Annotated in this window: 44 protein-coding genes and 1 pseudogene; 7 read left to right on the forward strand and 38 right to left on the reverse strand. The window is 72.7% G+C overall.

The window, feature by feature from the left end; genetic code table 11:
* A partial coding sequence (rpsB, locus tag AC1DP1_RS21175; RefSeq protein WP_477508516.1) for a 30S ribosomal protein S2 occupies positions 1-906 on the reverse strand: 906 nt, incomplete at its 3' end.
* Between the two features lie 430 nt (positions 907-1,336).
* Between rpsB and AC1DP1_RS21180 the strand changes: the two genes are divergently transcribed.
* A complete protein-coding gene (locus AC1DP1_RS21180) occupies positions 1,337-1,924 on the forward strand; it encodes a M23 family metallopeptidase (protein ID WP_477508517.1) in 588 nt (195 codons plus the stop codon).
* A 126-nt stretch (positions 1,925-2,050) separates the two neighbouring features.
* Here AC1DP1_RS21180 and AC1DP1_RS21185 read toward each other — a convergent pair whose 3' ends face one another.
* From AC1DP1_RS21185 to AC1DP1_RS21245, 13 genes are all read right to left on the reverse strand, one after another.
* A complete protein-coding gene (locus AC1DP1_RS21185) occupies positions 2,051-3,004 on the reverse strand; it encodes a tyrosine recombinase XerC (RefSeq protein WP_457191178.1) in 954 nt (317 codons plus the stop codon).
* 28 nt (positions 3,005-3,032) lie between these two features.
* A complete protein-coding gene (gene dprA / locus AC1DP1_RS21190; RefSeq protein WP_477508518.1) occupies positions 3,033-4,208 on the reverse strand; it encodes a DNA-processing protein DprA in 1,176 nt (391 codons plus the stop codon).
* Positions 4,205-5,806 carry a YifB family Mg chelatase-like AAA ATPase gene (locus AC1DP1_RS21195; protein ID WP_477508519.1) on the reverse strand — a complete coding sequence of 534 codons (1,602 nt, stop codon included), beginning with the start codon at positions 5,804-5,806 and terminating at the stop codon, positions 4,205-4,207. The genes dprA and AC1DP1_RS21195 overlap by 4 nt, the downstream gene beginning before the upstream one ends.
* Positions 5,806-6,207 carry a YraN family protein gene (locus AC1DP1_RS21200; protein WP_477508520.1) on the reverse strand — a complete coding sequence of 134 codons (402 nt, stop codon included), beginning with the start codon at positions 6,205-6,207 and terminating at the stop codon, positions 5,806-5,808. The genes AC1DP1_RS21195 and AC1DP1_RS21200 overlap by 1 nt, the downstream gene beginning before the upstream one ends.
* Positions 6,208-6,402: 195 nt before the next feature.
* Positions 6,403-6,711, reverse strand: coding sequence for a DUF2469 domain-containing protein (locus AC1DP1_RS21205; protein ID WP_172259171.1), 309 nt, complete (start codon positions 6,709-6,711; stop codon positions 6,403-6,405).
* Positions 6,708-7,409, reverse strand: a complete 702-nt coding sequence (locus tag AC1DP1_RS21210) for a ribonuclease HII (RefSeq protein WP_477508521.1) — start codon at positions 7,407-7,409, stop codon at positions 6,708-6,710. Before AC1DP1_RS21210 ends, AC1DP1_RS21205 begins: the two co-directional genes overlap by 4 nt.
* Before the next feature lie 41 nt (positions 7,410-7,450).
* Positions 7,451-8,218 (reverse strand): signal peptidase I, encoded by a 768-nt coding sequence (gene lepB, locus AC1DP1_RS21215; protein WP_477508522.1) that lies wholly within the window; start codon positions 8,216-8,218, stop codon positions 7,451-7,453.
* A gap of 147 nt (positions 8,219-8,365) precedes the next feature.
* Positions 8,366-8,716 carry a 50S ribosomal protein L19 gene (gene rplS / locus AC1DP1_RS21220; RefSeq protein WP_300045758.1) on the reverse strand — a complete coding sequence of 117 codons (351 nt, stop codon included), beginning with the start codon at positions 8,714-8,716 and terminating at the stop codon, positions 8,366-8,368.
* 197 nt (positions 8,717-8,913) lie between these two features.
* Positions 8,914-10,092, reverse strand: a complete 1,179-nt coding sequence (gene trmD, locus AC1DP1_RS21225) for a tRNA (guanosine(37)-N1)-methyltransferase TrmD (RefSeq protein ID WP_477508523.1) — start codon at positions 10,090-10,092, stop codon at positions 8,914-8,916.
* Complete coding sequence (gene rimM / locus AC1DP1_RS21230) at positions 10,089-10,691, reverse strand: ribosome maturation factor RimM (protein WP_477508524.1); 603 nt, start codon at positions 10,689-10,691, stop codon at positions 10,089-10,091. The genes trmD and rimM overlap by 4 nt, the downstream gene beginning before the upstream one ends.
* Positions 10,692-10,873: 182 nt before the next feature.
* Positions 10,874-11,116, reverse strand: coding sequence for an RNA-binding protein (locus AC1DP1_RS21235; protein ID WP_457191184.1), 243 nt, complete (start codon positions 11,114-11,116; stop codon positions 10,874-10,876).
* 5 nt (positions 11,117-11,121) lie between these two features.
* Entirely contained in the window at positions 11,122-11,661 is a 540-nt protein-coding gene (gene rpsP, locus AC1DP1_RS21240; protein WP_477508525.1) for a 30S ribosomal protein S16, read from the reverse strand.
* 190 nt (positions 11,662-11,851) lie between these two features.
* On the reverse strand, positions 11,852-12,508 hold the full coding sequence (locus AC1DP1_RS21245) for a GNAT family N-acetyltransferase (protein ID WP_477508526.1): 657 nt from the start codon (positions 12,506-12,508) through the stop codon (positions 11,852-11,854).
* Between the two features lie 181 nt (positions 12,509-12,689).
* Here AC1DP1_RS21245 and AC1DP1_RS21250 point away from each other — a divergent pair, with 181 nt between their 5' ends.
* Entirely contained in the window at positions 12,690-13,256 is a 567-nt protein-coding gene (locus AC1DP1_RS21250) for a hypothetical protein (protein ID WP_477508527.1), read from the forward strand.
* Between the two features lie 65 nt (positions 13,257-13,321).
* Here AC1DP1_RS21250 and AC1DP1_RS21255 read toward each other — a convergent pair whose 3' ends face one another.
* Entirely contained in the window at positions 13,322-14,395 is a 1,074-nt protein-coding gene (locus AC1DP1_RS21255; RefSeq protein ID WP_477508528.1) for an amidohydrolase family protein, read from the reverse strand.
* Positions 14,396-14,606: 211 nt separating this feature from the next.
* Between AC1DP1_RS21255 and AC1DP1_RS21260 the strand changes: the two genes are divergently transcribed.
* A complete protein-coding gene (locus AC1DP1_RS21260) occupies positions 14,607-15,680 on the forward strand; it encodes a ScyD/ScyE family protein (RefSeq protein ID WP_477508529.1) in 1,074 nt (357 codons plus the stop codon).
* A 45-nt stretch (positions 15,681-15,725) separates the two neighbouring features.
* Here the strand turns inward: AC1DP1_RS21260 and AC1DP1_RS21265 are convergent, their stop codons facing one another.
* The 5 genes and pseudogenes from AC1DP1_RS21265 to AC1DP1_RS21285 form a co-directional block, all read right to left on the reverse strand.
* Complete coding sequence (locus AC1DP1_RS21265; protein WP_477508530.1) at positions 15,726-16,085, reverse strand: PIN domain-containing protein; 360 nt, start codon at positions 16,083-16,085, stop codon at positions 15,726-15,728.
* Positions 16,085-17,656 carry a signal recognition particle protein gene (gene ffh, locus AC1DP1_RS21270; RefSeq protein ID WP_457191147.1) on the reverse strand — a complete coding sequence of 524 codons (1,572 nt, stop codon included), beginning with the start codon at positions 17,654-17,656 and terminating at the stop codon, positions 16,085-16,087. Before ffh ends, AC1DP1_RS21265 begins: the two co-directional genes overlap by 1 nt.
* A 103-nt stretch (positions 17,657-17,759) precedes the next feature.
* Positions 17,760-19,991: pseudogene (locus tag AC1DP1_RS21275) on the reverse strand ([protein-PII] uridylyltransferase); the annotation flags it as partial.
* 96 nt (positions 19,992-20,087) lie between these two features.
* Positions 20,088-20,426 (reverse strand): P-II family nitrogen regulator, encoded by a 339-nt coding sequence (locus AC1DP1_RS21280; protein ID WP_172259157.1) that lies wholly within the window; start codon positions 20,424-20,426, stop codon positions 20,088-20,090.
* Complete coding sequence (locus AC1DP1_RS21285) at positions 20,423-21,751, reverse strand: ammonium transporter (protein ID WP_457191142.1); 1,329 nt, start codon at positions 21,749-21,751, stop codon at positions 20,423-20,425. The genes AC1DP1_RS21280 and AC1DP1_RS21285 overlap by 4 nt, the downstream gene beginning before the upstream one ends.
* Positions 21,752-21,963: 212 nt before the next feature.
* On the opposite strand from AC1DP1_RS21285, the gene AC1DP1_RS21290 reads away from it, so the two are divergent.
* Together AC1DP1_RS21290 and AC1DP1_RS21295 are read left to right on the forward strand one after the other, a co-directional pair.
* Positions 21,964-22,908: a rhamnan synthesis F family protein gene (locus AC1DP1_RS21290; RefSeq protein WP_477508531.1), complete on the forward strand. Its 945-nt coding sequence runs from the start codon at positions 21,964-21,966 to the stop codon at positions 22,906-22,908.
* A gap of 19 nt (positions 22,909-22,927) precedes the next feature.
* Entirely contained in the window at positions 22,928-25,888 is a 2,961-nt protein-coding gene (locus AC1DP1_RS21295; protein WP_477508532.1) for a glycosyltransferase family protein, read from the forward strand.
* Between the two features lie 140 nt (positions 25,889-26,028).
* Here AC1DP1_RS21295 and ftsY read toward each other — a convergent pair whose 3' ends face one another.
* The 5 genes from ftsY to smc all read right to left on the reverse strand — a co-directional run bounded on the left by ftsY (position 26,029) and on the right by smc (position 32,539).
* The gene (ftsY, locus tag AC1DP1_RS21300) at positions 26,029-27,174 is read right to left on the reverse strand and encodes a signal recognition particle-docking protein FtsY (protein ID WP_477508533.1); all 1,146 of its coding nucleotides are present in this window, start codon (positions 27,172-27,174) and stop codon (positions 26,029-26,031) included.
* A gap of 12 nt (positions 27,175-27,186) precedes the next feature.
* On the reverse strand, positions 27,187-28,101 hold the full coding sequence (locus AC1DP1_RS21305; RefSeq protein ID WP_477508534.1) for a methyltransferase domain-containing protein: 915 nt from the start codon (positions 28,099-28,101) through the stop codon (positions 27,187-27,189).
* 68 nt (positions 28,102-28,169) lie between these two features.
* A complete protein-coding gene (locus AC1DP1_RS21310) occupies positions 28,170-28,346 on the reverse strand; it encodes a hypothetical protein (protein WP_172259152.1) in 177 nt (58 codons plus the stop codon).
* A 103-nt stretch (positions 28,347-28,449) separates the two neighbouring features.
* Entirely contained in the window at positions 28,450-28,908 is a 459-nt protein-coding gene (locus tag AC1DP1_RS21315; RefSeq protein ID WP_477508535.1) for an acyl-CoA thioesterase, read from the reverse strand.
* Between the two features lie 76 nt (positions 28,909-28,984).
* Positions 28,985-32,539, reverse strand: a complete 3,555-nt coding sequence (smc, locus tag AC1DP1_RS21320; protein ID WP_477508536.1) for a chromosome segregation protein SMC — start codon at positions 32,537-32,539, stop codon at positions 28,985-28,987.
* A 125-nt stretch (positions 32,540-32,664) separates the two neighbouring features.
* Between smc and AC1DP1_RS21325 the strand changes: the two genes are divergently transcribed.
* Complete coding sequence (locus AC1DP1_RS21325; protein WP_477508537.1) at positions 32,665-33,303, forward strand: hypothetical protein; 639 nt, start codon at positions 32,665-32,667, stop codon at positions 33,301-33,303.
* A 15-nt stretch (positions 33,304-33,318) separates the two neighbouring features.
* On the opposite strand, the gene AC1DP1_RS21330 is transcribed toward AC1DP1_RS21325, so the two are convergent.
* The 13 genes from AC1DP1_RS21330 to AC1DP1_RS21390 all read right to left on the reverse strand — a co-directional run bounded on the left by AC1DP1_RS21330 (position 33,319) and on the right by AC1DP1_RS21390 (position 45,647).
* A complete protein-coding gene (locus AC1DP1_RS21330; RefSeq protein WP_477508538.1) occupies positions 33,319-33,792 on the reverse strand; it encodes an N-acetyltransferase family protein in 474 nt (157 codons plus the stop codon).
* Positions 33,785-34,879, reverse strand: a complete 1,095-nt coding sequence (locus AC1DP1_RS21335) for a pyridoxal-phosphate-dependent aminotransferase family protein (protein WP_477508539.1) — start codon at positions 34,877-34,879, stop codon at positions 33,785-33,787. Before AC1DP1_RS21335 ends, AC1DP1_RS21330 begins: the two co-directional genes overlap by 8 nt.
* Positions 34,880-34,918: 39 nt before the next feature.
* Positions 34,919-36,280: an FAD-binding oxidoreductase gene (locus AC1DP1_RS21340; protein ID WP_477508540.1), complete on the reverse strand. Its 1,362-nt coding sequence runs from the start codon at positions 36,278-36,280 to the stop codon at positions 34,919-34,921.
* 130 nt (positions 36,281-36,410) lie between these two features.
* A complete protein-coding gene (locus AC1DP1_RS21345; RefSeq protein WP_477508541.1) occupies positions 36,411-37,655 on the reverse strand; it encodes an MFS transporter in 1,245 nt (414 codons plus the stop codon).
* Positions 37,656-37,723: 68 nt separating this feature from the next.
* A complete protein-coding gene (locus AC1DP1_RS21350) occupies positions 37,724-37,915 on the reverse strand; it encodes a hypothetical protein (RefSeq protein WP_191196677.1) in 192 nt (63 codons plus the stop codon).
* A gap of 74 nt (positions 37,916-37,989) precedes the next feature.
* Positions 37,990-38,904: a bifunctional DNA-formamidopyrimidine glycosylase/DNA-(apurinic or apyrimidinic site) lyase gene (gene mutM / locus AC1DP1_RS21355; protein WP_477508542.1), complete on the reverse strand. Its 915-nt coding sequence runs from the start codon at positions 38,902-38,904 to the stop codon at positions 37,990-37,992.
* 3 nt (positions 38,905-38,907) lie between these two features.
* Positions 38,908-39,714, reverse strand: a complete 807-nt coding sequence (rnc, locus tag AC1DP1_RS21360; RefSeq protein WP_477508543.1) for a ribonuclease III — start codon at positions 39,712-39,714, stop codon at positions 38,908-38,910.
* Positions 39,669-39,854, reverse strand: coding sequence for a 50S ribosomal protein L32 (gene rpmF, locus AC1DP1_RS21365; RefSeq protein WP_179617666.1), 186 nt, complete (start codon positions 39,852-39,854; stop codon positions 39,669-39,671). The genes rnc and rpmF overlap by 46 nt, the downstream gene beginning before the upstream one ends.
* 59 nt (positions 39,855-39,913) lie before the next feature.
* On the reverse strand, positions 39,914-40,513 hold the full coding sequence (locus AC1DP1_RS21370; RefSeq protein WP_477508544.1) for a YceD family protein: 600 nt from the start codon (positions 40,511-40,513) through the stop codon (positions 39,914-39,916).
* A 133-nt stretch (positions 40,514-40,646) separates the two neighbouring features.
* Positions 40,647-41,132 (reverse strand): pantetheine-phosphate adenylyltransferase, encoded by a 486-nt coding sequence (coaD, locus tag AC1DP1_RS21375; RefSeq protein WP_300045828.1) that lies wholly within the window; start codon positions 41,130-41,132, stop codon positions 40,647-40,649.
* Positions 41,133-41,190: 58 nt separating this feature from the next.
* The gene (gene rsmD / locus AC1DP1_RS21380; protein ID WP_477508545.1) at positions 41,191-41,760 is read right to left on the reverse strand and encodes a 16S rRNA (guanine(966)-N(2))-methyltransferase RsmD; all 570 of its coding nucleotides are present in this window, start codon (positions 41,758-41,760) and stop codon (positions 41,191-41,193) included.
* A 10-nt stretch (positions 41,761-41,770) separates the two neighbouring features.
* Positions 41,771-43,978: an ATP-dependent DNA helicase RecG gene (locus tag AC1DP1_RS21385; RefSeq protein ID WP_477508546.1), complete on the reverse strand. Its 2,208-nt coding sequence runs from the start codon at positions 43,976-43,978 to the stop codon at positions 41,771-41,773.
* A 16-nt stretch (positions 43,979-43,994) separates the two neighbouring features.
* Positions 43,995-45,647, reverse strand: a complete 1,653-nt coding sequence (locus AC1DP1_RS21390) for a DAK2 domain-containing protein (RefSeq protein ID WP_477508547.1) — start codon at positions 45,645-45,647, stop codon at positions 43,995-43,997.
* Positions 45,648-45,918: 271 nt separating this feature from the next.
* On the opposite strand from AC1DP1_RS21390, the gene rpmB reads away from it, so the two are divergent.
* Positions 45,919-46,104 carry a 50S ribosomal protein L28 gene (rpmB, locus tag AC1DP1_RS21395; RefSeq protein ID WP_056602600.1) on the forward strand — a complete coding sequence of 62 codons (186 nt, stop codon included), beginning with the start codon at positions 45,919-45,921 and terminating at the stop codon, positions 46,102-46,104.
* The last annotated feature ends 124 nt before the right edge of the window (positions 46,105-46,228 follow it).

Consider the following 46,228-nt stretch of genomic DNA (forward strand, 5'->3'; position numbering starts at 1 on the left):
CTCGGCGGGCGCCTCGGTCACGGCGTCGGCAGCGGCGTCGGCCTGCGGGGCCTCGGACGCGGCACCGGTGGCCTCGGCGGCCGGGGTCTCGGCAGCAGCGTCACCCGTGGCGGCCGCGGCGGCCTTCTCGGCGTCGCCACCGAGGAGCTCGCGCTCCCACTCGGCGAGGGGCTCCTCGGCACCGACGGACTCGTCGGCGTCGCCGGCCTTGACACCGGAGCGGGCGATGAGGCCCTCGGCGACGGCGTCGGCGACCACGCGGGTCAGCAGGCCGACCGCGCGGATGGCGTCGTCGTTGCCCGGGATCGGGAAGTCGACCAGGTCGGGGTCGCAGTTGGAGTCGAGGATGCCGATGATCGGGATCCGGAGCTTGCGCGCCTCCTCGACGGCAAGGTGCTCCTTGTTGGTGTCGACGATCCACACCGCGGAGGGGACCTTCGTCATGTCACGGATGCCGCCGAGCGTCTTGTCCAGCTTGGTGCGCTCGCGGCGCATCTGGAGGAGCTCCTTCTTCGTGCGGTTGGAGCCCGCGACGTCGTCGAAGTCGATCTCGTCGAGCTCCTTGAGGCGGTTGATCCGCTGGTGCACGGTCTGGAAGTTCGTGAGCATGCCGCCGAGCCAACGCTGGTTGACGTAGGGCATCCCGACGCGCGTCGCCTGCTCGGCGATGGCCTCCTGGGCCTGCTTCTTGGTGCCGACGAACATGATGACGCCGCCCTTGGCGACGGTCTCCTTGACGAAGGCGTAGGAGCGGTCGATGTAGGCGAGCGACTGCTGCAGGTCGATGATGTAGATGCCGTTGCGCTCGGTCATGATGAAGCGCTTCATCTTGGGGTTCCAACGACGGGTCTGGTGACCGAAGTGGACGCCGCTCTCGAGCAGCTGGCGCATGGTGACGACTGCCATGGGTTCTCCTGGTGTGACGGAGACGCTCACCGACATGCCCGACCTTCGACAGGTCGGACCGGGAGCGAGCTCCTGTTGTTTACAGTTGATGCGCCCGGCGGGAGCCGGGAGCCCTGACGCTCACACGCCGGTCCGATCCGCACCGGTGGAGCTGGTGGGAACTGAGGACCGACGCCCGCGGGTGGTCCGAGATCGAAGAGCATCCCGGGCACGGTCRGCGAGCGTGCGAAGTCAGTCCGGGTGGACTGCTCCGCACATCGTAGGCCAGAGGCTCCCCGCGAGGCGAATCACTGTCGCCCCCTCCTCCGAGCGTGGACCGAGCGTGGATCCGGTGGCCGCCAGGCGTCCACAACCGGGGGCTCCGGGAGCCCCTCCACAGGCGGCGTCGTCGCCCCTCGTCCGGCGGCGCGGACCGGGTGAGGATCGGCCGATGCGAGCCGTTCTCGGAGCTGTCCTCCTGGCGCTGGTCCACCTGATCCTCTCCGGCGTCGCCGGACCGGCACACGCGAGTCCCGAGGACCCCGTCGGCGTGTGGCCCCTCGATCCCCGACCCGACGTCGTCCGCCACTTCGAGCCGCCGCCGAACCCCTACGCCGCCGGGCACCGAGGCGTCGACCTCGCCGGGTCGCCCGGCCAGGCGGTCCGCGCGGCGCTGGCCGGCACGGTCGGCTTCGCGGGCTCGATCGGCGGCAAGCCGGTCGTCACCGTGCTGCACGACGGTCGTCGTACGACGTACGAGCCGGTCGTCGCGTCCGTCGAGCGCGGCCAGGTGGTGGCCGCCGGTGACGTGCTGGGGCGCCTGGTGGTCGCCGACAGCCACTGCTTCCCCGCCGCCTGCCTGCACTGGGGCCTGGTCGAGGGCGACGGCGACGCCCGGACGTACCTCGACCCGCTGTCGCTCGTCGGCGGCGGCCCGGTGCGGCTGCTGCCGCTGTGGCGCGACGACCCGGTCACGGTCCGGCTCCCGTGGAGCCCGCCGCTCTCGAGCTGGCGCCGCCCGGTCGAGTGGGTCGCCTGACCTGACCCGTCCGCACGCCCGCTGGCCCCTCGCTCCCGGCCGCCGCTCGCTGCGTCATGCAGACCCGAACCCGTACGTGCTGGTTCGTATGACGCAGCCGCCCTCATCCGGAGGCTGGTCGGTCGCTCAGGCGCGGGGGTGGGCCTGCTGGTACGCCCGACGCAGCCGGTCGGTCGTGACGTGGGTGTAGAGCTGGGTGGTGGCGAGCGAGGCGTGGCCGAGCAGCTCCTGGACCGAGCGGAGGTCGGCCCCTCCCTCGAGCAGGTGGGTGGCGGCAGTGTGGCGCAGGCCGTGCGGCCCGATGTCGGGCGCTCCCGGTACGTCGGCGATGCGGCGGTGCACGAGATCGCGGACCGCCCGCTGGTCGATCCGCCGACCGCGCACGCCCAGGAACAGTGCCGGGCCGGAGCCCTCGACGCGCAGGTGGGGCCGGCCGGTGGCCAGCCAGCGGTCGACGGCCCGGCCGGCCGGCGTGCCGTAGGGCACGGAGCGTTCCTTGCGGCCCTTGCCGAAGACGCGCACCACCCGGCGCTCGTCGTCGACGTCGTCGATGTCGAGCCCGACGAGCTCGCCGACCCGGATGCCGGTCGCGTAGAGCAGCTCGAGCATCGCGACGTCGCGTAGCCCGACGGGGCTGCCGTCGTCGGCGAGGTCGGCCGCCGACCGGATGAGCGACTCGGCCTCGTCGGCGCGCAGGACCGGCGGGAGGGTCTTGTGCTTCTTGGGCGAGCCGAGCGCAGCGCCCGGGTCGGTCGGCAGCCGGCCGGTCCGGTGCAGCCAGGCCGTGAACACCCGTGCGGCCGTGGCGCGCCGTGCGATCGTCGTCCGGCTGCGGCCCGTGGTCTGGAGTCGCGCCAGCCAGCTGCGCAGCGCGCGGAGGTCGAGGTCGGTCACGTCGGTGACTCCGAGCCGTTGGCAGTGGTCGAGCAGTCCGGCGACGTCGCCGAGGTAGGCGCGCACGGTGTGGGGGGCGAGGTCGCGCTCGGAGACGAGGTGGCGCTCGTAGTCACCCAGCAGGCGGACGAAGGACTCGGGCAGTCCCTCCCCCTGCTCCTGGTCGGACGCCTCCGGCTTGCTCACCCCCGCAGCGTAGGCGGGCGGAGACGGCTCACACGTCAGGCACGAGGCGCCACCCCTCATCGGTCAGCTGGACGAACCCCTTGGACCTCAGCCGGCGCAACGCGCCCTCGGTGGTGCGGAGCGCGAGCCCGCACAGGCGTGAGATCGACTCGACCCCCGCCGACTCGCTGACCGGAACCCACTCCACGACGGTCTGCTCGGTCGGGGTGAGCGCGTCGCGCGGCCGGTGCTCGCCCCGCGGGGGGTCGACCAGGTATTGCCCCGCTGCACCGACCAGCTCGAGCACCTCGGCGCCGTGGGTGACCACGGTGCCCCGGCCCTCCCGGAGGAAGTTGTTCACGCCCTGCGAGGTGTAGCTGGTGACCGGGCCCGGCACGCACATCACGTGGCGGTTCAGGCTCTCGGCCCACCCTGCGGTGTTGAGGGCGCCACTGCGCAGGGCCGCCTCGACCACCACGGTGCCGTTGGTCATGGCGGCGATCAACCGGTTGCGCGCCAGGAAGCGCGGTCGCGTCGGCGCCGACGCGGGCGGTTGCTCGGACACGACCGCGAACTCGGCGGCGAGGTGCTGGAGCAGGGGTCGGTTCTGCTGGGGATAGACCCGGTCCACCCCGCAGGCCAGGACCGCGGCAGTGACGCCGTCGGCGGACAGCGTTGCGTTGTGAGCCTCGAAGTCGATGCCGAGAGCCCCGCCCGAGACGACCGGCACACCCGAGAGCGCGAGGTGCTCGCACACCGCGCGGGCCAGCTCGACGCCGTAGACCGAGGCGGCTCGTGAGCCGACCACCGCGACCGAGGTGGCGAGCTCGGTGAGCGGCATCGGACCCTTCACCCACAGGCCCGGAGGCGTGCCTCCGAACCCCTCCACGGTGATGGCGTCGTCGAGCTCGTCGAGGCTGGTGGGCCACTCGGGGTCGCCCGGGACGAGGAAGCGGATGCCGCAGCGGGCGGCCTGGTCGAGCTGGCGGACCGGGTCGATCTCGGCCAGCCGCTGCGCCAGCATCTCCCCGGGCTCGCCCTCGGTCGCGGACTGCGCCTTCGCCAGCGCGCGCTTCGCGCCCATCTGGCGGATGAGGGACGACGTCGTGCCGTCACCGGGCTCCACCGCGCAGCTCAGGGCCACCCGGGCGAGGCGCTCGGCCTCGGGCACCTGACCCACCGGCTCGGTGCCTGGCGGCGCTGACCGCATGCGTGCGGCACTCATGACGCCACTCGAACCACGCTCGCCGGCAGCGAGCGCGCGGAGTCGTCGGACCGCAGCGCCAACGCGATCTCGGCCTCGCGCTCCCCCGGCCTCGGCACCCCCGAGCAGTCCGCCACGGTCCAGGCCAGGCGCTGCACGCGGGTCAGCCCACGCCGGGTGAGCTTGCCGTCGGACAGCTCCTTGTCGACGAGTCGCTGGCCGTCGGGCTCCAGCGGCCACCGCTCGACCAGGACCGGACCGGGACACGAGGCGTTGAGGAGCCACGAGCAGTCGCGGTAGCGGCGGGCCTGGCGCAGCCTGGCCTCGACCACCCGGGCTCGGACGTCGGCGGAGGACTCCGGTTCCGGCCCGAAGGACATCCCTCGCCGGCGGCCCTGGGGTCGCACCTCCATCCAGATGTCGACCCGGTCGAGGATCGGGCCAGTGAGCTTGCGGCGGTAGTGGGTGCGCTGGAGCTCGGTGCACTCGCAGCTGCCTCCCGAGAGGCCGTGGAAGTTGCCGCACGGGCACGGGTTGGCCGCCAGGACGACCAGCGAGCGGGCCGGGTAGGTGGCGGACTCCTCCCCGCGGGCGATCGTCACCTCCCCCGACTCGAGCGGCTGCCGCATCGCCTCGACGACGTCGGCGCGGAAGTGCGGGAACTCGTCGAGGAACAGCACGCCGTGGTGCGCGAGGCTGACCTGCCCGGGCCGCACCCGGCCGGTGCCGCCGCCGAGCACGCTCGCCGCGGTCGCCGAGTGGTGCGGGGCGAACCACGGTGGTCGCCGCACCAGCCCGCTTCCCTGCGGGAGGACGCCGGCGACGGAGTGCAGTGCGGTGACCTCGAGCGCCTGCTCGGTCGTCAGGTCGGGAAGGATCGTCGGGATCCGCTCGGCGATCGACGTCTTGCCGGTCCCGCGGGGGCCGATCAGCATCGTGGGGTGGCCGCCCGCCGCGGCCACCTCGACGGCGTAGCGGACGTCCTCGAGCCCGTCGAGGTCGCGCAGGTCGACGTCGGCCAGGCGGTCCTCGCCCCGCCAGGTCGACAACGGGCTGGACGAGGGACCGACGACCGGGTCGGCCTCGGGCACCTCGGCGCCGCGGAGCACGGCCGACACCTGGGCCAGCGAGCGGACACCGAAGACCGTCATCCCCGGGACGAGGCCGGCCTCGCCGGCCTGGGGCTCGGGCACGAAGACGCGGGTGATGCCGTGGGCGGCAGCGGCGATGACCATGGGCAGCACCCCCGGCACCGGTCGCAGGGCCCCGGCCACGGACAGCTCGCCGATGAACGCCCACCCCTCCAGCAGGTCGGGCGTCAGCTCCTCGTGCTTCTTGTCGGCCGCCATGACCGCCATCGCGATCGCGAGGTCGTAGTGGGTGCCGCTCTTGGGGAGGTCGGCGGGCGCGAGCAGGATCGTCACCCGCTTGGTCGCCGGCCACCGTCCGCAGTCGTTGTTGATCGCCATCCGCACGCGGTCGCGCGCCTCGGACAGGGTCTTGTCCACCCGGCCGACGATCGTGGTGTTGACCAGGCCCGGGGAGACGTCGACCTGGACGTCGATCACGTGGCCGTCGGCGCCCTTGAGCGCCAACGAGCGAGCGGTCGCGAAGGCCATCAGCAGACCCCCTCGACGTGCTCGACCTCGACCGGTCCACCGCGTGGGGCCAGCACGCCCACCAGGTCGATGCGGACGTCGTCGGGATGGCAGTCGTGCACGAGCAGCCACCGCGCGCCGAGCCGTCTCAGGCGGTCGGCCTTGCGTCGGTCGACCGCCTCGAGCGGTGCGCCGTAGTCGGTCGAGGTGCGGGTCTTGACCTCGCAGATCACCAGGACGTTGCCGTCACGCAGCACCAGGTCGATCTCGCCCGCGTCGCAGCGCCAGTTGCGGTCGAGCAGGACCAGCCCGAGCCGGCAGAGGTGTCGCGCCGCGATCGTCTCGCCGCGCTCCCCCAGCCGGCGGCGGTGCTCGGCGCCGGGGTCGAGGGCGAAGGGGGAAGCGGCAGGTCGTCGGGCCATCGTGGGCGCCTTCCGGTGGGCAGGTTCGGGAGGAACCAGCACACCGCGCCCCACCGACGCCCATCGACGGTCCGGGCGGCGGCCTGTGGAGATCGGCCGGAGGAGGTCGCCTGTGGACGATCCGTGGCCAGGTCCGCGGGCGGACCGACCTGGGCCGACTGGGCAGACCAGCGCCGACCAGCGCCCGCCCGGACCTCAGTCCTTGGGCGGGTCGATGTCCTGCGGCGCGAGCTCCTCGACGTTGACGTCCTTGAACGTCAGCACCTTCACGTTCTTCGCGAACCGCGCGGGGCGGTACATGTCCCAGACCCAGGCGTCGGTCATCGAGACCTCGAAGAACACGTCGCCGCTCTCGGAGCGGGCCTTCACGTCGACCTGGTTGCAGAGGTAGAAGCGGCGGTCGGTCTCCACGACGTACTTGAAGATGCCCACGACGTCGCGGTACTCGCGATAGAGGGTGAGCTCCATCTCGGTCTCGTACTTCTCGAGATCCTCGGCGCTCATCTGTCCTCCTCGGTGGTGCTGTCCGGCGTGGGGCCGACACTAGCCACCTCTGCCCCCGGGACCGGCTCGAGACCCGCCGCGCGCCGCACGTTGATGAACCGCATCCGGTGGAGCGGGCACGGACCGTGCTGCGCCAGCGCCGCCTCGTGGTCGGCGGTGATGTAGCCCTTGTGGGTGCGGAAGTCGTAGTCGGGCCACTCGTCGTGGAGCCCGACCATCAACCGGTCGCGGGTCACCTTGGCGATGACCGAGGCGGCGGCGATGCACGCGGCGACCCGGTCGCCCTTCCAGACCGCGAGGCCGGGGACGCCGAGGCCGTCGACGGGGAACCCGTCGGTGAGGACGTACGACGGACGCGTCCCGAGGCGGGCGACCGCGCGTCGGAGCGCCTCGAGGTTGGCGACGTGCATGCCGAGCCGGTCGCACTCGTCGTTGTCGATGACCACGACGGACCACGCCAGCGCCCGGCGCACGACCTGGGCGTAGACCCGCTCACGCGCGGCCTCGGTGAGGAGCTTGCTGTCGGCCAGCCCCGGCACGACGCCCGCCTTGCCCGGCGGGAGGATCACCGCGCCCGCGACGAGCGGACCGGCGCATGCTCCGCGTCCCGCCTCGTCGACCCCCGCGATCGGCTCCAGCCCGGCCCGGCGCAGGGCGCGCTCGTAGCCGTAGATCCCGGCGTCGCGACGGACGGTCACGCCTCCGGGGAGGGGTTGGGGCGGGAGCTGGGTGGACACGGTCACGGGGACGGGTCCGGCACGTCCTCGAACGTGTCCGGACGGGTGTTCCAGCGGAAGCGGTCGGCGGGCCACAGGAGCACGAAGACCTTGCCGACGACCAGGTCGACCGGGACGAACTCGTCGCCGGGCACGCACTCGGTCTCGTCGGACTGGCACATCTTCTGCGAGCTGTCGGCCGAGCGCGAGCGGTTGTCGCCCATCACGAAGATGTGGCCGCCGGGGATGGGCCCCACGGACCATTTCTCGTCGCACGCGCCGTTGGTGGGCATCGGGCCGTTGCAGGTCGCGCCGCCGCGCTTGACGTAGTCGGACTCGTCGAGGGGATGCCCGTTGACGATGAGGCGGCCCTGCGCGTCGCAGCACTCGATGGTGTCGCCGGCGACGCCGATCACGCGCTTCACGAGGTGGCCGCCGGTCGGGTAGAGGCCGACCTTGGCCATCACCTTGGCGACGGGGTTGGTGGGGCCCGCCGAGTCGATCGGCGGCAGCCAGCCACCCGGGTCCTTGAAGACCACGACGTCGCCGCGCTCGGGCTCGCCGTCGCCCCAGTAGGAGACCTTCTGGATGAGGATCCGGTCGTTGAGGATCAGCCCCGGCTCCATGGACTCCGAGGGGATGTAGAAGGCCTGGACGAAGAACGTCTTGATGACGATCGCGAGCACCAGCGCGACGCCGAGCAGCAGGATCGTCTCCTGCCACAGCGGCAGCTGCTTGCGCTTGCTCCGGCCGGTCTTCTTCTCCGGTTCGTGCTGGGTGCGACCACTCATCGCGTCATCCTCCGACTGCTCGCCAAGACGCGACGACCGCGGTTCCTCACCCGCTGAGAGGGACGAGAAACCGCGGTCGTCAGAAGTCACTCGCAGAGACTAACCAGTCCCTGGTCGAACCCACGCCTCGCGGCGCGGTGCGACAGATCACGCCTCGCGGCGCTCCTTGATCTTGGCAGCCTTGCCGCGCAGGTTGCGCAGGTAGTAGAGCTTGGCGCGACGCACGTCACCGCGGGTCACGATCTCGATCGTCTCGAAGATCGGGGAGTTCACCGGGAAGGTGCGCTCGACGCCGACGCCGAAGGAGACCTTGCGGACGGTGAAGGTGCGGCCGATGCCCGAGCCGTGGACGCGGATCACGACGCCCTGGAAGACCTGGACACGCGAGCGGCTGCCCTCGATGACCTTGACGTGGACCTTGACGGTGTCGCCGGCGCGGAAGGCCGGGACGTCGTCGCGCTTGAGGGCGGTGCCGAGGTCGGCGATGACATTGGTCATGACGTTGCTCCTCGCGAGTGCCACAGGTCAGCCGCGGAATCAGGTGGTGATGGAATTGGCTGGTGCTCGGTGCGGCCGGCCGGCGCGCCCCCTGTGGCAGGTGCGGTACGGCGGGACCCCGGCGCGGCGCATCGGTGATGCATCCGGGCGACCCTGGCCTCGAGCGGACCAAGGGTGAAGTCTGCCAGAGCGTGACGTCAGCGTGAAATCCGACGTCGGGCCTGCTTGGTCATCACGACGGCACCCGGCGGCGCCTTGCGGTCCGGCCGCAGCCTGAACCCGGCCTTCTTGTACATCCGCTGGTTGTCCAGGGACCCGGCGCCGGTGAACAGGACGTAGGTCGTGACGTCCGCGGGCGCGAGGTCCTCGACCAGCTCCAGGAGCGCCCGGCCCAGGCCGCGGCCCTGCAGGTCGGGCGCCACCATGATCCGCCCGATGTCCCACTCGCCGTGCGCGTCGAGCCGCCCGCGGACGGCGCCCACGAGGCGGCCGGACGACGGCTCACGGGCGACCCTCACGGTCCACTCCCCCACCCCCCGGCGTACGTCGTCGAGCGTCTCGCGCAGCGCCGGGATGTCGACCCCCGGGTTGGCCTCCATCTCCTGCAGCCAGCAGGCACGCTGCAGCGTGTAGAGCTCCCCGGCGTCGGCGGGGACCGCGGGGCGTACGTCGAGGTCGGCGAGCTCGGCGACGAGCCCGGTCGCCGGCAGCAGGTCGGGACGGCGGTCGGCGGTGCGCCGCTCCGCCTGCTCGCGACGCCACGCAGCGATCCGCGCGTGGTCGCCCGACAGCAGCACCTCGGGGACGTCGCGTCCGTTCCACGAGGCCGGCTTGGTGTAGACGGGGTACTCCAGCAGGCCGTCGGCGTGCGACTCCTCGACCAGTGACTCGGCGTTGCCCATGAAGCCGGGCAGCAGGCGTACGACCGCCTCGGTGATGGCCAGCGCGGCGACCTCCCCACCGTTGAGGACGTAGTCGCCGAGCGACACCTCCCTCACCGTGCCGAGGGTGGCGGCGTGCTCGATGACCCGCTGGTCGATGCCCTCGTAGCGCCCGCAGGCGAAGACGAGGTGCTCCTGCTCGCTCAGCTCGTGGGCGAGCGCCTGCGTGAACGGCTCACCGCTCGGCGTGGTGAAGACGATCGTCGCTCCCGCGGCCACCGCGTCGAGCGCCTGGCCCCAGGGCTCCGGCTTCATGACCATGCCGGCGCCGCCGCCGTAGGGCGTGTCGTCGACGGTGCGGTGACGGTCGTCGGTCCACTGGCGCAGGTCGTGGACCTCGATGTCGAGCAGCCCCTTGTCGCGGGCCTTGCCCGGCAGGCTCAGCTCCAGCGGCGCGAGGTAGTCGGGGAAGATCGTGACGACGTCGATCCTCACGACTGCGGCTCGCCTGCGCCCTCGGGTGCTTCGTCAGGTGCGTCGTCGGGGAACGGCGACACCAGGCCCGGCCGGTCGGCGACCACGATGCGGCCGGCCGTGAGGTCCACCTCGGGCACGAGCGCGGACACGAACGGCACCAGCGTGTCGCGCCCGTCGGGCGTGCGGACGGTCAGGAGGTCTTGCGCCGACCCGTGGACCATGGCCTTCACCGTGCCGAGCGGCGAGCCGTCGAGGTCGACCACGTCGAGCCCGACGAGCTGGTGGTCGTAGTACTCATCGGGGTCCTCGGGCGTCTCGTCGTGCGCGATGGTCGCATGCAGGACGGTGCCGCGCGCGGCCTCGGCAGCGTTGCGGTCGGCCAGCTCCTCGAAGGTCACGAGAAGGGTGGTCTGGTGCCAGCGGGCGCGGGCGACGGTCAGGCTGGAGGGGCGCCGGTCGGCGCCGGCGGGTGCCTCCGCGCGCAGCGTCGTACCGGGGGCGAAGCGCCGCTCGGGCTCGTCGGTGCGTACGTCGAGGGTGACCTCGCCGCGGATGCCGTGGGGCTTGCCGATCCGGCCGATGACGACCTCGATGCCGGCCCGTTCCTGATCACTCACCCGCCGAGGTTATCGCCGCACCATGGATCCCCGGTCGACCGGGGATCCCAGAGGTTGTCAGGCCGTGCACGGGCCGACAAGCTCAGCGATCCCCGGCTGACCGGGGATCGCTGAACGGGCCGCGAAATGCGCGACGGGCGCCACCCCTGTGGGGTGACGCCCGTCGACGGACGGTGCTGGGCTCAGCGGCGCCGGTCGGTGTCGACGAAGTCGACCCGCGCACCGCCACGGCCGGCGAGGGCCGAGACGACGGTGCGGAAGGCGGTCGCGGTGCGGCCGTTGCGTCCGATCACCTTGCCGAGGTCGTCGGGGTGCACCCGGACCTCGAGGATCGAGCCGCGACGCAGCTCCTTGTTGCGGACCACGACGTCGTCGGGGTGGTCGACGATGCCACGCACCAGGTGCTCGAGTGCCTCGGCGAGCACGTCGCTCACGCCTCGCTCTTGCCGGCGTCCTCAGCGGTGACCGTCTCAGCGGCCTCGGCAGCGTCGGCCGCGCCCTCGGGGGTCTCGTCCGCGGGAACCTCGGCAGGCGCCGCGGCGGGCTCCTCGACCTTCTCGGTCTTCTCGGCCTTGTCAGCCTTCTCGGCCTTCTTCTTGGTGGTGGTCGCGGAGCCCTTCGACTCGGCGGACACCTCCTTGAGGGCCTCGTTGAAGATGTCGAGCTTGGAGCGCTTGGGCTCCTTGACCTTCAGGGTGCCCTCGGCGCCCGGCAGGCCCTTGAACTTCTGCCAGTCGCCGGTGACCTTGAGGATCGCCTCGACGGCCTCGGAGGGCTGCGCGCCCACGCCGAGCCAGTACTGGGCCCGGTCGGAGGTCACCTCGATGAAGGAGGGCTCCTCCTTCGGGTGGTACTTGCCGATCTCCTCGAGCACCCGACCATCGCGCTTCTTGCGCGAGTCGACGACGACGATGCGGTACTGCGGCACCCGGATCTTGCCCAGGCGCTTCAAACGAATCTTGACGGCCACGTTTGTGGTGTCTCCTCAGGAATTGTCGTGGGTGAGGGACCGTTCCCAGGTGGGGTCACCGGTGCTGGTCCTTCGAAGGGCACTGCGTCGCTCGGATGAGAGGGTCCGGGCACGCAGGACACGAGGGAAGAGTCTGCCAGACGGTGGCCGCGCTCGACCAATCCGGTACGGCAGAGGAGGGCGTCCAGCCTCAGCCGGCGTCCAGCCCGAGGAACGAACGCACCGCCTCCGCCCCGCTGACGCGGATCGGCTCGGAGTCCCGGACGAAGGTCTCGGGGGTCAGGACGAGACCCTGGTTGAGCGCCAGCTCGCCCTCACGCCGCTTGATCCGGCTCACCGCAGTGGGTCGGTAGCCGACCTTGCGGGAGACGCCGAGCGACGCCGGGTTGTCGAGGAACGCAGCCGAGGTGATCTCCTCGAAGCCGAGGTGGTCGAAGAGCAGCTCGCACATCGCCCGGCGCATGGCCGTGCCGAGCCCGCGGCCCTGGAACTCGCGGCCCAGCCACGAGCCCGTCTCCCCGGTCCGGGTCACCGGGAAGTGCTTCGCAGCCACCCCCTGGGCGCCGATCACGCGGCCGTCGAGGACCACGGCGAGGTCGAGGCAGAAGTCCTCGGGCGAGAAGGTGGACCGCTTGCACCAGTGGTACGCCGCGGTGTTGCGGGCGAGCTCACCGGGCGCGGCGGCGGTCCACGGGAAGTAGAACGGCATCTCGGCCGGGTCGTGGATGCCCTTCTCGGCGAGATCGCACAGCTCGAGGATGAGCTCGTCGGTCAGGCCGCGCAGCTCGAGCGGGCCGGCCTGCACGTGCAGGCCGAAGGGCGGGAAGAGGTCGACGAGGGTGCTCACGCCCCCATCCCACCGTGACGGGCTGTCGGTCTCAAGTCGGTTTCGTGCCGATGGAACGGGACGGGGCATGGCCCGAAGTGACCATGCGGGATGACCGATCATCGAATTGTCTGGACCAGTGGATTGCAGCAGGGTGAGTCGCTGCCAGTACTCCATCCCCCCATCACAGGAGCACTCTCAGATGAACACCACCCGGCGTATCACCGCCACTGCCCTTGCCACCGCCGCGCTGGTCGCGCCGTCCGCGCTGGCCGCCACCGCCGTGGCCGCACCGGACAAGCCGACCAAGCCGGCGAAGACGGTGAAGGCGCAGACCAAGCAGCTGCTCAAGGACATCGCGGGCAAGGACAAGCGCCTCGAGCGGCTCTCGACCAGCACCGCCGTCGAGGCCCTTGTCGACGACACCGAGACCGAGGTCGTGGCCAACGTGACCGACGCTCGGACCGCCCTCGCCGAGCTGAGGACCAGCGTCGAGGCGGCCGACAGCACGGTCGACACCCGGGCGGCCCGCGAGGAGCTGCGCTCCTTCCGTGTGGAGAACTTCCGCATCGTCGTCACCATCGTGAAGAAGGTCGAGGGCCTCGAGGAGGCAGCTGCCGCCGACCCTGAGGCCGTCACGCACCTCGCGGCCGCAGAGGCCGCCGCGCTCGAGATCACCGCCACCAGCAGCAAGGCCGACCTCCGCGCCGCACGCGAGCACGTCAAGGCCGCCCAGGCCGAGCTCGAGGGCGAGACCACGACCGCCTGATCGCCGTCACGTCCTCCGAGGGGCGGTCACCCGACCCGGTGGCCGCCCCTCGGGCGTCGGTGGCGTCAGCCCGCCACGGCACGACCGCGGAGCACGATCGCGGTGGGCGTGCGCAGCACGGACAGGTCGCCGCGCGGGTCGCGGTCGTAGACGACGAAGTCCGCCGACGCGCCCTCGACCAGGCCGTCCACCCCGAGCCACTCCCGGGCCCGCCAGCTGGCGGCGCCGAGCGCGTCGTGGGCCGGCATCCCGATCCGGACGAGCGCCTCGATCTCGCCCGCGATGTTGCCGTGGCGGCTGATGCCTCCCCCGTCGGAGCCGGCGTAGATCGGCACCCCCGCCTCGTAGGCCGCCATGATCGTGGCGGGCATCCGGTCGTAGAGGCCGACCATCGTGTCGGCGTAGGCGGGGAACCGCTCCTGCCCGGCTGCCGCGTGCTCGGGGAACTTGTCGAGCTGCATGACGGTGGGCACCAACCGGGTGCCGTGCCGGACCATCGCGTCGATCAGGTCCTCGGTGAGACCGGTGCCGTGCTCGATGCAGTCGATGCCCGCCTCGATCAGCCCGGGCAGCACGCCGTGGCCGAAGCAGTGCGCCGTCACCTTGGCACCCTCGGCGTGCGCGGCGGCGATGGCGTCGGCGAAGGCCTCCGCAGGGAACGACGGGGCGAGGTCGCCCTCGTCGCGCGAGATCCAGTCGCCGACCAGCTTGATCCAGCCGTCGCCGTTGCGGGCCTCCTGGGCGGCGTACGACGCCAGGTCGGCCGGCTCCACCTCGTGGGCGTAGCCGCGGATGTAGCGCTTCGTCGCGGCGATGTGCCGACCGCAGCGGATCAGCCGGGGCAGGTCGTCGCGGTCGTGGATCCAGCGCGTGTCGGCGGCCGAACCGGCGTCCCGGATCAGGAGCGCCCCGCCGTCGCGGTCGGCGATCGCCTGCTGCTCGGTGGCCGCGTCGTCGGTGGCACCGAAGTCGTCGAGCCCGAGGTGGCAGTGCGCGTCGACCAGGCCGGGGACGATCCAGCCCTCGGCGACGGTGTCGGCTCCGGCCTGCGGCTCGTAGGTGATGCGGCCACCGACGACGTAGAGGTCGCGCGCCTCTCCGTCGGGCAGGACCGGTCCACGGAAGCGCTGCGCAGTCATGGCCCGACCCTAGGTCCTCCCCGCTCGCGTCGACGCCGACGGTGCGGCGACGCGTCCTTTACCCACAACGGTGGATGCCGGCCGGCGCCCGCCGGTGCCAGCGTGGGGACCAGCCCCGCGGGCGACGCGCGCCCCCGATCGCTGCGCCGGTCGTCGTCCGGTCGCCGCCCGCTGGGACAGCCGAAATCCCCCCACCGAAGGCGAGTCCCCCATGCACCGTCTCTCCCGCCCTGCGGCCGTCGCCTGCGGGCTGGCCCTGGCCGTCCCGCTGCTCCCCACCCCCGCCGTCGCGGCCGATCCCCCGTGGACCACCGTCGCCAGCGGGCTCGACAACCCCCGCCAGCTGTCCTTCACCGGCGACACCCTCTACGTCGCCGAGTCGGGCGTGGGCGGCACGGGCCCGTGCGTCGACGGTGCGGAGGGACCGGCCTGCCTGGGCATGACCGGAGCGATCACCCGCGTCCGCAACGGCCAGCAGGCGCGCGTGCTGACCGGCCTCCCCTCGCTCGCAGGCGAGGGCGGCGGCGGCGCCATCGGTCCGGCCGACGTGGTCGTGACCGGGCAGAACAAGTACGTCGTCACGATGGGCCTGGGCAACGACCCGGCGGTGCGAGCCGACCTCGGTGCCGCCGGTGCCTACTTCGGCACGCTCGTGTCGGGCGCCTTCCCCAACGCCGGCCCCAGGATCGCTGCCGACATCGGCGCGTTCGAGACGGCCGCCGACCCCGACGGGCAGGGCCCCGACACCAACCCGACCGGCCTGCTGCGCAACGGCGGCGGCCACGTGGTCGCCGACGCGGGCGGCAATGCGCTCCTCTCGGTGCAGGGCAGCCACGTCTCGACCCTCGCGGTCTTCGACACGCCGGGCCTCGCCGCCGTGCCGTTCCCGCCGTTCCAGATCCCGGTCGACTCGGTGCCCACCGGGGTCGTCGTGGGGCCGGACGGCGCCTACTACGTCAGCGAGCTGACCGGCTTCCCGTTCGTCCCGGGCTACTCGAGGATCCTGCGGGTCGTGCCGGGGCGGGCGCCGACGGTCTGGGCCACGGGCCTGACCAACGTGACCGACCTGGCCTGGCACGACGGTGAGCTCTACGCCGTTCAGATCGGCATCCTGCAAGGCGGTCCCGGGTCCGTCGTGCGGGTCCGGCCCGGTGCGGCACCCCAGGTCGTCGCAGGCGGGCTCAACGCGCCGTACGGCATCGCTGTGGCCGGCGACGACGCCTACGTGACCACCTGCTCGGTGTGCCCCGGCGGCGGGTCGGTCATCCGGATCCCGCTCGGATAGCGCAGGAGCGGCCCGCAGCACGCCCGCGAACGGGCGCCGACGAGCTCAGAGCTGGTCGAGCAGCCAGGACGGGCTCAGCACCTGGGCGGGCGCCACGTTGGCAGCGAGCGCACGGTCGGCGGTCACCACGACGACGTGGCCGCCGGCCTCGCCCGCACGGCGCGCCTGCTCCCGGATCTCGGCGTCGCCGTCACGCGCCGCGTGCACCGTGCGCAGGTGGCCGTCCCGGCCGGCCCGCACGCCACCCTTGGCCTGGCCCTCCAGCACCAGCACGATCTCGTCGTACGACGTGTCGGCGACCAGGAGCCGCTCGTGCAGGCGGCGTGCCGCCCCCGCGCGGTCCTTCCACCAGCCGTCGGGCACGGACCCGACGACGTTGGCGCCGTCGACGACGAGGGTCGACATCATTTGAGGAACTGCGAGAAGTCCTTGGGCAGGTTGAGCTGCTCGGCAGCCTTCTCGTAGTCGACGTCGGCGCCGTCGGGGTTGCCGAAGGGGTTGGCGGCCTTCTCGTCCGAGGCGGTCTTCTGCGCGGCCTTCTGCTGGGCAGCCTTCGCCGGGTTGCCCGAGACGCGCTTCTTGCCCTTCTTGCCCTTGACTTGGGCCGGCTGACGCGCTCCGGAGCGCTTGCCGCCGGCCATGCCGGGCATCCCCGGCATCCCGGGCATGCCGCCGCCCTTGGCCATCGACTCCATCATCTTGCGCGCCTCGAAGAACCGGTCGACGAGCTGGTTGACGTCGGACACCTGGCGGCCGGAGCCGGCGGCGATGCGGGCGCGACGCGAGCCGTCGATGATCTTCGGGTTGTCGCGCTCGGCCGGCGTCATCGACTGGATGATCGCCTGGATGCGGTCGATCTCGCGCTCGTCGAAGTTCTCGAGCTGGTCGCGGAACTGACCCATCCCGGGGAGCATCCCCATGATCTTGGTCATCGAGCCGAGCTTGCGGATCTGCATCATCTGCTGGAGGAAGTCCTCCAGCGTGAAGCCCCCCTTGGTGGCGAGCTTCTCGGCCGCCTTCAGCGACTGCTCGGAGTCGAACGCCTTCTCGGCCTGCTCGATCAGGGTGAGCATGTCGCCCATGTCGAGGATGCGGGAGGCCATCCGATCGGGGTGGAACAGGTCGAAGTCGGTCATCTTCTCGCCGCTGGAGGCGAACATGACCGGCTTGCCCGTGATCGAGCGGATCGACAGCGCGGCACCACCGCGGGCGTCGCCGTCGAGCTTGGTGAGCACCACGCCGTCGTAGCCGACACCGTCGAGGAAGGCCTGCGCGGTGGTGACCGCGTCCTGGCCGATCATCGCGTCGACGACGAAGAGCACCTCGTCGGGCTGCACCGCGTCGCGGATGTCGGCGGCCTGCTGCATGAGGGTCGCGTCGACGCCGAGGCGTCCGGCGGTGTCGATGATGACGACGTCGTGGAGCTTGCGCTTGGCCTCCTCGATCGACGCGCGGGCGACGTCGACCGGGTTGCCGGTGCCGTTGCCCGGCTCGGGGGCGAAGACCGGGACGCCGACGCGCTCGCCGTTGACCTGCAGCTGCTGGACGGCGTTGGGACGCTGGAGGTCGGCCGCGACGAGCATCGGCGTCTTGTCCTGGTCCTTGAGCCACAGCGCGAGCTTGGCCGCGAGCGTCGTCTTGCCGGCGCCCTGGAGGCCGGCGAGCATGATGACCGTCGGCCCGCTCTTGGCGTAGCGCAGGCGGCGCGTCTCGCCACCGAGGATCGTGACGAGCTCCTCGTGGACGATCTTGATGATCTGCTGCGCCGGGTTGAGGGCGCCGCTGACCTCCTCGGAGCGGGCACGCTCCTTCACCGCCCCGACGAACTCCTTCACCACGGGCAGGGCGACGTCGGCCTCGAGCAGCGCGATGCGGATCTCACGCGCGGTGGCGTCGATGTCGGCCTCGGAGAGCCGGCCCTTGCCCCGCAGGTTCTTGAAGGTGTCGGCAAGGCGGTCGGAGAGTGTGGCGAACACGGTTGGGTCTGTCCCTCGCATCGGTGGTGGATCAGGGTGGATCAGAGTCTGGTACGACGACCAAGACTAACGGCCGCACCCCGTCCGGGCTCATCCGCCGAGCTCAGCCGCCCAGTGCCGTGCGTACGGCGTGGGCGGCCGCCGCGGCGCGCTCCTCCGTGGGGCGCACCCCACCGACCTCCTGGACGTAGAACACGTCGACCGCCTGGGGGCCGAGCGTGGAGACGTGCGCGGAGGCGACCGTGAGGCCCAGCCCGGCGAGGGTGGTGAGCACGCGGTGGACCACACCGGGCCGGTCGGAGGTGCGGATCTCCAGCACCAGCGAGGCACGCGAGGCGTCCGGGCGGACCTCGACGATCGGTGGCAGCTCGCCGTCCGGGCGCGCGGGCAGGTCGGGGAGCCGCTGGGTGCCCTCGACGACGCGGCGGATCCGGTCCCGCACGACGCTGGCGTCGAGGTAGGCGTCCGGGACCTCCCACGCGCTGACGGCCCACTCGCCCTCGGCGTCGACCTGCGACCAGGCGCGGGCGGCGTGCACCGGCACCCGCAGTGCGGCGAGGCCGCCGGCGACGTCGGCGAGCAGCCCCACGCGGTCGGCCGCGACCACGGTGAGGGTGGCGCCGACCTCGTGCGGGACGATCTCGACCGACACGGCGGTCGGGTCGCGTCGTACGGCGTCGGGGACGGGCAGCGACCCGGCCGGGGCGACGTGCGTGATCTCGGCACCGAGCGCGTGCCCGGCCCGGGAGACGAGGCGGTCGACCAGGGACGCCCGCCACGTCGTCCACGCCGCCGGCGAGGCCGCCCGGGCGTCGGCCTCGGTGAGCGCACGCAGGAGCTCGAGGCTGGCCGCGTCGGGGACGTGGGTGAGCAGCTCGGCGGTGGTGGCGGGGTCGTCGGGGTCGCGGGTGGTGGCGAGGTCCGCGAGCAGCAGGTGCCAGCGCACGAGGGAGGCCACCACCTCGGCGTCGAGGTCGGTGAAGCCCATCCGGGCCACCACCTTGCGGGCCAGGGGCTCACCGGCCACCGAGTGGTCGTGCAGCGACCCCTTGCCGATGTCGTGCAGCAGCGCGGCCACGAGCAGCAGGTCGGGCCGGCGGACGCTGCGGATCAGGGCGCCCGCCTCGGCGCAGGTCTCCACGACGTGCCGGTCGACGGTGAAGCGGTGGATGGCCGAGGCGTGGGGCAGCAGCCGGATCTGCTCCCACTCGGGCAGGAAGGTCTCGATGCCCTCGACCTCGTCGAGGGTCTCCCAGACCGGAAGCAGGGCGGGTCCGCTGGCGAGCAGGCGGACGAGCGCGTCGCGGGCAGGGGCCGGCCACGGCACGGGGAGCTCGGCTCCCTCGCGCACCAGCCGGGCGGCGGTGGTGGGCGCGAGCACGACGTCACGACTCGCCGCCTCCGCCGCCGCGCGGAGCAGCAGGGTCGGGTCGTCGCCGGGCTTGGTCCCGGCGTCGAGGACGACCTCGCCGCGCGACAGCGCGATGCCGGGGGCGATCCGCTCGAGCGCGGGGGTCCTGCGGCCCCGCTCCCCCGTCGACCGGGCCATCACGGCGTCCGTACGCCGCCACGCCAGCCGCGAGAGGTGGGCGATCCGGCGGCCGAGGGAGCGGACGTGGCGCTGGGCGGCCCCGGCGTCGGGGAGCCCGAGGCGCTCGGCCAGCGGGCCCCACATCTCGGGGGCGATGCGGTCGGCCGGCCGGCCGGCGAGGTCCTGCACCTCGTCGCGGACGTCGAGGAGCATCTGTCGCGCCGCCTCGAGGGCGGGGGTGGAGGCGTCGACGAGCCAGCTGGCCTCGATCGCCTTGAGCACGCCGGCGTCGCGCAGCCCGCCCTCGGCCTCCTTGACGTCGGGCACCGACGCGTGGGCCAGCTCGCCGGTGACGTCGTGGCGCTTGAGCGTCATCGCCTTGAGCTCCGGCAGACGGGTCCGGGCCTGGCGGCGCCAGTCGGCCAGCATCGTGGTGCGCAGCCGGAGGCTGAGGCCCGGGTCGCCGGCGAGGTGGCGGGCGTCGAGCAGGCCGAGCGCGACCCGGAGGTCCGTCGCCGCCTCGAGCACCTCGCCCATCGAGCGGACCGAGTGGTCGAGCCGCCGCCCGGAGTCCCACAGCGGGTACCAGAGCGTGGCCCCCAGGTCGCCCAGGTCGAGGCCGTCCTCGTGGACCAGGACGACGTCGAGGTCGGAGTGCGGCGCGAGCTCGCCCCGGCCGTACCCCCCGACCGCGACCAGGGCCACCCCGGTGACGGGCCCGTCGGAGGCGGCGTACGCCTCCCGGCAGAGCTCGTCGGCCGAGGTGGCCCTGGTCTGTCGCTGTTCTGCGGTCACGCGGGGTCCCTGCGTCGTTGCTCGGAGGAGCGCAGCGGAGGAGAGGAACGGCGTGGGGTGCTCATGCCTTCACGTCCCGGAGGGTCCCGAGAAGAGGGAACGTCATCAGAGTGCCGACGCGTCCTGCTCGCCGGTGCGGACACGGACGACGGTCTCGACGGGGCTGACCCAGACCTTGCCGTCGCCGATCCGACCGGTCTGCGCGGTCTTGACCACGATCCCGACGATGTCGTCGGCGTCGGCGTCGTCGACGACGATCTCGATGCGGATCTTCGGGACGAGGGCGATGTCGTACTCCGCCCCGCGGTAGACCTCGGTGTGGCCCTTCTGGCGGCCGTAGCCGCTGACCTCGGAGACCGTCATCCCGGCGACGCCGAAGGTCTCGAGCGCCTCGCGGACGTCCTCCCACTTGTGCGGCTTGATCACCGCGGTCACGAGCTTCATGCGCTGGCTCCTTCGGTCTTGGTGGTGGTCGCGACAGGGGCGGTGGAGGCGGCCAGCACGCTGCCGCCGCCGCTGGTGCCGCTGTGCAGGTCGTACGCCGTCTCGCCGTGGGCGGCGAGGTCGATGCCGTTGACCTCGTCCTCCTCGTCGAGGCGCAGGCCCATCGTGTACTTGATCGCCAGTGCGATGACAGTGGTGAGGATGCCCGAGTAGAGGACGGCCACGATGACACCGAGGGTCTGGTCGCCCAGCGACGCGAACCCGCCGCCGTAGAGCAGCCCGTTCACGCCGCCTGCGCCCTCCGCGGTGGAGAAGACGCCGATCAGCACGGTGCCGATGATGCCGCCGACGAGGTGGACGCCGACCACATCGAGCGAGTCGTCGTAGCCGAGCCGGTACTTCAGGCCGACGGCCCAGGCGCAGACGCCACCGGCGATGATGCCGATGGCCACGGCACCGCTGATGTCGACGGCTCCGGCCGCCGGGGTGATCGCGACCAGGCCGGCCACGATGCCGGAGGCGGCACCGAGCGAGGTGGCCTTGCCGTGCAGGAGCCGCTCGATCAGGAGCCAGCCGAGGATGGCGGCCATGGTGGCGAGGGTGGTGTTGGCGAAGGTGCGGCCGGTCTCGGAGTAGAACTGCGAGAGGAAGGCGTCGGGGTCCTCGTCGAAGCTGGTGCCGAAGACGATCGAGCCGACGTTGAAGCCGTACCAGCCGAGCCACAGCATGCCCGCGCCGAGCATGGTCAGCGTGAGGTTGTGCGGGCGCATCTGCTCGCGGGGCCAGCCGATGCGCTTGCCGAGGAGCAGCACGAGCACCAGGGCCGCGACGCCGGCGTTGATGTGGACGGCCGTGCCGCCCGCGTAGTCCTGGGCGCCGATGCGGCCGCAGATGAGCGAGTCCGGGGTGCAGCTGAAGACCATGTGGGCCATCGGGAAGTAGACGATGAGCGCCCACAGCGGGAGGAAGACCACCCAGGCGGAGAACTTCAGCCGGTCGGCCACCGCGCCGCTGATCAGCGCCGCGGTGATGATCGCGAAGGTCATCTGGAACATCACGTAGATGTAGTTGTCGGTGGTGACGCCGTCGAGCCAGAACAGCTCGAACGGGTTGGCGAAGAAGGTGCCGTTGCCGCCGAAGCCCATCGACCAGCCGACGGCGACGTACAGGATGCCGACGATGGCGGCTGCGATGAACGACATCATCATCATGTTGAGCACGGACTTCGACCGCGACATGCCGCCGTAGAACAGGGCCAGCGCGGGCACCGTCATCATCAGGACGAAGGCAGTCGCCACCAGCATGAAGGCGTAATAGCCGTCCACAGGACCTCCAGGAACTCGAGCACGAACGAAACGGGGTGGTCACCCAGGCCATGACGCCGCTGTCATGACGGTGCCCACGTGATGACCCGCAGCCTGTGCGGACGAGGTTTCGCGGGGCCGCGACGGATGTTGCACGCACGCAACGGAATGAGCCCCCGTGTTACAGGTGTGTGAACGGATCGGCCCCGGAGGCCGCTTGTTAGTGTTCGGCCGTGTCCAGACTGGCCGTGATGGCGCACTACGACGTCGCCGGGGAGCTGCGGCCCCACGTGCGCGGTCAGGTGGAGGCGCTGGCCGCGTCCGTCGACACCCTGCTGGTCTGCACGACGGCCAACCTGCAGGACTCGGCGCGGGCGTGGCTGACCCAGCGGGCGGTCCTCGTCGAGCGGGCCAACTACGGCTACGACTTCTTCAGCTACAAGGTCGGCCTCGACGCCGCCGGCGACCTCACGGCGTACGACGAGGTGGTGGTCTGCAACGACACCTACGTCTTCGCCCTCGACTCCTACGAGTCGGTCTTCACCGAGATGGCCGCGCGGCCCTGCGACTTCTGGGGCCTGACGGGCGCCGAGCGCGTCGCGCCGCACATCCAGTCCTTCTTCATCGCCTTCCGCCCGTGGGTGGTCGGTTCGCGGGCGTTCACGACGTTCTGGGAGGAGATGGAGCCGATCTCCAAGCGCCGCCAGGTCATCCGGCGCTACGAGGTGGGCATGTCGCGCCGGCTCTACGAGGCGGGCTTCCTCTCCGACACCTACTTCGTCGAGACCCCCGAGGACCGGCGCATCGCCCGCGAGCGGATGCGCTGGTGGGCCGCCCACCGCTCCCACTTCCCGCGCACCCGCGCCGAGGTGCGCGAGTGGCGCGAGCGGGCCAACGAGCCGTGGAACCCTGCCCGGAGCCTGGCCGACCGGGTGCTCGACAACGCCCGGCTCCCCTACGTCAAGATCGACACCCTGCGCTACGACCCCTACAACCTCGACGCCAAGCGGCTGCTCGAGCTGTGCGAGCGGCGCTTCCCGCAGCGCTTCGACGGCGTGCGCGAGTTCCTCGAGGAGACCGCGCAGTACTACCCCCTCCGCGACACCGAGCGGCTGCTGCCCACGCCGCTGGCCCTCGAGCCCCTCTTCCCGCGGGTGAGGTACTCCGATGCGCGGTGAGCGTCGGCGGCCGGGCCAGGTGAGACTCGACGACGCCGCCGAGGTCATGGTCGCCTCCGGCCTCGTCGACGCCGACTACGTCGCCGCCCAGCTCGGCACCACCTTCGAGTCGACCCTCGAGGCGGCGCGCGCGGTCGTCGACGCCGGCGACGTGTCCCCCCACCCGCTCTTCGAGGCCCAGTGGATCGGGCGGCGCCGCTCCTGGCAGCGGGTCGGTCAGCACCCCGTGCTCTGGTACGTCTCCGAGCGTCGGCGGCGCAACCGCATCGCGCCGCACCCGCTCGTCGACCCGCGGGTCATCTTCGCGGCCTACCCCGAGGCCCGGCACCACCCCTACGGTGCGCTGTCCTACTGGCTCTCGGCCTCCGGGCCGGGCACCCCCCTGCCGACGCGGATCCTGCCCCGCAAGGTGTCCTGGTCCACCTACCGCGCCGCCGCCATCGCCGCCGCGACCGAGTGGCGCGAGGAGGTCGTCCGCGAGCGTCCGCAGCTGGTCGGCCCCACGCCGGCGCTCCCCGCCTCGCTGGGCACCTCCCCGGCGGTGACCGTCGTGATGGCCGCGCAGGACGCCGGACCGCTCGTCCACCAGACGGTGGCGTCGCTGCAGGCCCAGTCCTTCACCGACTGGCACCTCGTCGCCGTCGACCGCGGGTCGGTCGACGACACCGCAGCCGTGCTGCAGGGCGTCGCGGCCTTCGACGACCGTGTCACCGTCGTGCGCGAGTCGCGGTGCGGGCTCGCCCGCGCGCTCAACGTGGCCCTCGAGCACGGCACCGGCGAGCACGTGGCCTTCCTGCCGCTCGGGCGCGAGTGGCTCCCTGAGATGCTCGGCGACCTGCTGGCGCACGCCCACCACAGCGGGGCTGCCGCCGTGGTGGCGGGCGCCGGCGCTGTCGGCCGATCGCGCCACGAGCTGCTCGGCGGGCGCCCGGTCGACCTCGCGACCGCGCTCCTGCGACGCGACGCCGTCAAGGACGTCGGGGGCTTCGACGAGGGCCTCGACGGGGCGGTGGAGCGCGACCTGCTGCTGCGGCTCACCCGCGACCACGAGCCGCTCGCCGTCGACGTACACGTCCTGCGTCGGCCCGACACGCCGCCGCCGGGCTTCGACGACGACTGGGACTCCGTCGTCCTCGAGCGCCAGCTCGTCGACTGGGACGCCGCCGCGCGCCGGGAGACCGACGAGTCGCTGGTCAGCCACGTCATGCCGCTGGGGCCGGAGCCCCGCCGGACGGTGGAGTGGCTCGGCTCGGTGCCGCGCGAGGGCTCGGAGCTGGTGCTCGTCGGCATCCGGATGCGCCGGGCGCACCACGTGCTGGCCGCCTCCATCGCCTCGGTCATCTCGGGCGCCCGCTTCGTCTCGGTCCCCGCACCGGTCTCGATGTCGGTCGCCAGCAACGTCGGCGTCGTGGAGGCCGCCGGGAGCACCGTGGTGCTGGTCCGGCCCGAGGCGATGCCGCCGCGCCAGCCGATCGCCGAGCAGCTCGCCGGGGTGCTGCGTGAGCCCGGGGTGGGGGTGGCGCAGCCGCTCGTCGTCGACCTGGACGGCGTGGTGCTCAGCGCCGGCGCCCGCTTCACCAGCGACAACCCGCACCCCGAGCTGTTCCTCGCCGGCCTGCCCACCAGCGACGCCGTACGGATCGGCCAGTGCGCGGTCGCAGCGCCCGCCTCGCCCCTGGTGGCGCTCCGCACCGAGACCGCGCTCGCGCTGCACGGTCTCGACTCGCGCTACCACTCGGTCCTCGCCGAGACCGACCTCGGCCTTCGGGCGCAGCGGGCCGGCCTCGGCGGATCGGTGCTGGTGCCCGGTGCGGTGATCACCTCCCGCACCGCCTACTCAGACGCCGAGACGCTGATCGGCGCGATGTCGTCCCTGCGCGCGACCGTGCTCGCTGGCCCCCAGCCCCCCGCTGACCACTCCCGCACGCACCTCGGCGCTGCCGGGCTCGAGGTGACCGACGAGCGCAGCCGGATGGTCAGCGCCGACCCCGACGACCGGAGCGCACCGGGGGTCCTGGTGCCCGAGCTGGTCCTGCGGGCCGTCGAGGGCATCCGCGAGTCRCCCCCGCGGCTGCGGTGGGCCGTCGACATCGCGGCGCCCGCCGCCCAGCGCGGCGACCGGTGGGGCGACACCTACTTCGCCCGATCGCTGGCCGACGCCCTCGAACGACGCGGCCAGCACGTCGCCATCGACCGCCGCGATGCCCGGCACCGCGACTCGCGTGACCACGACGACGTGCTGCTGGTGCTCCGCGGCCTCGACCGCGTCACCCCCCGGCCGGGGCTGCTCAACGTGGAGTGGATCATCAGCCACCCCGACATGATCACGCCCGACGAGGTGGCCGGCTTCGACCTCGTCTACGCCGCCAGCGCCAGCTGGTCGGAGCGGGTGAGCCGCGAGTGGGGCACCCCCGTCACGCAGCTCCTGCAGTGCACCGACACGCGCTGGTTCCACCCCGACCGGGCCGAGCCCGACACCGGGCCCGCGCTCCTCTTCGTCGGCAACTCACGCGGCATCTACCGCTACGCCGTCCGCAGCGCCCTCGCGATCGGCGCCGACCTCACCCTCCACGGCAACGACTGGACCGACTTCGTCGAACGCGACCAGATCGCCTCCGGTGGTGTCGACAACCGCGAGGTCGGTGCGCTCTACGCCTCGGCGGGGATCGTGCTCAACGACCACCACCTCGACATGCGCCGCGACAGCTTCGCCTCCAACCGGCTCTTCGACGCGGCGGCCTGCGGGGCCCGCATCCTCAGCGACCGCATCGACGGCCTGGAGGAGATCTTCTCGGGCCTCGTGCTCCCCTTCGACAACGAGCACGAGCTCGCGCGCCTGGTGACGCCGCCCTACGACGCCTTCCCCGACGACGCGACCCGCCGCGAGATCGCGACCCGGATCATCGCCGAGCACAGCTTCGACAAGCGGGCCGAGACCCTCATCGACGACGCCGTGCGCGCCCTTCTCGCCAGCCGCTGACCGGCCGTAAGTGCTCGCGCCCCGGACGGGGTTGTCAGGCTCTCGCTGAGCTTGTCGGCCCATGCACGGCCTGACAAGCTCAGCGATCCCCGGCCAGCCGGGGATTCCCGAAGATGAGGGCCCGGCACGGCCCCAGAGGCTCAGCCGAGGAGCGCGTCGACGAAGGCGGCCGCGTCGAACGGCGCCATGTCGTCGGGTCCCTCGCCGAGGCCGACGAGCTTGACCGGGACGCCGAGCTCGCGCTGCACCTGCACCACGATGCCACCCTTGGCGGAGCCGTCGAGCTTGGTGAGCACGATGCCGGTGACGTCGACGATCTCGCTGAAGACGCGGGCCTGGATGAGGCCGTTCTGGCCGGTCGTGGCGTCGAGGACGAGCAGCACCTCCGTGACGTCGGCCTGCTTCTCGATGACGCGCTTGATCTTGCCGAGCTCGTCCATCAGCCCGGCCTTGTTCTGCAGGCGGCCGGCGGTGTCGACGAGCACCGTGTCGACCCCGTTGTCGACGCCGTGCTTGACGGCCTCGAACGCGACGCTGGCGGGGTCGCCGCCCTCGGGGCCGCGCACGACCTCGACACCCACGCGCTCACCCCACGTGGCGAGCTGGTCGACGGCGGCGGCGCGGAACGTGTCGGCGGCACCGAGCGTGACCGAGAGGTCCTCGGCGACGAGGATCCGGGCGATCTTGCCGACGGTGGTGGTCTTGCCCGCCCCGTTGACGCCGACCACCAGGACCACGCCGGGCTTGCCGTCGGCGCCGGTCACCTGGACGCGTCGGTCGAGGTCGGTGCCCACGAGCTCGATCAGCTCCTCGCGCAGCACCGTTCGTACGTCGGACGGCTGGCCACCCTCGACCCGCAGGCGGGTGCGGAGACGCTCCACGAGCGCCTGCGTCGGTGCCACGCCGATGTCGGCGGTCAGGAGGGTGTCCTCGATCTCCTCCCACGTGTCCTCGTCGAGGCGCTCGCGGCTGAGCAGGGCCAGCAGGCCCTTGCCGAGGCCGCCCTGGGAGAGGGAGAGCCGCTGCCGCAGGCGCACGAGGCGCGACGCCGTGCCCTCGGGCTTCTCGACCGTCGGGGCCTCGACGACCGGCTCGGCGGTGTCGACCGCCGGCTCCGGCGGCGCCTCGGTCGCGACCTCGCCCTCGGTCGGCGGCGGTGCGATGACGTCGGTGCGGCCGCTCGGCGGCGGCACCTCCTTCCGCCGTCGTCCGGAGGTCAGCAGCCCGGCGAGCGTGAGGAGGCCCACGGCCGCGATGGCGATGATCAGATACAGCCAGTCACCCATGGGGCAATCCAATCAGAGGGGCACAGCGCGGCGAAGCCGGGTGAGCACCCCGGCCGCGCGGCGGGCCTGCTCCTCGGCCAGCCGGGCACGCAGGCCGTCGCGCTGGGCGACGAGCCGGGTGGCCCGCTCGCGCTCGCGCGCCAGGCGGCCCTGCGCCTTCGCGAGGTCGGTGAGCACGGCGTCGAAGGCGGCGGTGAGGCCCGAACCGGGGCCGCCCGCCAGCATCGGGGACGCGCTCCCCCGACCCGGGTGCGCCACCCACACGACCTCGTGGGGCATCAGCCGGAACCACCGCACCGCGGACTCCCCCACGAGCGCCGGCGGCGTGACCCGCACCGAGGCGAGGCCGGCGTCCGCGAGGCGCGCGTCGAAGTCGTCGCCGTACCAGCGCACGTGGTCGACCTGGCCGAAGCGACGGAGGCGCTCCTCCGGGGTCGCCGACGGGTCCTCCTCGGTCGCCACGCCCATCTTGATCGGCACCTCGAGGAGCGCGATGCCACGCGGGCTGAGCACCCGCGCGATCTCGCGCATCGCCGCGCAGTCGTCCGGGACGTGCTCGAGCACGTGGTAGCAGACCAGGAGGTCGACCGAGCCGTCCCGCAGCGGGAGGTGGGTCAGGCTGGCCAGCGCATCGACGTCACGGGCGTCGTAGCCGGCGTCCAGGCTGACCCGGCGCCGGGCCTCGAGCCGGTCGAGCAGCACCTTCGACTGGCGCGACGGCGCGATCTCGACCACGGTGTCGAGGTCGCGCAGCTCGGGCGAGAGTCCGCCGAGCAGCAGCGAGAGGAACCGGTGCCGCTCCAGGCTCCCGCACCTGGGACAGGCCGCGTCGGGGCGGCCGTCGGGTCCGGGCCGGAACTGGCGGGACACCATCGCGCCGCAGGCTGCGCAGTAGCCCTTGGCGACGTCGTGGCGGGAGCCGGTCACCTCTCGCACGCTAGCCCGCGCGCGGGTCGGCGCGAGGCGCCACGCCGGGAGTCACCCGCCCGGTGGGGTCAGACGCGGGACTCGGAGTCCTCGAGGGTCGGGAGGGCGTCGACACCCTTGCGCATGGCGTCGCCGAGCTGCGGCGCGACGGGCATCTCCTCGCCACGGTGGGGGTAGGCGACGTAGACAGCCACGGCCGCGGCGACGAGCACGCCGAGGGACATCATCAGGACGATCGCGAGCACGGGGTTCCTCCGAGGTGGGCCGGTCGGGTCTCCTCCACGGTGGCACACGACGGGTGGCGCCCACGCATCGACGGGCGCCCCCGGCGCGTCGGGGTGAGGGCGCTCACCCCTCCGGGCGGAGCAGGGGTACGACGGCCGCGCGCACCACGTCGGGCATCGGGGTGACCGGCCGCTCGCCGGCGCCGTTCGCGTTGTCGACGTACACGTGGACGAAGCGGCCCTCGGCCGCCGCCTCGTCCGAGGCTCCCTGGAACAGGCCGATGCGGTAGATGATCGAGCTGGTGCCCACCTTGTCGACCACGAGACCCATCTCGATCGGCTCCGGGAAGCCGATCTCACGGAAGTAGCGGCAGCTCGTCTCGGCGACGACGCCGATCTGGGGCAGCGCCCGGACGTCGGCGCCGGTCGCCTCGTAGAGGTAGGCGTTGACCGCGGTGTCGAACAGCTCGTAGTAGGTCGCGTTGTTGAGGTGGCCGTAGGCGTCGTCGTCGCGCCACCGCGTCGTCGCGGTGCGCCACGCGACGTAGTCGGCCCGCACCGGCCTGTGCTGTCGGTCAGCCATCGCGCCGGGGTCCCCGCGGCGTTGTCGGCCGGAGGAGCGAAGCGGGGGAGACCGAGAACGCCGCGGGGTGGTCCACTTATGCCGACTCGGCGTCGCGGAGGCGCTGGCTGATGACGGCGGAGACGCCGTCGCCGCGCATCGTGACGCCGTAGAGCGCGTCGCCGACCTCCATGGTGCGCTTCTGGTGGGTGATCACGAGCAGCTGGGAGTTCTCGCGCAGCTCCTCGTAGATCTCCAGCAGGCGGCCGAGGTTGGTGTCGTCGAGGGCTGCCTCGACCTCGTCGAGGATGTAGAACGGCGAGGGCCGCGCCTTGAAGAGCGACACCAGGAACGCGACGGCCACCAGCGAGCGCTCGCCGCCGGACAGCAGCGAGAGTCGCTTGACCTTCTTGCCGGCCGGTCTCGCCTCGACCTCGATGCCGGTGTTGAGCATGTCGTCAGGAGCAGTGAGCACCAGGCGGCCCTCACCGCCCGGGAAGAGGCGCGCGAAGGTGGAGTCGAAGGCCTTCTCCACGTCGGCGTAGGCCTCGGTGAAGACCTGCTCCACGCGGGCGTCGACCTCGCGGACGATGTCGAGGAGGTCCTTGCGGGTGCGCTTGAGGTCCTCGAGCTGCTCGGTGAGGAACTTGTGCCGCTCCTCCATCGCGGAGAACTCCTCCAGCGCGAGCGGGTTCACCCGGCCGAGCATCGACAGGGCACGCTCGGCGGCGCGCAGGCGCTTGGCCTGCTCCTCGCGCACGAACGGCGTGGGCTCCGGCGGCTCCTCGCCGTCGGGCACCTCTCCGGTGAAGGGGACGAGCGTGGCCGGGCCGTAGTCGTCGACCAGGCCGGAGGGGTCGAGGCCGAGCTCCTCGAGCGCGCGCTCCTCGAGCTGCTCGATGCGCATCTTCTGCTGGGTGCGGGCCATCTCGTCGCGGTGGACGGAGCTGACGAGCTCGTCGTGCTCGCGGCCGAGGTCGCGCAGCTGGGTGCGTACGGCCATGAGCTCCTGCTCGCTCCCCCGGCGGGACTCCTCCACCGCGGCGCGCTCGTCGGCGGCGAGCATGACCGAGCGCTCGAGCTGGTGGAGGACGACGCGGACCGCGGAGGACACCGCCTTCGCAGCGGCCCCCTCGCGGATCAGCCGCTCACGGCGCTCGGCCGCGCGGGCGCGCGACTCGYGCTCGGCCTGGGCGGCGCGCAGGAGGGAGTCGGCGCGACCGTTGAGCGCCCGTGCCCGCTCCTCGGCGGTCCGCAGGGCGAGACGCGCGTCCATCTCCGCCTGCCGTGCTTCCCGGGCCGCCTCGGCCAGGCGCTCGCGGTCGGCGGTGTCGGGCTCCTCGTCGGTGACCTCCTGGGCCGCGGCGAGGCGGGCCTCGAGGTCGACCAGCCCGGCGAGGTCGGCCTCCCGGGCCTCGCGGGCGGTGGTGATGGCGCGCTCGAGCCGATCGGCCTCGCCCTTGGCGGCGCGGGCCTGCGAGCCGTACTGCCCGAGCTCCTCGGCCACCGCGGCCAGGGTGGCGTCGGACTCGTGCAGCTTGGCGAGGGCGACGTCGACGCGCTTGAGGGCGTCGTGGCGGGCGGCCTCGAGGCCGGAGATCTCGAAGCCGAGCCGTTCCGCGGACGCGGTCGCCTCGGCCAGCTTGGCGCCGGCCTCGTCGACGGCTGCCTGGATCTCGATCAGGCTGGGCTGGCTGGTGGATCCGCCAGCCGCGAAGTGGGCGCCGAGCAGGTCACCCTCGCGGGTCACGGCGATGACGTCGGGGTGCTCGTCGACAAGCCGCCGGGCGGCAGGGAGGTCGTCGACGACGGCGACCTGGTGGAGCAGCCGCGCCACCGCAGGGCGTACGTCGTCGGGCGCAGACACGACGTCGACGGCGTAGGCCGCTCCGTCGGGGAGCGCAGGCCAGTCGCGCTCGGCGGCCGGTGCGCCGCCGAGCAGCATCACGGCGCGACCGAGGTCGTCGTGCTTGAGGTGGGCGATCGCCTCGACGGCCGAGGCGGCGTCGGAGACGACGACCGCGTCGGCGGCGGCACCGAGCGCGGCGGCGACCGCGGTCTCGTAGCCGTGGTCGACGTCGAGGAGCGCGGCCACCGAACCGAGCACGCCGCCGACCTCGTCGGTCGCGGCGAGCAGCGCACCCGCGCCGTCCTTGCGGTTGAGGCCGATCTCGAGCGCGTCGCGACGCGCCACGAGGCCGGCGCGCTCGCGCTCGGCCCGCTGGGCGTCCTCACGGGCCCGGGCGAGCTGTTCGTCGATCTCGTCGAGGTCCGCCACGGCGTCCTCGTGCTCGGAGTCGAGGCCCTCCTCGCCGGCGTCGAGCCCGGCGACCCGGGTCTCGAGCGCGGTGAAGTCGCGCTGCGCCCGCTCCGCGCGGGTCACGGCGTCCTCGCGGGCRTCGGTGAGCCGCTGGATCTCGGCGTCGGCCGCCTCGGAGCGGGACGTCAGGGCGTTGACCTGGCCGGTGAGCCGCGCCAGCCCCTCGCGCCGGTCGGCGGCTGCTCGCTGGAGCCCCGCGATGCGCTTGTCCTCCTCGGCAGCGGCCTCCTCGGCCGCGCGCTTGGCGACCACGGCGGCGTCGAGGTCGGCGCGCTGCTGCTCGACCTGCTCGGCGATCTCGGCCTCCTGGCGGCGCACGCGCTCGGCCTGGGCCTCGAGGTCGTCGGGGTCGCGGCCGGAGTCGACCGTGTCGCCCTCGGCGGCGCCCGCCGCGTTGCGGATCCGCTCGTCGGCCAGGGACGCGGTGCCGCGCAGCCGCTCCTTGAGCCCGGACAGGGCGAACCAGGTCTCCTGCGCCGCGGCCAGGCGGGGCAGGTCGTCACGCAGGGTGGCTTCGAGCCGGGACTCCCGCTCGCGCCCGGCGGCGACCTGCGCCTCGACCTCCTCGCGCCGCTTCACGAGCAGCGACTCGTCGGCCATCTCGGACTCGAGCGCCGTGCGCGCTGTGACGAGGTCGTCGGCGAGGAGGCGGGCGCGGGCGTCGCGCACGTCGGCTTGCACCGTCTGCGCCTGCCGGGCGACCTCGGCCTGCCGGCCGAGCGGCTTGAGCTGGCGACGGATCTCGGAGAGCAGGTCTGCGAGGCGGGTCAGGTTGCCGTCGGTGGCGTCGAGCTTGCGGAGCGCCTTCTCCTTGCGCTTGCGGTGCTTGAGCACGCCGGCGGCCTCCTCGATGAAGCCGCGGCGGTCCTCGGGGGTGGCGTGCAGGATCGAGTCGAGCTGTCCCTGCCCGACGATCACGTGCATCTCGCGGCCGATGCCGGAGTCGCTGAGCAGCTCCTGCACGTCGAGCAGCCGGCACCCGGTGCCGTTGATGGCGTACTCCGAGCCGCCGTTGCGGAACATCGTGCGGCTGATCGTGACCTCGGCGTAGTCGATCGGCAGCGCGCCGTCGGAGTTGTCGATGGTCAGCTGCACCTCGGCGCGGCCCAGCGGGGGGCGGCCGGACGTGCCGGCGAAGATGACGTCCTCCATCTTGCCGCCGCGCAGGCTCTTGGCGCCCTGCTCGCCCATCACCCAGGCGAGGGCGTCGACGACGTTGGACTTGCCCGATCCGTTGGGACCGACGATGCAGGTGATGCCCGGCTCGAGCTGCATGGTCGTCGAGGACGCGAAGGACTTGAACCCCTTGAGGGTCAGGCTCTTCAGGTACAACGCGGGCTCCTCACCGGGTCGAGACGGCCACTGACAACTGGGGAAGCTCAGCGCGGCTCACCCTACGACACCCGCCGCGCATCGCGACCGTTGCACGCGGCGTGGCACCGGGCCATGCTGGGGCGATGCGGAGCCCGCTCATCCCCCTTGCCGCGGCCCTGGCCGTCCTCGCCGCGCTCCTCGCGCCGTCACCGTCCGTCGCCGCTCCGGCACCGCCCGAGCGGCTCACCCGGGCGCACCTCCTCACACTCGAGGACCACGTCGTCGTCTACCCCGACATGCGCGATCCGTTGCGGACCGTGATGCGGTCCCCCGTCTTCGCGCCGCGGGGATGCGAGGACCAAGGCATCGCGGTCCGCGGCAGCAGCGCGATCGAGGGCAGCGTCTCGCCCGACGGCCGGCGCCGCTCGGTGGCGCTCATCGACCAGAACCTCGTCCGGTTCGACTCGGTGCGCAAGGCCCGCGCCCTCGTGCAGCGCTACCGCGACTTCAGCAAGCGCTGCGTGGGCGACGTCGACACCGACGACGGTGAGGGCGGCGACGTCCGCCTCAAGAACCGCGCGTGGTTCCCGCCGCTGGTCGGTGACGAGTCAGCCGGGATGCTGATCGGGTGGTTCCAGTCGGGCTTCGCCGACTGGCGCCGGGTGCTGGTCGTGCGGACGGGCCGCACGGTCTCGGTCCTCGACGTCGGCTTCACCGACGTGCGCCCGCCCATGCGCGGCGTGCTGGCACTCGGTCGGCTGGCGGTCGAACGGCTGGGCTGAGACCCGTCGGAGCCGTCAGAGGTCGCGGCGCATCTGCTGCGCCGTGACGGCGTAGCCGAGCGAGTCGTAGAGCCGGATCGCCGCCGCGTTGTGTCCGAAGACGTTGAGGGCGATCGTCGTCGCGCCCAGCTCTCGTGCCTGCTCGTGCAGCGCCTCCATCAGCTGCCGGCCGAGTCCCTGCCCACGTCGGTCGGCGTCGAGGTGCACGTCGTAGACCCAGGCCGACACCGCGGAGGTCTTGCGGCGCAGCTCGAGCCAGCCCAGGCCGACTGCCTCGTCGCCGACGTGGGCCGTCCACAGGTGCATGCCCGGGCTGGTCAGCCCGTCGGGCAGCAGCTCGGCGAACTCCCCCTCGGCAGTGGCGACGGCGTCAGCGTCGTCCAGGCCGCGCGCCTCGGCGATCTCGCGGGCGTAGTCCTGCACCGACCGCGCGCGGTAGGAGTCGTACTCCTGCTGCGTCATCGGACGCAGCCCCAGGCCGTCAGGCACGACCCAGGACGTCCCGCAGCGCCGCGAGCACGAGCAGCACGGCGTCGGGGCGGGCGTTGCGGCCCATCAGGCCGATGCGCCACACGCTGGCGGCGTGGGCCCCCGCGCCCGCGCCGATCTCGATGCCGTGGCGGTCGAGCAGCTGCTTGCGGACGGCCGCGGAGTCGACGCCGTCCGGCACGTTGACCGTCGTGAGCTCCGGCAGCCGGCTGCCCTCGGCGGCGAACAGCTCGAGGCCCATCTCCTGGAGCCCCGCCTGCAGCGCGTCGCCGGCCTCCTGGTGGCGCGTCCACACGACCTCGAGCCCCTCCTCGAGGATCCGGCTGAGACCGCCGTGGAGGCTGGCGACCATCGCCGTGGGTGCGGTGTGGTGGTAGGTCCGCTGGCCGCCCTTGACGCCGGCCTCGCCGACGTAGCCGCCGAGCATGCCGAGGTCGAGGTACCACGAGCGCGGCGTCTCGACGCGGCGCTCGAAGGCGCGGTCGTTGATGGTGAACGGCGCCAGGCCGGGGGCGACGCCGAGGCACTTCTGGGTGCCGGCGTAGCCGATGTCGACGCCCCAGTCGTCGGCGCGCAGCTCGATGCCGCCGATCGAGGTCACGGCGTCGGTGAGAAGAAGGGCGTCACCCTTCCCGGCCCCCAGCGCGGCGATGTCGGAGCGGACGCCCGTCGAGGTCTCGGCATGGACCGCGGCGATGATCGCCGGCGACGAGTGCGCGGAGAGCACGCGGTCGACGTCGACCGGCTGCCCCCAGTCGTGCTCGACCGCGACGACCTCGGCGCCGCACCGGGCCGCGACGTCGGTCATGCGCTGCCCGAAGAGCCCGTTGACCGCGACCACGACGACGTCGCCGGGGTGCACGGTGTTGACGAACGATGCCTCCATGCCGGCCGAGCCGGTCGCGCTGAGCGGCAGCGTGCGGGCGTTGTCGGTGCCCCAGACGGTGCGGAGCATGTCGCAGGTCTCGTCCATGATCCGGAGGAACTCCGGGTCGAGGTGCCCGAGCAGCGGCTCGGCGAGTGCATGCGTGGCCTCCGGGTAGGGGTTGGAGGGACCGGGACCGAAGAGGTGGCGCTCGCGGATCATGGCACCGACGTTAGACGACCACCCGGCAGCTCGCGGGCTTCACAGGACAGCACCGGGGTTGAGGATGCCGGCCGGGTCGAGGGCGTCCTTGATCCGCCGCGACAGCGCCATCACGTCCTCGCCGAGCTGGTCGGGCAGCGCCGCCTTCTTGGTGCGCCCCACCCCGTGCTCGCCGGTGATGGTCCCGCCGAGACGGATCGCCGCCTGGAGGATGTCGTCGAACGCGGCGCGGGCCCGGCGCTCGGAGTCCGCGTCGGCGGCGTCGTAGACGATGATCGGATGGGTGTTGCCGTCGCCCGCGTGGGCGACGGTGGGGATCTCGACGTCGTGGCGCTCGGCGATCTCCGCGACCGCGGCGAGGAGGTCGGGCAGCAGCGGCACCGCGGCGCCGACGTCCTCCAGCAGCAGGCTGCCGCGCGCCTCGATGGCCGGGAAGGCCATCCGCCGGGCCTCGACGAACATCTCCCCCTCGGCCGGGTCGTCGGTGACCACGACCTCGGTCGCACCGGCGGCCACGCAGGCCGCCTCGACGGTGGCGATCTCCGCGGTCCGGGCATCGCCCGGTGCGTCGGACTGGGCGACCAGCAGCGCGCCGGCCGTGCGGTCGAGGCCGCGCGGGCTGAAGTCCTCGACGGCGTTGATGGTGGCCCGGTCCATCAGCTCCATCATCGAGGGCCGCAGCGAGCGTCGTACGGCGACGACCGCCTCGGCCGCGGCCACCACCGACGGGAACGACGCCACCAGCGTCGCGGGCGGGAGCGGCAGCGGCACCAGCCGCAGGATCGCCCTGGTGACGATGCCGAGCGTGCCCTCGGACCCGACGAACAGCTTGAGCAGGGAGAACCCGGCGACGTCCTTGATCCGCTTGCCACCGAGCGTGATGAGGGTGCCGTCGGCGAGGACGACGTCGAGGCCGAGGACGTAGTCGGTGGTGACGCCGTACTTCACGCAGCACAGGCCGCCGGCGTTGGTGGCGACGTTGCCGCCGATCGAGCAGATCTCGTAGGACGACGGGTCCGGCGGGTACCAGAGGCCGTGCTCGCGCGAGGCGGCCTTCACCTCGGCGTTGAAGGCGCCCGGCTCGACGACGGCGACCTGGCAGCTGGTGTCGATCTCGATCGCGCGCATCCGCTCGAGGCTGAGCACGATGCCGCCGTCGACGGCGCTGGCGCCACCCGAGAGACCGGACCCGGCCCCGCGCGGCACGACCGGTACGCCGTGCCGGGCCGCCCAGCGGACCGCGACCTGCACCTGCTCGGCGTCCTCGACGCGGACCACCGCCACCGGGGTGCCGGCGCCGACGTCGCGCGACCAGTCGTGGCGGTAGGTGTCGACGGTCGCGGGGTCCGTCGCGACGACACCGGCGGGCAGGGACTCCACGAGCTCTGCGAGGGCATCCACGCGCCCATCGTGGCACGGGGTGCGTCCCCATGAGGGTCGGCAGGCGTGAGAGCCGCACGCCGTGCCCGGATCGTGGGGGACGCCGACCTCGGTCGCCCACTGACGTCGGTCCGGAGCCGTCGTACGCCGGTCAGGCGGTCGCGCCCGCGGGCTCGTCGGCGTGGGCGATGCTCGGCAACCGCGACCACACGAGCGCGAGGGTGAGGCCCGAACCGACGAAGGCGAACCAGAACGGCGCGGCCAGCCCCCAGTGCTGGGCGATCACGCCGCCGACGCCCTGCCCGATGACCATCCCGCCGAAGACGAAGATCAGGTAGACCGAGCCCACTCGGCCCTGGAACTCCATCGGCACGGCCCGCTGCCGCACGACCTGCGAGACGTTGAACCACACGAACGCGTAGGCGCCGAAGCCGAACATGATCAGCAGGGCGACCCACGGAACGGTGGTGAGCGCCAGCGCCAGGTGCATGAGGACCTCCAGGAGGAGGCAGGTCTTCATCAGCGTCGCGAGGTCGAAGCGGCGCTCGAGGCGACCGTAGAGGAACGTGCCGACCATCCCGCCGAGCGCCGAGGCGGTGGTCAGCAGGCCGAAGCCCACCTCCCCCATGTGCACCCGGTCGAGGGACCAGAGCACGAGGATCGACCACGCGGCGCCCCAGGTGATGTTGAAGGTCAGGATGACGATGGCCAGGGTGCGGATCGCCGCGTGCCCCCAGAGCCACCGGATCCCCTCGACGATGTCCTGGCGCACGTGGGTGTCCACCGAGTCGCGCACCTGGTCGCGGGTCGAGCCGATGCGCGACACCAGGACCACGCCGAGCAGGACGCAGACGAGCTGGCTGACGAACGGCCACACCATCCCGGCCGCGAACAGGAACGCCCCGACCGGCGGTCCGACGAGCTGGTTGGCCGTCAGGAGGCCGGCCTGCATCCGGGAGTTCGCGATGCCGAGGTCGGCCTTCTCGACGAACATCGGGGTGAGCGTGCTCGAGGTCGAGTCGGCGAACACCTCGGCCACGCCCAGCGCGAAGACCGAGACCAGCACGACCGTGATGGACACGTGACCGGTGGCGATCGAGGCGCAGAGCAGCGCGAGGACGACGGTGCGCACGAGGTTCGCGGTCACCACGACCGTACGCCGGTCGAGGCGGTCGGCCATGGCGCCCGCGTGCAGCCCGATCAGCAGCCACGGCAGTCCGCGCAGCAGGCCGGCCATCGCGACCAGGCGTGCGTCGTCGGTCTGCGAGGCGACGAGCAGCGGCCCGGCCGCCATCGCGACCCCGTCGCCGATGTTGGTCGTCCACGACGAGACGAGCAGCCACCTGAATCGCCGGCCGAGGCGTGCCGGCAGGACGGTCTCGACGAAGCGGCTCACAAGCGCGAGACCCTACGCCGGGGGCCGGCGGGGTGCAGCAGGTTTTCGGTGACGTGACGCGGGTCGCGTCAGGCGGGCTGGAGGTCCTCCACCTTCAGCTCGTCACGAGCGGCCGCCGCCAGGCGGTCGTTCTCGGCCTGCAGCCGGAGGACGAGCGACTCGAGGTCCCCGACCCGGCGGCGGAGCCGGCTGTTCTCGACTGCCAGGACCGAGGCGGTCCGTACGTCGTTGTTCACATGACCCATCAGCGCCTTCGCCATGGGGTGCCTTTCCAGAAGGGGGTACTGGACCGCGCAGCGGCCGTCTCCAAGCGTCCCACCGAGGTGGCGGCCGGTCAACGCCTACCGGCGCGCCGCGCACGCGGCGGTCGCTGGCAGGTCGGGCAGAAGAAGGACGAGCGGTTCATGAAGGCCACGCGGCGGATGGGGGTGCCGCAGCGTCGGCACGGCTCCCCCTCCTGGCCGTAGGCGTCGAGGGAGCGGTCGAAGTAGCCAGACTCGCCGTTGACGTTGACGTAGAGGGCGTCGAAGGACGTGCCGCCCTGCGCGAGCGCCTGGCCCATCACGTCGCGGACGTGGCCGAGCAAGTCGCGCAGCACCGGGCCGGTGAGCCGGTCCCCCGGCCGCTCGCCGTGCAGCCGGGCGCGCCACAGCGCCTCGTCCGCATAGATGTTGCCCACGCCCGAGACGAGGCCCTGGTCGAGCAGCAGCCGCTTGATCGCGGAGGTACGACGCCGCGCGCGGCGCACGAACTCGTCGTCGTCGAACTCCGGGTCGATCGGGTCGCGGGCGATGTGCACGATCTCGGACGGCAGCTCGGCCCCGCCCGCCGAGACCACGAGGCCGCCGAACATGCGCTGGTCGACGAAGCGCATCTCGAGGGGTCTGGTGACGAGCGCCGGGGCGCAGCGGACGAGGGGCGCGGGGGCGGGGACGGGGGCGGCGAGCGTGAACCGGACCCGCAGGTGGCGCTCGTCGAGCGCACCCGGCTCGTGGAGGAGCATCTGCCCGCTCATGCCGAGGTGGCCCAGCAGGGCGTCACCGTTGGCGAGGGCGAGCCAGAAGTACTTGCCGCGACGGCGGACGGCCTCGATGCGCTGGCCCGTCAGGGCGGCGGCGAAGCCGGTCGGCCCGCGGTGGTCGCGGCGCACAGGCCGCGGGTGGAGCACCTCGACGGCCTCGATGGTCGCGCCGACGACGTGACGCTCGAGGCCGGCGCGGACGACCTCGACCTCGGGGAGCTCGGGCACGTCTCAGGCGTCGGGGCCGGTGGCCGTGGCCGTGGCCGGCGCCACGGCAGGCGCGGGAACGGCCTCCGGCACGGGCTGGCCGTTGGCGTGGGCAGCCTTGATCTCGCGGTAGGCGGTCTCGGCGGCGCCCTGCTCGGCCTCCTTCTTGGAGCGGCCGGTGCCGTTGCCGAGGAGCTGCTGGCCGACGCGCACGCGCGCGACGAAGGTCTTCATGTGGTCGGGGCCGTCGTCCTCGATGAGGTACTCGGGGACGCCCAGCCCGAGGTCGGCCGAGAGCTCCTGCAGCGAGGTCTTCCAGTCGAGGCCGGCGCCCATGGACGCCGCGGCCTCCATCACCGGGTCGAAGAGGAGGTGGACGACCTTGGCGGCCTCGTCGATACCACCGCTGAGGTGGATCGCCCCGATGACCGCCTCGACGGTGTCGGACAGGATCGAGGCCTTGTCGCGGCCGCCGGTGGTCTCCTCGCCGCGACCGAGCTTGATGTGCTGGCCGAGCCCGATCTGCCGGGCCACGTCGGCGAGGGCGCGCGCGTTGACCACCGCGGCCCGCAGCTTGGCCAGGCGGCCCTCGCTGAAGTCCGGGTGGACGCGGTAGAGCGTCTCCGTGACCACGACCCCGAGCACGGAGTCCCCGAGGAACTCCAGGCGCTCGTTGGTCGGGAGCTGCCCGTTCTCGTAGGCGAACGAGCGGTGGGTCAGGGCACGCTGCAGCAGCTCGGGATCCAGGACCGGATCACCGAGCGCTGCGCGGAGCTCGTCGGTGGTCAGAGGACCTGGCGACGGTCGGCCTTGGCGCCGTACTGGCCGCACTGGCCGCACGCGCGGTGCGGGAGGTGCTTGGCGCCGCAGGCGGGGTTGGCGCACGTCGCGAGGGTCGGCGCGACGGCCTTCCACTGCGAACGGCGGTGACGCGTGTTGCTGCGCGACATCTTCCGCTTCGGAACAGCCATGGTGGTCTCCTACTAACGTGTGGCTTGCTTGCTTCTCCGCCGGGGATTCCCGGTGGAGTTCAGTTCTGGGTGTCCTGCTGTCTCGGTGCTGGGTCTGCTGCCGTGTCCGGCCTGAGCTGCTGGAGCCCTGCCCAGCGCGGGTCGATCGCCGCGTCGTGCGCGTGGTCCGGGTCGTCCGCGAGTCGCGCACCGCACTCGGTGCACAATCCCGGGCAATCGTCCATGCACAGCGGCTGGAACGGTAGTGCGAGCACCACCGCGTCCCGCAGCAGGGGCTCGAGGTCGAGCAGGTCGTCCTCGAGCCGGCTGGTCTCGTCGTCGAGGTCGCGGTCGTCGTGCTCCGCGGCCTTGTCGTGCTGGTCGGGGTAGACGTAGAGCTCCTGCAGCGTCACGTGGATCTCGTCCTCGATCTGCTGCAGGCAGCGTACGCACTCCCCCTCGAGCGCGGCCGTGGCCGTGCCCGTGAGCAGCACGCCCTCCATGACCGCCTCCAGCCGCAGGTCGAGCTCGACCGGCGATCCTTCGGGGACAGCGAGGACTTCGATGCCAAGTTCTGCTGGCGCCGGAACGGAGAGCTCGAGCTCACGCTGGGACCCCGGACGGCGGCCGAGCTCGCGCGTATCAAGCACAAGCGGCGCCTTCGGGTCCAGGCTGCTCACGTCGAACTCCCACATCTGGACACCAACACAACCTCGGAATCGTATCCGTCGCCCCACCGACGGGGCAAAACGAGTGACGGGCGGGGTCTCCCCCGGGGGGTCTGAGCGGGCTCGGGCCAAGCGTCAGACGGCGTCAGGCCCGGCGCTCGGCGAGCCGCGCGACGAGCTGCTCGCGCACGGGCTCGGGGACCAGGCCGCGTACGTCGCCCCCGAGCGCCGCGACCTCCTTGATCAGGCTCGAGGAGACGAACGCGTTGCCGACGGCACCGGGGAGGAAGACGGTCTCGACCGCGGTGAGGTGCGAGTTCATCTGCGCCATCGGCAGCTCGTACTCGTAGTCGCCGGCACCGCGCAGGCCCTTGACGATCGCCACGGCCTCGATCTCGCGGCAGAAGTCGACGATGAGCCCGTCGAAGCCGGACACGCGCACGTTGGCGATGCCCGAGGTGGCCTCGCGCAGCATCGCGATCCGTTCGTCGGGCGTGAACAGCCGGTTCTTGCTCATGTTGACGCCGACGGCGATGACGACCTCGTCGAAGAGCCTGGCGGCACGACCGACGATGTCGAGGTGGCCGTTGGTCACCGGGTCGAACGACCCGGGGCAGACAGCGCGACGCACGGGCGTCCTTCCTTCAGGCTGGGGCTGGGGGCTCTGGTCCCGTCTCGGGATCAGGGGATCAGGGGGCCAGGGTGGCGTGACCGTACCAAAGCGTGGTCTCGCCGTAGCGCCGCGTGCGGTCCTCCTCGAGGCCGGGCGGCCAGGTGACGACGGTGCGCTTGGCCGCCCGTTCGACGACCACCAGGGCGCCCGGCACGAGCCAGCCGTGGTCCACCAGCGCCACCAGGTCGGCGTCGACGTCCTGGTCGGACATCGGGTAGGGCGGGTCGGCGAAGACCACGTCGTAGGGCGCGGCAGGCGGCGAGGCGAGGAACGACGCCACGGAGGTCGCGACCACCCGGGCGCGCGAGAAGCCGAGGGTGGCGGCGTTGCGGGCGATCAACGCCGCGGTGCGCCGGTCCTGCTCGACCATCGTCACGACGCCGGCCCCCCGCGACCACGCCTCCAGCCCCACGGCGCCGGATCCGGCGTACAGGTCGAGGAAGCGCAGCCCGTCGAGCGATCCGGTGCGGGACTCGATCGCCGAGAACAACGCCTCGCGCACCCGGTCGCTCGTGGGACGGGTCGTCTGACCGCGCGGCGTCTCCAGACGGCGGCCCCCCGCCGTGCCCCCGATGATGCGAGTCATGTCCCCGTGGTCAGCCCTTCTCCATGAACTCCGACGCCGCGGAGCGCTCCACCTCGGCGACGACGTCGGCCAGGGCGGGCGCCTGTGCGAGCGCCGGATCCTCGGAGAGTAGCGCCTCCGCGGCGTTCCGGGCACGGACGATCGTCTTCTCGTCGCGCAATACCCGAAGTGTGACGAGACCTGAGCGGAAGCCCGACTGGTTGGCGCCCAGCACGTCGCCCTCGCGGCGCTGCTCGAGGTCGACGCGGCTGAGCTCGAAGCCGTCCGTGGTCGCCGCCACGGCGTCGAGCCGCTCGCGGGCGGGCGTGCCGAGGTCGGCGTGGGAGACCAGCAGGCAGAGCCCGGGGAGGCCGCCCCGGCCGACACGACCGCGCAGCTGGTGGAGCTGCGAGACGCCGAACCGGTCGGCGTCGAGGAGCACCATCGTGGTGGCGTTGTGGACGTCGACCCCGACCTCGATGACCGTGGTCGACACGAGCACGTCGATGTCGCCGGCGGCGAAGGCGCGCATCGTGCGGTCCTTGTCGTCGGGCGCCATGCGTCCGTGCAGGACGGCGGTGCGGAGCCCGGCGAGGGGGCCCGCCACCAGCTCGGCGTGGACGTCCTCCACGGCCGCGAGCGGACGCCGGGGGGTGATGTCGGCGCCGTCCTCGTCGAAGTCGAGCTGGTCGGTCTCGCCCTCCTCCCCCGCGTCGCCCGCGATCCGCGGGCACACGACGTAGGCCTGGTGGCCCTGCTCGACCTCCTCCCGCACCCGCTGCCAGACGCGGTCGATCCACGTCGGCTGGTCGGCCAGCGGGACGACGTTGGTCTGGATGGGCGCCCGCCCGGCTGGCAGCTCGGCGAGGACGGACGTCTCGAGGTCGCCGAAGACGGTCATCGCGACGGTGCGCGGGATCGGGGTTGCGGTCATGACGAGCACGTGGGGCGGCGTGCCGGCCTTGTCAGTCAGAGCGGCACGCTGCTCCACGCCGAAGCGGTGCTGCTCGTCGACGACGACCAGGCCCAGGTCGGCGAACTCCACCTTGTCCTCGAGGAGGGCGTGGGTGCCGATGACGACGCCGGCCTCGACGGTGACGATGCGCAGCATCGCCTCCTGACGGGCCGCCTTGCCCATCGAGCCCGTCAGCAGGACGACCTGGGTAGCGTCGGCGTCGCCGCCGAGCATGCCGCCCTGGGCGAGGTCGCCGAGCATCGCGGAGATCGAGCGGTGGTGCTGCTGGGCGAGCACCTCGGTCGGGGCGAGCAGCGCGGCCTGCCCCCCGGCGTCGACCACCTGGAGCATCGCGCGGAGTGCGACGAGCGTCTTGCCCGAGCCCACCTCGCCCTGCAGGAGGCGGTTCATCGGATGGTCCCCGCCCAGCTCGTCGGCGACCAGGTCGCCGATCTCGCGCTGACCACCCGTCAGCTCGAACGGCAGCCGCGCGTCGAAGGCGGCCAGCAGCCCGTCGTCGCGGCGGGTGCGGGCACGGGCACCCTGGGCGCGGTGCGCCGCCCGGCGCCGGGCGAGGACGAGCTGGAGCACCAGCGCCTCCTCGAAGCGGAAGCGCTTGAGAGCGGCGCCGACCTGCTTCCAGTCGTCGGGGGCGTGGACCCAGCGCAGCGCCTGCATGACGTCGAGCACCTCGAACCGCTCGCGCAGCTCTGGGGTGAGCACGTCGGGCACGCCGGTCACGAGGTCGAGCGCGGCGGCGACGACCTTCTGCAGGTCCCAGGAGTAGAGCTTGGCGGTGAGGGGGTAGATCGGGATGAGCTTGCTCATCGAGACCGCCTCGTCGCCGTCGAGGGCGAAGCCGTGGGGCTGCTCGAGCTGCCAGCTCCCGCGGTACTGCTTGACCTTGCCGGTGAAGATCGCCCGGCTGCCCGGGCGGAACTCGGCCTCGTGGCGCTCGGCCAGGCTGGCGTAGGGGCTGAACAGCGTGATGGAGAAGTCCGGGCCGTCGGTGCGGACGCGCACCGTCGTACGGAACTGGCGGCGGTTGCCGCTGAAGAACGGGGCGCTCTCGCACGAGCGGACCTCGCCGACGATCGTCAGCTGGTCGCCGACGACGGGCGTGGCGACCTCGGTGAGCTCGGTGGCGGCGACGTAGCGGCGGGGGAAGTGGCGCAGCAGGTCACCGACCGTCGTCAGTCCGAGGCCCTCCTCGGCGAGCTTGCGCTTCTTGTGGCTGTTGCCGAACACCACGCCGATCGGGCTGTCCGGGGTGATCGCGACCATGCGGAGATCCTGCCGGTCACTCGACGCTGACGAGCAGCGGGTAGCGCGGCTGGCCGCCGTCGTGGACGGCGACGTCGACGTGGGGATGGCGCCGCTCGACGTGGGCGGCGACCCGCTGGGCGAGGTCCACGCCGTCCTTGCCCGACACGATCGTCACCAGCTCGCCGCCACCGGCCAGGAGCCGCTCGAGGACGTCGGTGGCGACCTCCTCGAGGTCGGAGCCGACGACGGCGAAGTCGCCGGCGATCACGCCGAGCGCGTCGCCGGGCTCGCACGCACCGGCCATCGTGATCGCGCGGCGGGCGGCGACGGTGACGGCGCCGTGACGGGCGTGGCGGGCGGTCGCGGTCATCTCCCGGACGTCGGCGTCGAACGCGCGACCGGGCTCGTGCACGGAGACGGCGGCCAGGCCCTGCACCTGCGCCTGGGTCGGGATCACCTCGACGGAGACGTCGTGCTCGACCTCGGCCGTGCGCGCCGCGATCTCCGCCGCGCGCACGGTGTCGCCGTCGTTGGGGAGCACCACGACCTCGGCCGCGCCGCAGCTGGTGATGGCCTCGAGCAGCTGGCCGGTGGACGGACGCTGCCCCGGCCCCCCGGTCACCACGACCGCGCCCGCCGACTCGAACAGCGCGGCCAGGCCCGGACCCGCGGCGACCGCGACGACCTTGCGACCGACGCGGGTCGAGGCGCGGGTCGAGCCGGGCTGCGGGCCCGCGGCGACCTGGTCGGCGAAGTGGGTGACCCGGACGCGGTGCGGGCGCCCGGCGGTGATCCCGGCCTCGATGGCGGCGCCGACGTCGTCGACGTGCACGTGGACGTTCCACAGGCCGTCGCCGCCGACCACGACGAGGCTGTCACCGAGCGTGGCGAGCGTCGCGCGGAGGTCGGCGACGTGCTGGTCGTCGGCGTCGAGGAGGTACATCACCTCGTAGCCCGGGCCGTCCTCGGTGAGGTGGTCGCCCGGGGGCGCTGTGGCGACCGGGATGAGGCGGGTGCCGATCGGCGCCGACCACGGCGTGGGCCGGCGCCCGGTGGCCGTCGTCTCGACCGCGTCGAGCACGACGCACAGGCCTCGGCCGCCGGCGTCCACGACCCCGGCCTGGGCCAGCACGGCGAGCTGCTCCGGCGTACGGGCCAGGGCCGCACGCGCCGCCGAGGCCGCCGCGGTGAACACGTCGCGGGTGCGCGCCCCGCGGCCGGCCGCCTCCATCGCGGCGTCGGACGCGGCTCGCGACACGCTGAGGATCGTGCCCTCGACGGGCGAGCCGACGGCGGCATAGCTGGCCTCCGTCGCCTCGGCCATGGCTGCGGCGATCGTCTCCGCCGGCTTGTCGGCGATCGCGGCGCCGGCGAGGTGGCGCACGTAGGCGCGCAGCATCTGGCTGAGAATCACCCCGGAGTTGCCGCGCGCACCCATGAGCGCGGCCCGGGCGAGCACGGCCATCCCGTCGCCGAGGGACAGCCCGGGGTCGCTCGCGAGGGCCTCGCGCAACGCGTCGCGGGCCGCGGAGACGGTGAGGAACATGTTGGTGCCGGTGTCGCCGTCGGGCACGGGGTAGACGTTGAGCGCGTCGATCTCCTCGCGGGCCGAGGACAACGCGTCGGTGGCGATGTCGACGAACCGCGCCACGCCGTCCAGCGTGATGCCGTGGGTGACGTGCTCCATCGCGTCGGTCTGCTCCCGGGTGTGTGCTGGATGCCTGGTGGATGCCTGGCGGATGCCTGGCGGGTGCCCCGCTGGGGGTCGCTCGGATGTGGTGCTGAGGCTGCTTCGTCGTACGATGTGGTGCGCGCCACAGGGTAGTGCCCGGCACCCACGGCCCCTGCGATTTCATCTCGCCGCAGGTCCTCGGCTACTCTTGCGCGGTTGCCTGCTGCCGCTTCTGGCGGTCAGGCCTGATGAACATCTATCACCCTCGAACGGATCGGAGTGCACGGTGGCTGCCGTCTGCGACATCTGCGCCAAGAAGCCGGGCTTCGGAAACAACCGTCCCTGGTCGCGCAAGATCACCAAGCGTCGTTTCAACCCCAACATCCAGCGCGTCCGGGCGACCGTGAACGGCACGCCCAAGCGACTCAACGTCTGCACCGGTTGCCTCAAGGCCGGCAAGGTCTCGCGCTGACCTGACGTCTTCTTCGTCGAAGCCCCCGTCGCTCTGCGGCGGGGGCTTCGTCGTTCCCGGGGTTGTCCGCGGGCTTCAGCGATCCCCGGCTGACCGGCACTTCCGTACGTTGTCAGGCCTTGCA

The organism is Nocardioides sp. P4_G10 (assembly GCF_056401175.1).

Coding starts and splice junctions, on each gene's coding strand:
- AC1DP1_RS21180 (WP_477508517.1), top strand. CDS start 1,337: ATGCGAGCCGTTCTCGGAGCTGTCCTCCTGGCGCTGGTCCACCTGATC.
- dprA (WP_477508518.1), bottom strand. CDS start 4,208: ATGAGTGCCGCACGCATGCGGTCAGCGCCGCCAGGCACCGAGCCGGTG.
- AC1DP1_RS21195 (WP_477508519.1), bottom strand. CDS start 5,806: ATGGCCTTCGCGACCGCTCGCTCGTTGGCGCTCAAGGGCGCCGACGGC.
- AC1DP1_RS21200 (WP_477508520.1), bottom strand. CDS start 6,207: ATGGCCCGACGACCTGCCGCTTCCCCCTTCGCCCTCGACCCCGGCGCC.
- AC1DP1_RS21205 (WP_172259171.1), bottom strand. CDS start 6,711: ATGAGCGCCGAGGATCTCGAGAAGTACGAGACCGAGATGGAGCTCACC.
- lepB (WP_477508522.1), bottom strand. CDS start 8,218: ATGAGTGGTCGCACCCAGCACGAACCGGAGAAGAAGACCGGCCGGAGC.
- rplS (WP_300045758.1), bottom strand. CDS start 8,716: ATGACCAATGTCATCGCCGACCTCGGCACCGCCCTCAAGCGCGACGAC.
- AC1DP1_RS21250 (WP_477508527.1), top strand. CDS start 12,690: ATGAACACCACCCGGCGTATCACCGCCACTGCCCTTGCCACCGCCGCG.
- AC1DP1_RS21255 (WP_477508528.1), bottom strand. CDS start 14,395: ATGACTGCGCAGCGCTTCCGTGGACCGGTCCTGCCCGACGGAGAGGCG.
- AC1DP1_RS21260 (WP_477508529.1), top strand. CDS start 14,607: ATGCACCGTCTCTCCCGCCCTGCGGCCGTCGCCTGCGGGCTGGCCCTG.
- AC1DP1_RS21265 (WP_477508530.1), bottom strand. CDS start 16,085: ATGTCGACCCTCGTCGTCGACGGCGCCAACGTCGTCGGGTCCGTGCCC.
- AC1DP1_RS21280 (WP_172259157.1), bottom strand. CDS start 20,426: ATGAAGCTCGTGACCGCGGTGATCAAGCCGCACAAGTGGGAGGACGTC.
- ftsY (WP_477508533.1), bottom strand. CDS start 27,174: ATGGGTGACTGGCTGTATCTGATCATCGCCATCGCGGCCGTGGGCCTC.
- AC1DP1_RS21315 (WP_477508535.1), bottom strand. CDS start 28,908: ATGGCTGACCGACAGCACAGGCCGGTGCGGGCCGACTACGTCGCGTGG.
- AC1DP1_RS21325 (WP_477508537.1), top strand. CDS start 32,665: ATGCGGAGCCCGCTCATCCCCCTTGCCGCGGCCCTGGCCGTCCTCGCC.
- AC1DP1_RS21335 (WP_477508539.1), bottom strand. CDS start 34,879: ATGATCCGCGAGCGCCACCTCTTCGGTCCCGGTCCCTCCAACCCCTAC.
- AC1DP1_RS21350 (WP_191196677.1), bottom strand. CDS start 37,915: ATGGCGAAGGCGCTGATGGGTCATGTGAACAACGACGTACGGACCGCC.
- rpmF (WP_179617666.1), bottom strand. CDS start 39,854: ATGGCTGTTCCGAAGCGGAAGATGTCGCGCAGCAACACGCGTCACCGC.
- rsmD (WP_477508545.1), bottom strand. CDS start 41,760: ATGACTCGCATCATCGGGGGCACGGCGGGGGGCCGCCGTCTGGAGACG.
- AC1DP1_RS21385 (WP_477508546.1), bottom strand. CDS start 43,978: ATGGTCGCGATCACCCCGGACAGCCCGATCGGCGTGGTGTTCGGCAAC.
- AC1DP1_RS21390 (WP_477508547.1), bottom strand. CDS start 45,647: ATGGAGCACGTCACCCACGGCATCACGCTGGACGGCGTGGCGCGGTTC.